Source organism: Synechococcus sp. BO 8801 (assembly GCF_002252675.1).
Classification (GTDB): domain Bacteria; phylum Cyanobacteriota; class Cyanobacteriia; order PCC-6307; family Cyanobiaceae; genus Cyanobium.
Window position 1 is genome coordinate 51,438 of the sequence record NZ_NQKY01000007.1, and the last position, 55,012, is coordinate 106,449.

Below are 55,012 nucleotides of genomic sequence, written 5' to 3' on the forward strand. Positions count from 1 at the left end.
CACCACGGCCGCGTCCTCCACCGGCCGCGGTGGTCCGTCGGGGTCGAGGCGGGCCAGGGCGGCCGCCAGGGGGGCGGCCCCCAGCTTGGCGGCACAGCCGCGGCAGGCCATGGCGGCTGCGGCCATCGGCTGGAGCGCGGCGAAGCGGGCCATGAAGGCCCGGTCGATGCGCTGCTTCCAGCGCCAGATCCACCCCGATGGCCCCAGGGCCACGGACCCGTAGAACGCCAGGGCCCGGGGGCCATCGGGGTGCCAGCCGCCGTCGCCCAGCAGCTGCAGGGCCCGCGCCTGGGGCCGCCAGGGCCGCAGCGGTTCGGGGGGCTCGGCCAGGCTGCGGCGCAGGTTCTCCGCCAGCACCGGCGCCGAGCGCACGGCCCACACCCCCGAGGGGGGCCGGGGATCGGCGGCGATCAGGCCGCAGTCGCCGCTGGCGAACAGCTCCGGATGGCCGATCACCGCCAGGGTGGGGTGGGTCAGCACCCGGCCGCTGCCGGGGTCCACCGGCAGGCCGGCGGCCGCCAGCCAGGCGGGGGCGCGGCTGCCGGTGCAGGCCAGATCGGCCGGGGCCTCTGCTGGCGCCCGGCGCCGGATCGGGATGGCGGCCTGGGCCAGCAGCCGTTCACCGGCCCGGTTCGCCGCGGCCGAGCCCAGATGCAAGCGCTCCCCCTGGAGCAGCAGCTGGCAGGCCATCCCCCGGGCCCGGAAGGCCAGGGCCAGCTCCACGGCGGCGGCCCCGCCCCCGCGGATCACCAGGGGCTCGCCGGCACTGCGCCGCTCCGCCCAGACCAGGAAAGGCTCCAGCGGCTTGACGGCCATCGCCTGCCCCGGGATAGCGGTCACAGCGCCCAGATCGAGGCTGAGCCGGTCGTAGCGCAGGGGCGGACGGCCCGCCAGCTGCAGCTCCCGGGCCGCCGGATCCAGCCCGGTGATCTCCGCCTGCACAAAGGTCACGCCCGCCAGGGTGCAGAGGCGGCGCAGGTCGACGGCGGCCGCCTCCGGGGGCTCCAGAGCCGCCACCACGGCGGGCAGCAGGCCCGAATAAAGGGCGGTGCCGTGGCGACTCACCAGGGTGATGCGGGTGCGCGGCGGCCGGGTGTGGGGGCGCATCAGCCAGCGCCGCAGCACCAGCACGTGGCTGTGGCCGCCCCCCGCCAGGACCAGCAGGTGGCGCTCGGGAGCGTCGTTCATGGGCCCGGCAGCGGCGCCCCGGTCGTCCGGGCCTGGAAGGCAGCGATCGCCGTGGGCAGGGTGGGGAAGAACAGGCGCGGCCCGATGCGCTCCACCAGGCCGGCCCGCTCCAGCTGGCCGTAGAGGTCCTGCTTGACCCGCGCCAGGCCGAAGGTGATGCCCCGGGCGGTCAGCTCCCGCTGCAGCTCCTCGAGCACGTCGGCCGCGGTGATGTCGATCTCCACGATCGCCTCGGCATTGAGCACGAACCAGGCCACCGGCTGGGACTCGGCGGCGATCGTCGCCAGCACCCGCTGGCGGAAGTGCTCGGCATTGGCGAAGCACAGCGGGGCATCGAAACGGAACAGCACCAGGCCAGGGATGGTGCGCGCCCCCTCCCAGTCGCGCACGTCGTGCAGGCCCGCCAGCCGGGGCACGATCCCCATCACGGCGTCGTGGGGACGCACCAGGCGGGCGAACAGATCGATCACCGACAGCCCCACCGCCAGGGCCACGCCGGTGAGCAGGTCGGTCAGCAGCACCCCCAGCAGCGTGATCAGGGCGAGGCGGAATTCACTGGGGCGAAAGCGCTGCAGCCGCAGGAACTCGGGGATGTCGATCAGGCGCAGGGCGGCATAGATGACGATCGCCCCCAGGGCCGCCGTGGGGAACAGGGCCAGCACCGGCCGCAGCCACAGCAGCACCGCCAGCACCATGGCCAGGGCCACCAGGGAGAACAGCTGGGAGCGGCTGCCGAGCGAATCGCCGATGGCGGTGCGGCTGCCGCTGCTGCTCACCGGAAAACCCTGCATCAGCCCGTTGCCCAGGTTGATGGTGCCCAGGGCCAGCAGTTCCTGGTTGGCGTCGATGCGGTAGCCGCCCCGGGCGGCGAAGGCCCGGGCCGTGAGCACGTTGTCGGAGTAGCCCACCAGGGCGATGCCCACCGCGGCGGTCAGCAGGGAGCGGAGCTGGTCGCCCGACACCGGTGGCGGCAGGGATGGGTGGGGCAGCCCGGCCGGGATGGCACCGATCACCGCCACCCCCTGCTGGTCCAGGTGGGCCCCCGCCACCACCGCCATCGCCAGCAGCACCGCCAGCAGGGGGCCCGGGGCCCGGGGGAAACGTCGCTGCACCAGCAACAGGAACACCAGCACCCCCAGGGCCAGCAGCAGGGTGGGCCGGTGGATCTCCCCCAGCCGGCCCAGCAGCTCCACCAGCTGGCCGGGGAGCGCATCGGCCTGCAGCTTCAGGCCGCTGACCCGCCCCAGCTGGCCGCCGATCATGATCAGGGCCACGCCCCCCAGGTAGCCCACCAGGATCGGCCGGGAGAGCAGATCGGCCAGAAAACCGAGCCGGGCCCAGGCGCCGGCGCAGCAGACGAGCCCCACCAGCAGGGCCAGCAGGCTGCAGAAGCCCGCGTAGGCCAGCGGATCCCCCGCCACCAGCGGCCCGACCGCCGCGGCCGTCATCACGGCGGTGGTGGATTCCGGCCCCACCGACAGCTGGGGGGACGAGCCCAGCAGGGCATAGAGAAAGAGGGGCGGCAGGATCGCCCACAGCCCCGCCACCGGGGCCAGACCGGCCACCTCGGCGTAGGCCATGCACTGGGGCACCAGGTACGCCGCCACGGTCACGCCCGCCAGCAGGTCAGGCCGCAGCCAGCTGCGCTGGTAGCCCAGCAGCCGCGCCAGGCCCGGCAGCACCACCGCCAGGCCCTGGCGCGGCTCCATCAGCGTCCCCCGTGGCGGCTCATTTCCGGCGGGGCGGCAGCACCTGGCTGGGGCACAGGGATTTGTCCTCCTCGACGCCCTTCATACCGGCGAGCACCCCCTCCAGATCGTCCTTGGTGGAGGGGTCGCCGCCGATCACGGCGAGCTGCTCGTTGGCCAGCTTGGCGCGGGTGGCGGTCGAGATGAACCCGTCCTTCTCCAGGTTGCAGAGGGCGCTCATGTAGCCGGAGCCCACCCCCACCATCACCATGAACTCCTCCCGCGGGCTGAGCTCCCCACCCTGGGGCTGGGCCTCGGCGAGCCGCGGCGTCGTATCGAGGAGCGCCAGGAGCATCAGGGCGAAAGAGGTGGGCATGCCGGAGCCGTGGCGTTGCCGTCAGGGTAGGGGGGTACCACGGTCCGCAACACCTCAACCGATCAGCCCCCGGCCACGCACGATCGCCAGGACATAAACGCCGTACAAGGTCAGCAGCAGCCAGCCGCGCCAGCGTTGCAGGACGTCAGAGCCTTTGGGGAGGATCAGCAGGAACAGCGCCGCGAGGCCGAAGCCAAGGACCAGCTGCACCTCCTGGAGCGGCACGGCAATCGGGCTGATGGTGGCGGCGACGCCCACCACCCAGAGCCCGTTGAAGATGTTGCTGCCGAGGATCGTGCCCAGGCCGACCTCAGCCTGACCCCGCCGGGTCGCGATCAGCGACGTGGCCAGCTCCGGCATCGAGGTGCCGATCGCCACAAGGGTGGCGCCAACCAGGAAGGCATCGATGCCGAAGGACTGGGCAAGACCCCGGGCCCCCAGCACCACCAGCCTCCCGGCCACCAGCAGAAGCCCCAGGCCGACGCCACAGAACAGGACGGCAGGCCAGCCGCGCCGCTCCCCCCGAAGCACCTCGGCGACGCTGCGTTGCCGACGCACCTCCTGCACCACGCCCGTTATCCAGAGGAGGAAGACAACCAGAAGCAGGACGCCATCCAGCCGCGAGAGGGTGCCGTCGAGAAGCAACAGCCCTGTCAGCAGCGGGCCCGCCAAGGCCACCGGCAGATCGCGACGGGCGCCCTCCGCAGGCATGCGCTGCCCTGAGATCGCCACCGTGAGGCCCAGGATCAGGGCCACATTGACAACGTTGCTTCCGAGGGCATCCCCCAGCGCGATCTGGGGCTTGCCTTCGAGCGCCGCCATGGTCGCCACCGACAATTCCGGGCTGGATGTGGCAAAGGCCGCCACCGTGGCCCCGACGATCCCGGGTGAGAGGCGTGCCCAGTGGGCCAGGCCCACGGCGCCACGCACGAAAAGCTCCCCGCCCACACCGGCAGCCAGGACGCCGGACCCAAGCAACACAAGGTCAGCGGTCGCCATGGGGACTCCGATGGCTGGACAGGGAGCGTATGGTGCCCGGTTCAGGCCTCCTGGTACACCGACACGTAGACGGTTCCCTGCTCCACCAGCGGCAGCAGCTTGTCGCGCAGATCCTCGTTGTGCAGCCGCACGCAGCCCAGGGTGGCGTGGAGGGGCTGGCGCGGCGCCCAGGCCCCGGGCCAGCCGCAGGCGCTGCCGCCGCCGTGCACCATGATCCCGGCCCGGCCGAAACGCCGCTCCTGCATCTCCAGATCCTCCAGATCGAAGCTGTACCAGCCATAGCTGCGGCGATCATCCGAGTAGGTGGGGCTGGGATCCTGCTCGTAGTCCCGGTAGACCTTCTTGGCGATGCGGTAGATCCCCGGCGGGGTGTCGGTGGAGGTGTCCCGGTACTGGTCCTCCCGGCCCTGGCCGCGCGCCAGCGCCGGGATCTCCCAGAGCAGCCGGCCCTCCACGTCGTAGGCCCGGGCCGTCTCGCTGGCGTCGTTGACCACCACGTGGCTGTCGGATCCGCTGAAGCCGAAGTCCCGGGGGGTCTTCTTCGGACCCACCAGCCCGGGGAGGTCGGCGGGACGATCAGGAGCGGGCGCGGGCGCGGCGGAGGCGGCGGGCGGGGCCGCGAGGGACTTGGCCGCCGATGCCGGGCCGGCAGCCTCCTGCTTCAGCCGCTGCTCCCAGGCTTCGCAGTCGGCCGGGGTGCGGATCTCCCGCTCCGCCTGGGCGCAGGCCACCGCGGGCTCCATGCCGCCCCACACCAGCCCCTCGGCCCGGCGGCGACGACCCAGCCCCACCTCCACCGTCTCGCCGGGATTGCGGTAGAGCATCAGGGCCGAGGGAACGGCCGACCAGCGGCGTTCCCGCAGGTGGCGATCCAGGGTGTCGTGGTACCCATCCCCGTGGAAATGGGCGCCGTTGTTGTAGGCGAAGCTGCAGAGGGCGGCCCGCTGGCGATCCCCCATCTCCGCCCAGAAGGGGATCGTGGCCGCGAGCACCTGCCAGAAGCGCTCGCGGCAGTTGTGCTCGTAGAGCGCGTCGGCCTGCTCCTGGGTGATCACATCCCCCAGCCGGATCGGGGAGCCGTCCTGGTAGAAGGTGCTGCCCCAGCCGATCGTGATCGGGGCGCCGCCGGTGCGGGGATCGGGGTAGGCCTGGAGCCGGCAGCCCTCGTAGTGGTGGTTGAGCTGGGCCACCTCCGGGGGCAGCGCCCCGCCACCGGACGCCGGCAGCCAGGCCTCATCGGGAATGATGAAACGGGCGGGATTGAGGTAGCGCTGCTCGCCGTCCGGCAGCGGCACGGCGCCGCCGGGGCAGGTGTAGGGCCCCGCCAGCCGCGCGATCGCCAGGTCCGTGCCGGGGGCGGGACGCACCCAGGCCACGGCGATGCGGGAGCCGGACGCCACGTAGGAGTCGGCATCGGCGGCGGCGGGGCTGGGGCTGAGCCCCGCATCCTGGCGGGCGGTGATGTAGGGCATCAGAGGCTTCCCCCCAGGCGGATCCGCTCGAGGGGCGTCAGGGCCGGCGCCGGCGGGGCGACGGGCGTGGCAGGGCTCACCTGGATGGGGGTGCGGCTGCGCTCGAGCTCGGCGCGCAGGCGGCCCAGCTCCTCCCGCAGCTGGCCCAGGCGCGGATCCTCCGCGGCAGCGGCAGAAGGGGTGCCCGCGGCGGCCGAGTCAGTGGCGGTGGCCGGGTCGGGCCGGACGACGCCGAGCACCAGCTCCCGCAGGCCGGTGGACCCCAGGGCCCCGAGACGCTGCTCGGCAAACTTCTGCACCACCTTGGGGGCGAAGGCGGCGAGCAGGAAGGCGAAGGTGACGATCATCCCGGTGTCGTCCCGGGGTGGATAGGTGAGGCTGTCCTGCCCGGCCGCGTCCCGGCTGACCATCGGGGCGCTGCGCAGCATCGTGATCGACCCGAAGGCGATCGACGCCAGCAGGGCCAGCAGACACATCAGCCGCATGGAGGATCGGTTGCCGGGGGATTCCTCCAGAAACCCGGTCGTCGGTCCGGCGGCGGCACGGGCGGGGGTCGTCATGGGGGCACCGGGGGACACGGGCTGATCTCATTGTGGCCCGATCTTCCGGGAGCCCCCGCCGCTGCGGACCCCACGGAATTCCATGCCTACATTCGGCACAAATGCTGCCGCCGCCGATGGACGGACTGTCCCCGCCGACCGGTGCCGACACCGGCGGGAAATGCCCCTTCCTGCACGGCACGCTCCGGGGGAGCACGGCCGGGGCCCGCTCCAACCGGGACTGGTGGCCGCGGCAGCTGAACCTGGCGGTGCTGCATCAGCACGCGCCCCAGGCCGATCCGATGGGCGGCGGCTTCGACTACGCCGCGGCGTTCCGCACCATCGACCTGGAGGCCCTGCGCCAGGACCTGGTCGCCCTGATGACCACCTCCCAGGACTGGTGGCCGGCCGACTACGGGCACTACGGGCCGTTCTTCGTGCGCATGGCCTGGCACAGCGCCGGCACCTACCGCATCCACGACGGCCGCGGCGGCGCCGGAGCCGGCACCCAGCGCTTCGCGCCCCTCAACAGCTGGCCCGACAACGGCAACCTGGACAAAGCCCGGCGGCTGCTGTGGCCCATCAAGCAGAAATACGGCAGCGCCCTCTCCTGGGCCGACCTGATCATCCTCGCGGGCAACTGCGCCATCGAATCGATGGGCCTGCCCACCCTGGGCTTCGCCGGGGGCCGCGAAGACGTCTGGGAGCCGGAGATCGACATCGACTGGGGCCCGGAGACCGAATGGCTGGGGGACAAGCGCTACAGCGGTGACCGCGAGCTGGAGGATCCGCTCGGTGCCGTGCAGATGGGGCTGATCTACGTGAACCCCGAGGGGCCCAACGGCGAACCCGATCCCCTAGCCGCCGCCCGGGACATCCGTGAGACCTTCGCCCGCATGGCGATGGACGACGAGGAGACCGTGGCCCTGATCGCCGGGGGCCACACCTTCGGCAAGTGCCACGGCGCCGGCGATCCGGACCTGGTGGGGCCGGAACCCGAGGCGGCCAGCCTGGAGGAGCAGGGGCTGGGCTGGCGCAACCGCTTCGGCAGCGGCAAGGGGGACGACACGATCACCAGCGGTCTGGAGGGCGCCTGGACCGCCAACCCCGTGCAGTGGGACGGCGGCTACTTCGACAACCTGTTCGGCTACGAGTGGGAACTTGAGAAGAGTCCGGCCGGGGCCTGGCAGTGGCGGCCCACCGATCCGGCGGCTGCCGGCACCGTGCCCGATGCCCACGACCCGTCGAAGCGCCACGCACCGATGATGGCCACCACCGACCTGTCCCTGCGGGTCGATCCGGCCTACCTGGAGATCTCCCGGCGGTTCCATGCCAACCCCGACCAGCTGGGGGAGGCCTTCCGCCGCGCCTGGTTCAAGCTCGTGCACCGGGACATGGGGCCCCGCTCCCGCTACCTGGGCAGCCTGGTGCCGGACGAGGTGATGCTCTGGCAGGACCCGATCCCCCCCGTCGACCATCCCCTGGTGGACGCTGACGACATCGCCGCCCTCAAGGGGCGGATCCTGGAGGCAGGCCTGCCCGTCTCCCAGCTGGTGGCCACCGCCTGGGCCGCGGCCGCCAGCTTCCGTGGCTCCGACAAGCGCGGCGGCGCCAACGGCGGCCGGCTGGCGCTGGCCCCCCAGAAGGACTGGGAGGTGAACCAGCCCGCCAAGCTGGCCCGGGCCCTGGAGGCCTTCGAGGCGATCCGCCAGGAGTTCAACGACTCCCGCCACGACGGCAAGCGGATCTCCCTGGCCGACCTGATCGTGCTGGGCGGCTGCGCCGCGGTGGAGGAGGCGGCCCGCCGGGGCGGCCACGCGGTGACGGTGCCCTTCACCCCCGGGCGCATGGATGCCTCCCAGGAGCAGACGGACGTGGCCTCCTTCGCCGTGCTCGAACCGAAGGCCGACGGCTTCCGCAACTACCTGCGGCCGGGCCTGCCGGCCTCCGCCGAGGAGCTGCTCATCGACAAGGCCCAGCTGCTCACCCTCACCGCCCCGGAGATGACGGCGCTGGTGGGCGGTCTGCGGGTGCTGGATGCCAACCACGGCAAGTCACGTCACGGGGTCTTCACCCATCGCCCCGAGACCCTCAGCAACGACTTCTTCGTGAACCTGCTCGACATGGGCACCACCTGGACGGCGACCACCGAGGCGGAGGACAGCTTCGAGGGCCGCGACCGCCACACCGGTGATCTGAAGTGGACCGCCACCCGCGTCGACCTGATCTTCGGCTCCAACGCCCAGCTGCGGGCGATCGCCGAGGTGTACGCCTCCGCCGACGCCGCTGAGCGCTTCGTGGCCGCTTTCGTGGCGGCCTGGGGCAAGGTCATGGACCTCGACCGCTTCGAGCTCGCCTGAACGCCATGAACCCCCTGCTCTCTGCGCAACCGCCCCCGGAACGCCGCGAGGCCATCGGCCGGGCCGGCCTGGGCAGCCTGCTGGCGATCGCTGCCGAGGGCGGGCCGCCCAGCCCCATGGCCCTGCGCACGATCACCGCCATCCGGGACCACCTGATCCACCTGCCCATTCCGCTCGAGGAGCTGGAGCCCCTGACGCCGGAGCAGCTGGCGGCGGCGGTGCCGGAGCCCGAGTGGCGCCAGCGGATCCTGCGCGGCATGACCGTGCTGGCCCTGCTCGAGGACTCCCCTGGCGAGGCCCGCCTGGCCCGGCTCGAGGCCACGGCCCGGGCACTGGCCATCGACGATGCCCCGGTGCAGGCCTTCCGCCACGTGCTCGAGCACCAGTTCAACCTGGTGCGCCTCGACATCCTGCGGCGAGGGTTCCAGCGGGGGGCCGCCTCGGCCTACGTGCGCGATGAGGGCCCCGCCGGAGCCCTGCAGATCGCCCGCTCGCTGCTGAAGCAGGAGGATCCCGCCCTCGCCCGCCGCTACCGGGCCCTGGCGGAACTGCCCCGCGGCAGCCTCGGCCGGGCCTACCTGGCCTTCATTGAGGCCAACGGCTTCAGCGTTCCCGGCGAGCTGGGCGGGCCGCCGCCGCCGGTGGTGCGCCACGACTGCTGCCACGTGCTCGGCGGCTACGGCACCAGCCCCAGCGAGGAATGCGGCGTGCTCGGCTTCCAGGCCGGCTTCGGCCGCAACGACCCCTTCTTCACGATCCTGTTCGGCCTGGCCCAGTTCCAGCTGGGCATCGGCTCCACTCCCGTCACGGCGGCCGAGACCGGCCAGGCCGATCCGGAGGTGATCTTCCGCGGCCTGGAGCACGGCCTCGGCGTCACCCGGGACCTGATCAGCGACTGGGATCCCTGGGACGACTTCCCCCGGCCCCTGGAGGAGGTGCGCCGTCAGTACGGCATCCGGCCGCGTCAGGCGGTGGGGGCTCCCCCGTCGTGATGGCGAAGGGCCGCTCCGGCAGGGCCCCCAGCAGGTCCTGCGGCTGCACCTGCTCGCCGAACAGGGCCAGGGCCCCGGGCCAGATGTAGGCGGTGTTGTAGGCGTTGGCCCCGTGCTTCACCCCGCCGAAGAACTCGAACAGGGCGTCGTCGTAGAAGCGGGTGCAGGTGACGGCCTGGTTGTGGAAGGCGCACAGCGGCGGGCTGGCGTGCGGATCGGAGCAGGAGAAGTAGATCGCCTTGGTCTGGCTGGCGATGGCGGAGAAGTTGGTGCCGCCGCCATCGATCGGGCCCACCCACTGGGCCGGCGGCACCAGGTCGTCGTCCGCGCCGTGCAGGATCGCCATCGGCTGGCAGAGCTGGGGGCCGGTCTGGCGGATCCGCAGGGGATCGGCGGTGAAGGGGGCCCCGAACAGCCTCAGCAGCGCGATGGCGAAGCGGGGAATGCCCATCTCCGACGCGGCGGCCGGATCGGCCACCACGATCACCCGCGGCCGGAAGCGGGCGGACGGATCGTGGCGCAGGGCCCAGGGCAGGCTCAGGCTCAGCAGCCCGCCCAGGGAGTGGCCGAAGCCGTAGACCATGGGTTGGGCCTGCCGCCAGTGGGCGTAGGCCGGCTGCCTGGCCAGATCGTCCCAGCCCGCCTCCACCAGGGCCAGGGCCTGGGCCAGCCAGTCCTTTGGCGACGAAGTCAGGCTCCTGGCCACGGTCCAGAGCAGGTGGCTCAGGTTCCTGGCGTAGGTGCGCCGGAACCAGCCGATCACCACCAGGATCAGCTCGATCAGGAGCAGCGACAGCACCACCCGGCGCAGGTCCCCCAGCGCCTCCGGACCGGCCGCGCCCTGGGGCCGGACGGCGACGCGCAAGGCCTTGCTCGTCCAGGGGCCCGCCTTGGGCACCTCCTGCCAGGTCGGCACGGGGTCCCCGGGGGCCGGGGAGGGGTAATCGCTGCACTGGAAATCCGGGAAGAACACGATGTATCCCTCAGCCGCCAGGGCCAGCAGGTGGCTCTCGTAGAACGAGGGCATGCACAGGGCGAAGCCGTGCAGGTAGAGCACCGCCCGCAGGGGCTGCTCCGCTCTTGCGGCGGCATCCGGCACATACACCCGCAGGTAGTTGCCCTGCTCGTGGCAGCCCCGTTGCCAGATGGTGCAGGCGTGCCCTTCCACGTGGACGCAGCGCCAGTCGGTCGTGGTGGGCTCGCTCATCGGATCAGGCGCAGCGGCGACGCACTGGCCGCGATCGGCCCGGGGGACCGGCGCGTCAGGGACGCCCAGCATGACGACCCTGGCCGGGATCGTCAGGGAACGGCGCCGGGAAGCCCGCCCTGGCCCGCTGGCCCAGGAACGCCCGCACCGCCGGATCGTCCGCCAGGGCGATGGCGCGCCGGTAGGCCAGCTGGGCCTGGCTGGCCTGGCCGGTGCACTGCAGCAGGTGGGCCCGCAGCGCCCACCAGGGCTGGTGCTCCTTCAGGGCCGGCTCGGCGGCCGCCAGAGCCTCCAGTTCGGCCAGGGCCATGGTGGGGCCCGCCAGCTCCGCCAGCACGGCGATCCGGCTCACCCGGGCCCCCGCACTCGGGGCCAGGGCCAGCAGGGCGTCGTAGAGCCCCAGCAGGGCCGGCCAGTCGACCCTGCCGCTGACGGCGCGGTGGGCATGGAGCGACTGGATCGCCGCCTCCAGCTGGAAGCGCCCGGGCCGGCCCGCCCGGGAGGCCTGGGTCAGGACCGCCTCGGCTTCGGCGATCAGGCCGGCGTCCCACAGGGCAGGCTCCTGCTCCAGCAGCGGCACGTAGCTGCCGTCGGCGGCCCGGCGGGCCCCGTGGCGCGCCTCGCCGTGCAGCAGCAGGGCCAGCAGGCCGCGGGCCTCCGGCTCCTCGGGCAGCAGGGCGGCGCACAGCCGCGCCAGCAGCAGCGCCTCCTGGGTCAGCCCCCGGTCGCGGCCGTCGTCGCCCTGACCATCCCAGCCGGTGGTGTAGGCCGCGTAGATCGCCTGCAGCACCGCCGCCGAGCGGACGGGCAGGGCCTCGGCACCCGGCAGCACGAACGGAATGCGGGCCTCACGGATCTTGGCCTTGGCCCGCACCAGCCGCTGGCCCATGGTGGCCGGCGCCACCAGGAAGGCTGCGGCGATCCGGGAGGCGTTGAGCCCCAGGACGGTCTGGAGCATCAGCGGCGCCTGGATCCCCGGATCGATCGCCGGGTGGGCGCAGAGGAACAGCAGCCGCAGCCGCTCGTCGGGGAACTCCATGGGCGGTTCAGGGGTGTCGGGATCCGTGGCGACGGCGTCCAGCTCCGGCAGCAGCATCTCCAGGGTCCGGTCGCGGCGGGCCCGGTCGATCAGACGCCGGCGGGCCACCACCAGCAGCCAGGCTTCGGGGGCCCGGGGCACACCCTCGACGGGCCAGCGCCGCAGGGCGGCGAGGAAGGCATCGCCGAGGGCATCCTCCGCCGCCGCCACATCGCCGCAGCGGGCGGTGAGCCAGGCCACCAGCTTGCCGAAGGACTGCCGTGCCGCCAGCTCCGCCGCCCGCCGCCCCTCCATCTCAGGAGGCGGCCATGGCGAGCACCGGCCGCACCTCCACGGCGCAGCGCTCCGCCGCCGGGCAGCGGGCGGCCCAGATGAGGGCGGCGTCGAGGTCGGGCACGTCGATCAGGAAGAAGCCGCCCAGCTGCTCCTTGCTGTCGGGGAAGGGCCCGTCCTGCACCTGCCGCTCGCCGTGGCGCAGGCGCACGGTGGTGGCGGTGTGGGGAGACTGCAGGGCCTCGCCGCCGGCCATGTGGCCGGCCTCGGCCAGGGCCTGGGAGTAGGCGGCGTAGGCCGGCATCAGGCCAGGACGGTCAGCGAAGTCCTGCTCGCTTTCGAAGATCAGAACGGCGTACTGCATGGGGGGCACTCGAAAGGTTGGTGGGGGACACACTCCCGAAGGGCGTGCGTCATCTCCATGACGGACGGCAGGCCGCCATTTCGACAGAATCAACCCGTTCCGCCCAACCCCGTGTGCCCTCCATGCCCAAGGTCGAGATCTACACCTGGCGCTTCTGCCCCTTCTGCATCCGGGCCAAGCAGCTGCTGGACCGCAAGGGTGTGGCCTACGAGGAATACGTGATCGACGGCGACGAGGACGCCCGCGACGCGATGGTGGCCCGGGGCAGCGACGGCCGGCGCTCGGTGCCCCAGGTCTTCATTGATGGGGCCCATGTGGGCGGCTGCGACGACCTCTACGCCCTCGAGCGCCAGGGCCGCCTGGATGCCCTGCTGGCCGTCGCCAGCTAGGGGGCGGCGCCGCCCTTCCATTCCGCCAGCTCCACGGTGATGCCCTCCGGCCCCCGGAGGAACACCAGCTTGCGGTGGTGGAACTCCATCACCGCGTTGCGGAGCTCCACACCCCCGGCCTGCAGCCGGGCCACGGTGGCCTCCAGGTCGTCGACGGCAAAGCAGATGTGGTTGAACCCCACCCGGGCCAGGTTGTCCATGGCCGGCTCGAGGAGGGGCTCCGGGTGGCGGTAGTGCAGCAACTGCACCTCCAGCCGCGGCGTGGCGCCGGCCAGCACGAGCGTCACGTGGTCGGCCTCGATGCCCTCCACCCCCATGTAGTCGGAAAACTGGGGCCCGCTGATCAGCACGGCCTTGTCCTCGACGAAGCCCAGCAGGCCGAAGAAGTGCCGGGCCGCCGCCAGGTCCCGAACGACGACGGTGACGTGGTCGAAATGCCGGATCATGGGCGCCGCCTCGCTCCAACCCTGGCCCGATTCTCGCCGGGCCCGGCGCCATCCGGAGGTAGCCCCAGGCCCCCCACCCGGGGCTCCCAGCGGCCAGAGTGAGGGGCAACTCCGGCCGGCCCGATGAGCGACAACGCCAGCCCCGCCGATGCCGCCACGCCCGGCCAGGGCGGCGGCTGGCCCCTGATCGACGGCTGGGCCAAGGCCACCCTCTCGCCGCGGGGGCCGAAGCTCTGGCAGACCCTCAACCACAAGAGCGCCTGCCTCTCCTGCGCCTGGGGCACCGGCGGCCAGCACGGCGGCTTCGTCGACGAGCTGGGGGAGCCGCTGCAGCGCTGCCTCAAGAGCGTCGAGGCGATCATGGCCGAGCTGCAGCCGGCGGTGAGCGAGGGGGTGTTCGGCACCCGCAGCCTGGCGGACCTCCAGCGGCTCTCCTCGATGGAGGCCGACCGCCTCGGCCGCCTCAGCCACCCCCTGCTGCTGCGCGAGGGCGGCAGCCACTACGAGCGCATCGGCTGGGACGACGTGTTCGCCATCGCCGAGGCCGCCTTCCGGCGCCCGCCGGAGCGGGTGGCCTCCTACAGCTCGGGGCGCTCCTCCAACGAGGCCGCCTACCTGCTGCAGCTGCTGCTGCGGGCCATGGGCTCCAACAACCTGGCCGACTGCTCCGACCTCTGCCACGCCCCCTCCACCGTGGGGCTCAATGCCGTCTTCGGCTCGGGCACCTCGATGGTGAGCCTGGAGAGCCTGCAGCAGGCGGATTGTGTGGTGCTGGTGGGCTCCAACGCCCCGGCCAACCACCCGCGGCTGATGAATGAGCTGATCAAGCTGCGCCAGCGGGGCGGCACGGTGATCGTCATCAACCCGGTGATCGAGGTGGGGCTGCTGAAGTTCGGCTCCCCCGCCTTCCCGATCCGCTCGATGCTGGCGGGCTCGGAGATCGCCTCCCTGTTCCTCCAGCCCGTGCCGGGCAGCGACACGGCCGTGTTCCTGGGGCTGCAGAAGGCCTTGCTGGAGGCCGGCGCCGTGAAGCGCGATTTCCTGGCCGCCCATGCCGAGGGCTGGGAGGCGCTGCTGGCGCAGCTGGAGAGCACCTCCTGGGAAGCGATCACCGCCAGCTGCGGTCTGAGCCGCCAGGAGCTGGAGCACGCCGCCGCCGTGATCGCCGCAGCCCGGGGCGTGGTGTTCGCCTGGGCGATGGGGATCACCCACCACGCCAACGGCATCGACAACGTGCAGGCGATCGCCAACACCGCCCTGCTCAGCGGCAACGTGGGCCGGCCCGGCGCCGGCACCATGCCGATCCGGGGCCACTCCAACGTGCAGGGCTTCGGCTCGATGGGGGTCACCGTCAAGCTGCGGGCGGAGATGCAGCAGGCCCTCGAGCAGCTGCTGGGCCGGCCCCTGAGCCGGGTGCCCGGCTACGACACCCGCGCCCTGATCGAGGCCGCCGATGCCGGCCGGGTCGACAGCCTGCTGTGCCTGGGGGGCAACCTCTGGGGCGCCAACCCCGACAGCGGCGAGGCGAAGCGGGCCCTGGGCCGCATCGACACGATCCTGTATCTGGCCACCAAGCCCAACCAGGGCCATTTCCACGGCCTGGCCGCCCGCCAGACCCTGGTGCTGCCGGTGTTCAACCGCTTCGAGACGCCGCACCGCACCACCACCGAATCGGGCAACAACTACGTGCGCCTCAACGAGCCGGGCACCACCCACCTGCGCGGCGCCGACCTGATCAGCGAGGTGGCGTTCCTGGCCGAACTGGCCCGGCGCCGCATGGGCAGCGATCCGATCGACTGGGGGCGGCTGCAGGATCCGTCCTACGTGCGGGAACTGATCGGCCGCACCGTGCCCGGCTACGGCCCGATCGCCCGCATCGATGCCACCCGGCAGGAGTTCAGCGTCGAGGGGCGCCTGTTCGACTCCCCCCACTTCCCCACCCCCAGCGGCCGGGCCCGGGTGGCGCCCACCCCCCTGCCCGAACTCACGCTGCCTGGGGCGGAGCACTTCGGCGGCCTCGGGCCCGGGGAAACCGGCCTGGTGCTGGCCCTGATCACGGCCCGCAGCTACGGCCAGCACAACACCGTCGTCTACAAGGCCGGCGACAGCTACCGGGGCATGCCCCATCGCCACACGATCCTGATGAACCGGGCCGACCTGCACCGCTGCGGCCTGGCGGCCCACCAGCGGGTAACGGTGCAGGGCGAGGCGGGCGCCCTGGAGGGGGTGGAGATCATCCCCGGCGAGATCCGGGAGGGCGCCGCGCTGATGTTCTATCCAGAAGTGAACGTGATCATGAAGGCCGTCATCGACCCCCGCTGCGGCACCCCGGCCTTCAAGCGGGTGCCGGTGCTGGTGCGGGGGGCGGTGGCTGCAGCGTCCGGAGCCGCTCAGCCCCCCAGGTAGGCCATCTCCGCCGGCGCCGGCCGTCGATCGGCCGCCTCCTGCCGCTCCTCGCTCCAACGATCGCGGCGGGCGCGCCAAAGCCCCTCCAGCGCCTGCCGCAGCCGGCCCGGCTCTGGCTGGGGCCGCAGCCAGGGCTTGAGGTCGGTGCCGTCGGCGGCGAACAGGCAGCTGTAGGCCACCCCGTCGGCGGTGATCCGCAGCCGGTTGCAGTCGCCGCAGAAGGGCGCCGTGATCGAGGCCACCACCGCCAGGTGGGCGCCGCCATCGGCTCCGGCAGCGTCAGCGGCGCGGTCGCGGTAGCGCCAGCGGCCTGCTGTGCCGTGGGGCGCCCGACCCACCGGCTCCAGCGGCCAGGCCGCCCCGATGCGGGCCACCATCTCGGCCGCCGGCAGCACCTGCTCCGGCTCCCAGCCGTTGCGGTTGCCCACATCCATGAACTCGATCAGGCGCAGCTCCAGCCCCTGCTCCCGGGCCAGGGCCGCCAGGGGCAGCAGCTGGTCGGCGTTGCCGGAGCGGGTGATCACCGCATTCAGCTTCAAGGCGCCGCGGGCCGGATCGAAGCCGGCCTCCCGCGCGTGCCGGATCGCCGCGAGCACCCTCTGGAGCACGGCGTCGCCGGCGGCCGGGCTCCCCAGGCCGGCCATGCGCGCCACGCTGGCCCCGTCGGTGCCATCGAGGCTGAGGGTGATCCGGTCGAGCCCCGCCGCCTTCAGCTGCCGGGCCCGCTCGGCGCCCAGCAGCACCCCGTTGCTGGTGAGGGCGATCTCCCGCAGGGCGCCGCGGGGATCGCCGGGGTCCCGCCGCCGCAGCGGCTGCAGGGCGGCGATCAGCTCCTCCAGGCGCCGGTGCAGCAGGGGCTCGCCGCCGGTGAGGCGCAGGGTGTGCACCCCCAGGCCCACGGTCGCCTCCACCAGGGCCACCCGTTCCGCCAGGGTCAGCAGGTCGGGCGGATCCTCGAGATCCGGGCAGCAGTAGGGACAGGCCAGGTTGCAGCGGGCCGTCAGCGACAGCCGCAGCACCCCCAGGGGCCGGCCATGCAGATCCAGGGGACGCTCCGCCATGGCAGGAAAGCTAGGGCCACAGGCCGGTGGCGTCGTCGGGGGTGTTGGCATTGCGCAGGCCCGCGGCCGGCAGGGCCACCGGCACCACCACCTCCCCCGCCAGCCAGTCCTGCAGCCGCCGGCCCCCCGCCGCCGTGAAGGCACCCAGCCGCTCCCGCCGCCCGGGATGGGCCGGATAGACCCCCAGCAGCGGCTGCAGCCGCCGGCCGTCGTGGGCCAGGTGGATGGCGGCGGCACCGGGGGCGGCCTGGACGGCGGCGGCCGCCAGCAGGGCCTCGAGGGTGGCGGCCTCCAGCCAAGGCATGTCCACCGGGCAGAGCAGCAGGCCCTGGCCGGGGTGGCGCGCCATCAGCCGCTCCAGGGCCAGCAGCGGCCCCTCCCGGGGTGGCGGCTCCTCCAGGACCGTGATCGGCTGGCCTTGCCCGTCCCGCAGGGGCAGCGCCAGATCATGGTGGGCCCGGTGGTGGCTGAGCAGGGTGATCGGCAGCGGCAGCGCCGCCAGCCGAGCCAGGCTGAACTCCAGCCAGGTGCCCCCGGCGGGGTGGGGCAGCAGGGCCTTGTCCGTGCCCATGCGGCGGCTGGCGCCGCCGCTGAGCAGGCAGGCCCGCAGGCCGCTCATGCCAGCAGGGCGAATTCCGCCAGGGCCAGCGGCAGGTTGCGGTGCTCATGGCCCGGATGGCTGAGCTTCACCAGGGCGAAGCGCTGCAGCTCATCGAGCTGCCCCCAGGCGTGGGGGGGCAGGGTCAGGCCCAGCTGGCGACAGGAGGCAAGCAACACCTCCGGGGGCTCGTCGCCCTGCTGCCACGGGGCGCCGCAAGCAGGCTCCAGCCGCCCGGCGGCGCCGGCGGCCATGGTGGCCGTGCGCTGGACGAGCCAGAGATCCAGCGCCGCCAAGGCCTCGGGATCGTCGGGCCAGTCCAGCAGCCGCTGCCGTTCCCCCTCGTCGAGGTCACTCCAGTGCACCAGCTTCAACTTGACGCCCACCAGGTCGAGCTTGCGCCGCACCGCCATGGGGATGCAGCGCAGGTCGTCGACGAAGTCGGCCTCGAAGCCGAAACAGTGGTCGTGGCGGCCCATGGGTCCGGGGCGCAGGAGGCCCACCCTAGGCAGCACCACCACCGGAACTGGCCCAGGCCCCACGGCCTTTCGTAGCCGATCTCACCGTGGGACCCCACCAGGATTAGGTTCACTGAAGAGACCGCAGAGGCTTCTCACGGAGTCGCTCCCATGACCGCCACCGTCCCGTCGAGAGACGAGCTGCAGGATCACCGACCCTCCGGGGCCAGCCAGGGTCCCCGGCCCGCTCCGATGTTCGAGCTGATCCCCTACGAGAAGTTCCGCGACACGCCGTCGGTGCGGTTCTTCGACATCACCGTGCCCACCTCGAACAAGCGGGATCTGGTGGTCCATTCGGGTCCGGCGGTGAGCCCGCCCGACTGCCCGGAGACCGGCAGCTGGCAGTTCTATCTGCACCCCCACCAGGAGGACAACCTGCTCGCCATGCATGGCGGCCGCACCTTCTTCCTGGTCAATCTCGGCTGGAACTACCCGTATCACATCGTTCGCCTCGACTGCGGCGGCGACATCCTGCGCATTCCCCCCGGCACGTTCCACCGCTCCGTCTCCGATCCCGATGGCTCCCTGGTGCTCAACCAGGCCGTGCGCGAGGAGGGCGCCAGCGTGGTGCGCGAGTTCCGGGTGTACAACAGCCACCGCATCCCCCGGTTGTTCGCCGTGACCTCCAAGACCGCCCCCCTGCCCAAGCTGCACGGGGTGAGCTGGTAGGCCGGGTCCTCAGGCCACCGCCGCCGCGCCGGCCAGCAGGCTTTCAAAGGCCTCGGCGGGCATCGGCCTTCCCAGCAGGAACCCCTGAAACTGATCGCAGCCGAGGTTCTGCAGCATCCGCAGCTGTTCGGCGGTTTCCACCCCTTCGGCCAGGGTCATCAGCCCCAGTTCCTTGGCCATCACGATCGTGGCCTTGACGATGGCCAGGTCGGCATCGTCGTTGCCGAGCCGTTCCACGAAGAACCGGTCGATCTTGAGTTTGTCGAGGGGCAGGGAGTGGAGCATGGCCAACGAGGAGTAGCCCGTGCCGAAGTCGTCGATGGCCAGGCTGAAGCCGCTCTCGGCGAGCTGCCGCAGCTGCTCGCCGGCCCGGTCGGGATCGTTCAGCAGGGCTGTTTCCGTGATCTCCAGCTCGAGGTTCTCCGGCACCAGGTCGTAGGTGTTCAGCGCCCCGGCCAGCAGCTCGGAGAGGGAGGGATGGTCGGCCCCCAGCTGCAGGGCCGAGATGTTGATCGCCAGCTTTCCCGGCCGCAGCCCCTGGCGATGCCAGGCGTGCAGCTGCCGGCAGGCCTCCTCGATCACCCAGAGGCCGATGGTGTGGATCTGGCCGGTCTTTTCCGCCAGCGGGATGAAGACGTTGGGGGACACCATCCGACCGTTCTGATCACGCCAGCGCAGCAGGGCCTCGGCCCCGGCGATCCGGCTGCCACCCCGATCGATCTGGGGCTGGTAGAAGAGGCGCAGCTGTTCCCGATCGATCGCCCGGCCCAGGCTCAGCTCCAGCTCGAGGCGCTCCCGCAGCTGCAGGCTGATCTCCGGGGTGTAGAAGCGCAGCTGGTTCTTGCCGTGCTGCTTGGCCTCCATCAGGGCCGTGTTGGCGCAGCGCAGCAGGGTGTCCGGGTCGGTGCCGTGGTCGGGGGCCAGGGCCACCCCGAGGGAGGCGCTGGGCTGGACCGCCAGACCGGTGCCCATCCCGGGGGTGTTGCCGAGGCTGCGGCGGATCTCCTCCGCCCACTGCAGGGCCTCAAGCCGGTCGGCCATGGCCACGGGCCGCAGCAGGATGAACTCGTCACTGCCCACCCGGGCCAGCCAGTCGTCGGGGCGCATCAGGTGCCGCAGGCAGCTGCCGCTGGCCTGGAGCACCTGGTTGCCGATCTCATGGCCGAGGCTGTTGTTGATCGACTGGAAGTTGTCGAGGTCGAGGTTGATCAGGACGATGCCGTGCTCCCTGCCGGCCGTGCGCAGCAGGCGGGCCAGCTGCCGGACGGTGGCGGCCTTGTTGGGAAGCCGGGTGAGGGGATCGACGAAGGCGATGCGCTCCAGCCGCTGCTGGATCTCGTGCTGTTCGCTGATGTCCTGGACCGTGCCCAGCGTGGTGAGCGGCGCACCGTCGTCGCCGAGGACGGTGCGCCCCCGCTCCAGCACCACCTTGAGGCGGCCATCGTCGAGCAGCAGCCGGTACTCGATCCTGTAGGGCCGGCCGGAGCGGGTCGCGTCCTGGAAGGTGGCATCCACCAGGGCGCGATCGTCCGGATGCACCTTGCCGAGAAACAGCGCATAGGTCAGGGCCCCCACGTCCGGGGGGATGCCCAGGATGCTGTAGGTCTCCCTCGACAGGAGCAGCTCGCCCGTGAGGTGGTTCAGCTCCCAGCTGCCCACATGGGTGAGCCGTTCGGCCTCCTGCAGCAGCGAGCCCAGCCGGGTGCTTTCCCGCAGGGCCGTGTCCAGTTCGGTGCGGTCACGGTGGCTCACCAGGGCCACGAGCCGGCCGCAGAGATTGAGCACCTGGTAGCTCACGGACACATCCCGGCAGGCGCCGGAGCGGGCCCGGTGGCGCGTGGCGAAGCTGCCCCTGGGCTGCTGTCGCATCGCCCGCAGCTGGTCGCGCATCAGGTCGTCGGCCAGCTCCCCATCCGCCTGAATCGCCGCCGGATTCAGGGTGAGGAAGTGCTCGCGGGCGTAGCCGAGCCGCTCATGGGCGGAACGGTTGCAGTCGATGAAATGACCACTGGCCAGATCAAGCACGACAAGATCATCACTGCCCAGGTCGGCAGCAAAACGCAGTGCATCGCCGACGCTGTCGACGCAAGGAATCAGCCCCTGTTCCGCCGGGGTGCTGAACCAGAAGGATTGCACTGACGGTTCCATTCACGGCAGATCTTAGGCAGCGTTTTCATTGCTGACCAGACTGGGGAAGAAAAGCCCCTGCCAGGCTGAAGGACGGCGGGATGACGGCCTTGCTCCTGAAGATTTCACTGGAGGCCTGGGAAGCCCAGGGCCTCAAAAGTGAGGAAAAGAGAAGAATTCAACGCCCCTGATCGCCCGTCCGCACTTGGTTTTCGTCAATCCGCAGATCGATGGTGAGATCCGTCGGGCGCTGGCGTCCCTGCCAGGGGGGAGCCTCGGGCACCGGCTCGGCCACAGGTGACGGAGCGGCATCAAAGCGGTGGCCGTCCGGGTGCAGCTGGAAGGCCCGATCGCCGCCGGGGGTGCGCACGATCAGCTCCAGGGGCATGTGGGGCTCGATCGCCGGATGCAGGCACGGGTAGAGACGCTGGAAGCGGAAGCGGACCGCCAAGGGCCGGTCGGCTCCGTCGGCCGCGGGCTCCAGCGGCAGGGACCGGCCGTTGATGAACAGCCCGCAGTCGCGGCGGAACGCCCCATTGGCCACCACCTCGAAGCGGCGCAGGGAGCCGTCGATGAACCGGCTGGTGAACCCACCCTGCACCGGGGTGTCGCAGATCAGGGGCCAGGGCTCGGGGGCCGGCCGCAGCTCCAGGGCGGGTGCCGCGCCGGTGGCGCCGGCCTCCCCCTGCCAGCGCAGCAGGGGCGGGAAGCGCCACTCCCAGATGGCCCGGAACGGCGCCGGATCGAGGGCCAGGCCGTCGGCCGCCAGGTCGGCCAGGATGGCCTCCAGATCGGCCCACAGCTGGCTGGGCAGCAGCTGGCGGTCGTGGAGGGCCGATCCCCAGTCGTACAGCCGGTCGGGCCGGTGGCCGGGCTCAAGCAGGTGAGCCGCCAGGGCGCTCCACAGCAGGGCGATGGTGCTGCTCCACTCCATGCGGGGCAGGCTCTCCAGGGCCCGGAACTCCACCAGGCCCAGGCAGCCGGCCGGGGCTCCGGGGTTCCAGAACTTGTCGAAGCTGATCTCGCTGCGGTGGTTGTTGCCGCTGCGGTCGGCGTGGAGGTGGCGCAGCGTCTCGCCGATCAGACCCCGGACATCGCCGAAGGGTTCGTCCGATGGCTGGCCCTCCGACTGCTCGATGGCCCGGTAGGCCAGCTCCAGGTCGAAGCATTCGCCGATCGCCTCGTCCGGCCTGGGCGACTGGGAGGCCGGCCCCACCCCCGGACCGCAGAACAGATACGCCAAAGACGGATGCCGTTGCCAGTAGCGCAGGATCCCCGTCAGCCAGGCCGGCCGGGAGAAGAAGGGATGGTGGGCCAGGTCGGGGCCGCCCCAGAGCAGGTGGTTGCCGCCGCCGGTGCCCTCCTGGCGGCCATCGCCCAGGTCCTTCCAGCTGCGCAGTCCGACGCGCGCGCCGACCTCCTCCAGCCGCTGCAGCCACTGGTGGTACTCCAGCCAGCTGTGGCAGACGGGCAGGTTGATCTCCAGCACGCCGGGGTCGGCCGTCAGGCCCAGCACCTGCCAGCGCTCGCCGGCATCGAGGGGCAGTACCCCGCTCAGCCGGGGCGCCGCCAGCGGGCCGAGGCTGTCGGCCACCGCCTGCAGAAGCAGGCGCAGGGGTTCCCGCTCCAGGGGGGGAAGGAACAGCTCCCAGCCCTCGGGGTCCACCTCCAGGGTGAGCACCTGGCGGGGCACGTCCTCGGGCAGATGCTCCAGGGGCAGGCGCAGGCCGGCGGGACCGGGGGCACCGGTGAGTTCCCGCAGGGCCTCCTCCAGCGGCCAGGGCGCCACCGCCCAGGCCACCGCCGCCGCCGGGTCGTCCGCCTCGGGCGGCGCCACGCTCAGGGGGGCGGCCCAGGCCCGGCGCTCGGGATCGAAGGGGTCCCGCAGCAGCACGGGCTGCAGGCGGATGCCCAGCCGGGCGCCCAGCTGCTCCAGCCAGGCCGGGCCGGCCTCGGCCGTCAGCGGTGCCCCCTCCAGGCCGGGCTGGCAGAGGCCGGGCCAGCGCACCGGCGCCGTGCCGTCGTCCCCCAGGAACAGCCGCAGGGCCCAGCGGGGATTGACTTCGCCGTCGTAACGCTTGCCGGGGCAGTACAGGAGGGTGCTGCCGGGCCAGACCTGCTGCTGCAGATCCCGTGCCATGGCCCGGGCGATCGGGAGCTTGGTGGGTCCATCGGCGGTGACGCTCCACTCCGGCCCCTCCGGCTCGAGGGGCACCAGGGTGGGCTCACCGCCGAGGGTGAGCTGGATGCCGGCGGCCCTCAGGCGGGACTCGGCCGCCTCGGCCACCCTCTCCATCCAGCTCATGCGGGCCAGCTCATGCGGGTTGCGGGAGGCTCATGGGGACGGGCTTGGAATCACGCTGCAGGAATTGACAGGAACCGGAGCCACCTTCCAGATGCGCTCGGCGTACTCCTGGATGGACCGGTCGCTGCTGAAGAAGCCACAGCGGGCCGTGTTGAGCACGGACATCATGCTCCACCGTCCGGCATCGCACCAGGCGCTGTCGACCTCGTTCTGGGCGCGGCGGTAGTCGCCCAGGTCGGCCATCACCCGGAAGGGGTCGCTGCTGCAGAGATTGGCCAGCAGCGGATGGAACAGGTCGCGGTCGCCCTCGCTGAAGTGGCCCGAACCGATCAGGTCGATGGCCTCCTTGGCCAGGGCGTCGTTCTCCAGCCAGGGCATCGGGTGGTAGCCGTTGCGGTTGATGGCGGCCAGCTGCTCGGCGGTGTGGCCGAACAGGAAGAAGTTGTCGTCACCGACCCGCTCCCGGATCTCGATGTTGGCCCCATCGAGGGTGCCGATGGTGAGGGCGCCGTTCAGCGACATCTTCATGTTGCCCGTGCCGGAGGCCTCCATGCCGGCGGTGGAGATCTGTTCGGACAGGTCGACGGCCGGGTAGATCTTCTGGCCCAGCTTGACGCTGAAGTTGGGCAGGAAGATCACCCGCAGGCGGCCGTCCATCGCCGGGTCGATGTTGATGATCTCCGCCATGCCCACGATCAGGCGGATGATCAGCTTGGCCATGGCGTAGCCGGGGGCCGCCTTGCCGCCGAAGATCACCGTGCGCGGCGGCAGGTCCTCCCCTGCCCGCAGGCGCAGGTAGCGCTCCACCACCTGCAGGGCGGCCATGTGCTGGCGCTTGTACTCGTGGATCCGCTTCACCTGCACGTCGAACAGGGAGGAGGGGTCCACCAGCACGCCGGTGTCCTGGCGGATCGTCGCCGCCAGGCGCTCCTTGGCCTGCTCCCGCACCCCCTGCCAGCGCTCCAGGAAGGCCGCATCGGTGGCCAGGGGTTCGAGCTGACGGAGCTGGTCGAGGTGCCGGCACCAGTCGGTGCCGATGGCGTCGTTGAGCAGGGCGGCCAGGGGCGGGTTGGCGACCGCCAGCCAGCGCCGCGGCGTGACGCCGTTGGTGATGTTGGTGAAGCGATCCGGCCAGACCCGGGCGAAATCGGCGAACAGGTTCTCCTTCAGCAGGCGGCTGTGCAGTTCCGCCACGCCGTTGACCGTGTGGCTGCCCACCACCGCCAGGTGGGCCATGCGCACCTTGCGGTGGGGGCCCTCCTCGATCAGTGACAGCCGCTCCAGCAGCTCCGGCTGGCCGGGGAAGCGGATGCGCAGGGTGCGCAGGAAGCGGGCATTGATCTCGTAGATGATCTGCAGCTGGCGCGGCAGCAGCTGCTGGAACAGCTCCAGCCCCCAGGCCTCCAGGGCCTCGGGCAGCAGGGTGTGGTTCGTGTAGCTGATCGTGGCGGTGGTGATGCTCCAGGCGGTGTCCCAGTCGACGCCGTGGACGTCGATCAGCAGCCGCATCAGCTCCGCCACGGCGATCGCCGGGTGGGTGTCGTTGAGCTGCACCGCGAACTTGCGGTGGAACTCGGTGACCGGGATCCCCTGGCTGCCGAGGATGCGGAACATGTCCTGCAGGGAGCAGGAGACGAAGAAGATCTGCTGGCTGAGTCGCAGGCGCTTGCCCTGCTCCAGCTCGTCATTCGGGTAGAGCACCTTGGAGAGGGTCTCCGACTGCACCTTGTGCAGCACGGCCCGGGTGTAGTCGCCGGCATTGAAGGAGGCGAAATCGAAGGCGTCGGGCGCCTGGGCCGACCACAGCCGCAGGGTGTTGGCGGTGTGGACGCCATAGCCCAGGATCGGGGTGTCGTAGGCCACGCCGATCACCGTCTGGCCGCCGATCAGCACCGGGTAGCTCCATTCCGGGCGGATCACCTCCCAGGGGTTGCCGCGGGCCAGCCAGGGATCGGTGCTCTCCATCTGGCCGTTGGGGCCGATCTGCTGGCGGAAGATGCCGAACTCGTAGCGGATGCCGTAGCCGATGGCCGGCAGCTCGAGGGTGGCCATCGACTCCTGGAAACAGGCCGCCAGCCGGCCCAGGCCGCCATTGCCCAGGCCCGGTTCCGGCTCCTCCGCCAGCATCTCGTCAAGGGTGAGGCCGAGGGCCTCGCAGGCGGCCGCGGCCTCCTCCCGCAGCCCGAGGCTGACCAGGTTGTTCTCCAGGTGGGGCCCCAGCAGGAATTCCGCCGACATGTAGGTGGCGGTGCGGACGTGCTGGCTGGTGTAGGTGTCGGCGGTGTCGACCCAGCTGGTCAGCAGGATGTCCCGGACCGCCAGCGACAGGCAGACGTAGTGGTCGTGGGTGGTGGCGAGGGAGGCGGACTTGGCCTGGCTGGAGAACAGATGGCGCCGCATCGCCTCCAGGAGGGCCTGGCCCTTGGGCGGGCACGCGGCGGGTGTGGGGCTGGCCATGGGGATGGGCGGCGAGCGACGAAGTGGCACCAGTCCTGGCCTGGGGAGTGCCGCCGCCGCTGATGCATCGGCTACCAGCGGGCGCACCTTAAGAGTGGCTTCGCTTCAGCCGTGCAGCACCTCGTGCCAGGCGGAGCCCATCGGCGTGGGCTCCAGCAGCTCCGCCTCGATGGCCCATTCCAGCTCGCTGTCCACCCCCGTGGGGCCCGAGAAGCTGCCATTCACCGCCGCGGTGAGGGTGGGCTTGGAGGAGGTGGCCAGGGTGATGTAGCGGTCGTCGACGCTGCCCATGCCGCTGGGGTCGAACCCTCGCCAGCCCGCCCCGGGCAGGTAGACCTCCGCCCAGGCGTGCAGGTCGTACTGCTTCGGCTGCGGTTCCACCAGGTGGTAGCCGCTCACGAACCGGGACGGCAGACCGACGCAGCGGCAGGTCTCGACCATCAGCATCGCCAGGTCGCGGCAGGAACCCACCCGCTCCTTGAGGGTGCGCCCCGCCGGCCAGGCCGGCCCCACGTGCCGCTGGGTGTACTTGACCCGGTCCTTGATGATCTCCACCAGCTGCTCGAGGAACATCAGCCCCCGCTGGTCACTGCCCATCAGGGCCTCCTGGGCCAGGTCCACGGCGGCGGGGTCGTGCTGGCCGTTGGGCAGCCAGCCCTCCAGGGAGCCCAGCAGATCGCCGTTGAGGTGGCCCACCGGATAGGGCAGCAGCGGCTCCTGGTCCTCCAGGCAGGTCGCCAGGGACGGGGGCTGCTGGGTCTCCACATCGCTGATCGCCTGCACCCGGAAGTGCTCGGTGCTGCCCGTGAAGCGGGCCCGCAGGATCTCATCGCCGCTGGCGGCCAGCAATGGGTAGAAGCAGGACGGCTCCGGCGTGACCGCCAGGTGGAAGTGCAGCAGGCGCTGGAAGCCGTGGCCCCGGGGCTTGAGGCAGAACCGGTGGGGACCCAGGAAGACCGGAGCGCTGTAGCGGTAGTCGAAGGTGTGGGTTATGCGGGCTCGCATGCCGCCTCCTGACTGGCGGTGGTGCCGGCGGGGGCGATGAAGTAGCGCGCTTCGATCAGCTCATGCAGGCGATTGAGATCGGACTGGAAGTTGTCGATGGCTTCATGGAGCCCGGTGGCCACCAGTTCGTCGATCCTGGTGAAGCTCCAGTGGGCCAGGGTGAGCCCGATCAGGCACTCCAGATCGTCGGCGGGGCGGGGAACGGAGCTGCCGCGGATGATCCGCAGCGTGTCGCTGATCCGCTCCAGGCAGTAGCGCACCGAGCGGGGAAAGATCGGATCCAGCAACAGGAAGGCGGCCACGGCCTTGGGTTCGATGGCCTGCTGGCTGGACTGGCGGAACATCTGGTAGGCGCCGGCCGAGCGCAGCAGGGAGATCCACTGCAGCTCGTCGAGCACCCCACCCACCTCCTCGGGGGACGGCAGCAGCAGGAAGTATTTGACGTCCAGGATCCGGGTGGTCTTGTCGGCCCGCTCCAGCAGCCGCCCCAGCCGGCTGAACTGCCAGGAGAGGTCGCGGCTGAGGGTGGCGTCGGTGATGCCGTAGAAGAGCTGGCAGGCGCGGCGGATCTCCCGCAGCTGCTCCTGGGGCGGCTGCCGCCAGAAGGCCTCCTCCTGCAACGTCCAGTAGATGTCGTTGATCTGCTCCCACATCTCCGTGGTCATCACCTCCCGGATCTGACGGGCGTTCTCACGGGCATTGGCAATGCAGTTGAGAACGCTGCTGGGGTTCTTCGCCTCCCGCACCAGGAAATGGATCACCGCGTCAGGCGTGACCACCGGATAGAGCTCATCGAAGAGCTTGCGGTCACCGCTGGCCTCGATCAGGGGCAGCCAGGGCTCGGCGCTGCCGGGGGGACAGTCGAGGGCCATGGCTTCACTCACCTCCACGAACCGGGAGATGTTCTCGGCCCGCTCGACGTTGCGGTTGATCCAGTAGAGGGAGTCGGCGACGCGGCTCAGCATGGGGCTTCATCCACGATCCAGGTGTCCTTGCAGCCGCCGCCCTGGGAGGAGTTGACCACCAGGGAGCCGCGACGCAGCGCCACGCGGGTGAGGCCGCCGGGGCTCACCCAGGCCTCCTTGCCGCGCAGCACGTAGGGCCGCAGATCCACGTGGCAGGGATAGAGCTCCCCTTCGCTCAGGGAGGGCACGGTGGAGAGCTCCAGGGTCGGCTGGGCAATGTAGTTGCGGGGGTTGGCCTGGATCTTGACGGCGAATTCGTCGATGTCCACCTGGCTCGCATGGGGGCCGATCAGCATCCCGTAGCCGCCGGCCTCCGCCACGGCCTTCACCACCAGCTCCCCGAGGTGCGCCAGCACGTAGGCCTGGTCGTCGGGGCGGGAGCAGATGTAGGTGGGGACGTTCTCGATGATCGGCTCCTCGCCCAGGTAGTAACGGATCATCTCGCCCACGTAGGCGTAAATCAGCTTGTCATCGGCCACGCCGGTGCCGGGGGCATTGGCGATCGCCACCCGACCGGCGGCATAGGCCCCCATCAGCCCCCGGACACCCAGCAGCGAATCGCTGCGGAACACGGCCGGGTCGAGGAAGTCGTCATCGATGCGGCGGTAGATCACGTCGACCGTCTCCAGGCCGGCGGTGCTGCGCATCCAGACCCGATCCCCCTCGCAGACCAGGTCGCGTCCCTCCACCAGCTGGATGCCCATCTGCTGGGCGAGGTAGCTGTGCTCGAAGTAGGCGCTGTTGAACACTCCCGGAGTGAGCAGCACCACCTTGGGGGTGTCGGTCCAGGGGGCCAGCTCCCGCAGGGTCTGCAGGAGGTGGGAGGGGTAGTCGTCGATGGGCTGCACCGTGCGGCCGGCGAACAGGCTCGGGAACATGCGCTTCATGACGCGCCGGTTCTCGAGGAAGTAGGCCACCCCGGAAGGGCAGCGCAGGTTGTCCTCCAGCACCCGCCAGGTGCCGTCGCCGTCGCGCACCAGATCGAGGCCGGAGATGTGGCACCAGCGGCCGAGGGGCGGCTTGAACCCCTGCATCTGGGGCCGCCAGCCCTGGGAGCTTTCGACGTCGGCCCTGGGCACCACCCCGTCGGCAAGGATCTTCTGGTCGCCGTAGACGTCGGCCAGGAAGCGGTCGATCGCCTCCAGGCGCTGGAACAGGCCCCGCTCCAGCCGCTCCCAGTCCCGGGCTCCGATCAGGCGGGGGAGGGGATCAAAGGGGAGGATCCGCTCGACGCCTTTGCTATCGGAATCGTTGAGCCGGAAGGTGGCGCCGAGCCGCTTGAGCAGCATGCCGGCGGCCGCGTGGTTGCGGTTCAGCTGGTCGAGCCCCATCTGGCCCAGGGAGGACAGCAGGGGGGTCAGGGTCGCCCGCGGCTGGTCGGTGGCGGTGAAGTACTCGTCGTACCCCTGGTTCGGCTTGTATTGACTGAACATTCCACACCCGTCCGCGCGCCTGGATCCTGCAGTGCCGCCGGGGTGGCCACCCGTTGCCGTTGCTACGAAACCCGGGGTGACCTGGGCCTCTGCGGGGCTAGCGCTTCATACGAATAGCGTTTTTATAAGCAAGGGCCGCTGTGGGATACGCAGGGTTCAGGATGGACACACCAGCAGGGACGAGGGCCATGCTGACCAGTCAGAGCGGATCCCAGGCCCCCATGGCCCCCCGCGCTACGGGCGCCCTGCTGCACGAGCGGGAAAGAACCGCCACCCGTCGCGAGAAGCGCGCCTTCGCCCGGCACTCGATCGAGAGTTGCCGCACCATCGCCGTCCGGCGTCTCGACGCCGATGGCCAGCCCTTCGGCCGCTGGTTCATCGCCGACATCGCCGACGTGGCCGAGGGCGGGATGTGCCTGATCGCCAACGAGGACCAGGCGCTGGAGGCGGGGCAGTGGCTGCTGCTGGATGTGCGCTCCCATCCCGGCTTCGGCCAGCTGCGCCTGCGGGCCCAGTTGCGCTGGTTCACCCGGGCCCACTTCGCCCTCAGCTTCGGTGTGGCCTTCGCCACCCCCCTCAAGGAGGTGCCGGTCCTTTCGGTGGAGCGGCGCGGCACACGCCGGGACCCCAACCAGGAGGAATGGGCCCTAGAGGAGGCGCGGATGGGTGGCGCAGCGGCGCAAACTCCGTAGATTGCGCTTCAGATTCGTGCACCGAGCAGCGCCGCCATGTCCGCCCTGCCGTTTGCTCGCCCGCTTCTGGGAACCCTCCTCGGCGCAGGGATTGTCCTGAGTGGTTCGCCGGGGCAGGCCCTCGGCACCACCTTCACCTTCGACCTCGGCAGCGGCACCGCCACCCCCGCCGATCCCCAGGCCTCCTCCACCAAGACCTTCAGCGCCCAGGCCGACGGCCGCATGCTCCGGCTGGTGTTCCAGAACGCCCTGCTCCCTGATGACACCGCCAAACCCGTCAGTGCCACCGATGAAGGGCTCTGCCTCTACAAGGCCGGCGGGCCCGGCCTGAACGACATCGGCCTGACCAACTGCGGACGGGACACCCCCGGCAACGGCACCGGGACGGCCAATCAGAGCGCCATCGAGCTGGTCTTCGATCAGGCGGTGGAGCTGGTCAGCTACCGCTACGGCAGCCTGCGGGTCGGCCTGGGCAACCCCCTGCTCACCTGGGGTGAGCCCACCAGTCCGGTGGTCTCCACCGAAACCCTGTTCGACAAACAGGTGGGCACCAGCTACGCCTTCGCCAACCCCTTCGTCGTCGGGGCCAACCAGGTCATCGCCATCACCGGCGTCGGCGGAGACCGTGACTCGAGCAGCACGGAGGTGCTGCTCAGCCAGCTCGTGGTGCGGGCCATCCCCTCCGAGCCCGCCACAGACGTTCCCGGCCCGCTGCCCCTGGCCGGAGCCCTGGCCGCCTTCGGCTGGAGCCGGCGGCTGCGGGACCGCCTGAACCGCCGCGGTGCGCCCTACAGCAGGAAGTAGCGCTGCGCCATCGGCAGCACCTCCGCCGGTTCGCAGGTGAGCAGTTCGCCGTCGGCGAAGACCTCGTAGGTCTGGGGGTCCACCTCCACCTTGGGCAGGGCCGTGTTGTTGCGCATCTGGGCCTTGCCGATGCCCCGGGTCTGCACCACCGGCACGCAGGGCCGCTTCAGCCCAAGACGGCTGGGCAGGTCGTCTTCGAGGCAGGCCTGGCTGACGAAGTTGAGGCAGCTGGCCGCCACCGATGCGCCGTAGGCGGCGAACATCGGCCGGCCGTGGACGGGCCCCGGGGTGGGGATCGAGGCGTTGGCATCGCCCATCTGGGCCCAGACGATCGAGCCGCCCTTGATCACCAGCTCCGGCTTGACGCCGAAGAAGCCCGGCTTCCACAGCACCAGATCGGCCAGCTTGCCCACCTCCACCGAGCCGATCTGGCTGTCGAGGCCATGGGCGATGGCGGGATTGATGGTGAGCTTGGCGATGTAGCGCTTGAGGCGGGTGTTGTCGTTGCGGCCACCGCGGGGACCGGCGGCATCTTCGGGGAGGAAACCGCGCTGCACCTTCATCTTGTGGGCCGTCTGGAAGGTGCGGGTGATCACCTCACCGACGCGGCCCATGGCCTGGGAATCACTGGCGATGATGCTGAAGGCGCCCAGGTCGTGGAGGATGTCTTCGGCGGCGATCGTCTCGCGGCGGATGCGCGATTCGGCGAAGGCCACGTCCTCCGGGATGCGGGGATCGAGGTGGTGGCACACCATCAGCATGTCGAGGTGCTCCTCGAGGGTGTTGACGGTGTAGGGCTTGGTGGGGTTGGTGGAGCTGGGCAGCACGTTGGGCTCGCCGCAGATCCGGATGATGTCGGGGGCGTGGCCGCCGCCGGCCCCCTCGGTGTGGAAGGTGTGGATGGTGCGGCCGCCGATGGCCCGGATCGTGTCCTCCACGAACCCGGCTTCGTTGAGGGTGTCGGAGTGGATGCAGACCTGCACGTCGTACTTGTCGGCCACCGTCAGGCAGCAGTCGATCGCCGCCGGGGTGGTGCCCCAGTCCTCGTGCAGCTTCAGGCCGCAGGCCCCGGCGCGGATCTGCTCCTCGATCGCCGCCGGGGTGCTGGCGTTGCCCTTGCCGTAGAAGCCGATGTTGATCGGCAGCCCCTCGGCGGCCTGCAGCATGCGGGCCAGGTGGAAGGCGCCGGGGGTGCAGGTGGTGGCGTTGGTGCCGGTGGCCGGGCCGGTGCCGCCGCCTAGCAGGGTGGTGACGCCGGAGGCGAGGGCGGTTTCGATCTGCTGGGGGCAGATGAAGTGGATGTGGGTGTCGATCGCGCCGGCGGTGAGGATGTGCCCCTCACCGGCGATGGCCTCGGTGCCGGGCCCGACCACGATCGTCACCCCATCGGTGATGTCGGGGTTGCCCGCCTTGCCGATGGCGCAGATGCGGCCGTCCTTCAGGCCGATGTCGGCCTTGACGATGCCCCACCAGTCGAGGATCAGGGCATTGGTGATGACCGTGTCGACGGCGCCCTCGGAGCGGGGGGTCTGGGCCTGGCCCATGCCGTCGCGGATCACCTTGCCGCCGCCGAACTTCACCTCATCGCCATAGGTGGTGCAGTCGCTCTCCACCTCCAGGATCAGTTCGGTGTCGGCCAGCCGCAGCCGGTCGCCGGTGGTGGGGCCGTAGGTCTCGGCGTAGGCACGGCGGTCAATTCGGTAAGCCATGGGGGTTCAGTCGAGGGGGCCGTTCACCAGACCGTTGAAGCCGAAGACGCGGCGGTCGCCGACGTAGGGCACCAGATGCACGTCCCGCTGGTCGCCGGGCTCGAAGCGGATGGCGGTGCCGGCGGGGATGTCGAGCCGCAGGCCGCGGGCCGCCTCGCGGTCGAATTCGAGGGCGCCGTTGGCTTCATAGAAGTGGAAGTGGGAACCCACCTGCACGGGCCTATCACCCCGGTTCGCCACCGACAGGGTGGTGACGGGACGGCCGACGTTGAGATCGATCGTGCCGGGCTCGGGGATCAGTTCGCCGGGGATCAGGGGGGGCATGGCGGGGTGGGGGTCAGCGGATCGGTTCGTGGAGGGTGACGAGCTTGGTGCCGTCGGGGAACATCGCCTCGATCTGCACCTCGGGAATCAGCTCGGGCACCCCCTCCATCACCTGATCCCGGCTCAGCCAGGTGGTGCCCTCCCGCATCAGCTCCGCCACGCTGCGGCCGTCGCGGGCCCCTTCGATCACCTGGAAGCTGAGCCAGGCCACCGCCTCGGGATGGTTGAGCTTCAGGCCCCGGCCGAGTCGCCGCTCCGCCAGCAGGGCGGCGGTGACGATCAACAGCTTGTCTTTCTCCTGGGGGGTGAGGTTCATGCAGGCTGCGCTGGCCGGCCCCACTCTCGCAGCGCTCCGGCACCGGGTCAGGTTCAGAAGGAACGTTCGGTGCCCCGATCAGCGCCGCTGGAGCACCCCCTGGCCGTTGAGGTTGAGGTTGTCGATCCGCACCGCCGTGGCCCGGCCGTCGGCACCCACCGTGAAGCTGACGGCGCTGGGGCCGTAGGCGTTCTCGCCAGCGGGCTGATAGCGGAAGGTGTCGCCGCTCACCGGGGTGAGGGGGAAGGGGGTGAGGCGGGGTCCCAGCTGCAGCTCAAGGCCATCGCCGCGGCGCACCACGGCGATCGCGCCCACGTAGGCATTGGCGTAGCTGCCGGTGTAGGCGTCGGCGGGACGGGCCGGCAGGGGCCGGGCCGGGGTGACCACCGTGGGGTAGTCCTGCTGCTCCATGCCCCGGAACAGGGGGCGCAGGGCGGCGAGGTAGTCGCGTTTCACCGCTCCGGTGGTGGCCAGGTCGAGGAAGCTGAGGCTGAGGGCCTCCGGCACCCCCAGCGGCTGGCTGTTGGAGAGCACGACGATGCCGAGGGATTCCGCCGGCAGCAGGTAGACGGCCGTGGCGGCGCCGAGGTCGAAGGCGCCCGAATGGCCCAGCTGCACCGTGCCCCTGTCGGTGTAGCTCACGTTCCAGCCCAGGCCATAGAAGCCGGCCCGATCCGTGGCCGGATCGCGGGGCGGCTGGCTGACGATCTGGGGCCTGTGGGTCTCGGCCAGGGCAGCGGCGTCCACCACCGCACGGCCATCGAGGCGGCCGCCGGCCAGCTGCAACCGCAGCCACTGGCCCAGGTCCCGCACGCTGGAGCTCACGCCGCCGGCGGGGGCCTGGGCATCGGCATCCCGCTGGTAGCGGGCCACCCAGCGGCCCCCCTCCGGCACGTGCAGGGAGGCGCGGTTGGCGGCGCCCGCGAAGTCGGCGTGGCGGGAGCTGGTGCGGGCCATGCCCAGGGGCCCGTAGAGCCGTTCGCTGGAGAGCTGCTCCCAGGGCCGGCCGACGGCGTTGGCGGCGGCCACGGCACCGGCGGTGAAGCCGAAGTTGGTGTAGGCGTAGTCGGCGCGGAAGCGGTTGCCGGTGGGCAGCAGCCGCAGCCGCTCCAGGATCGTGGCCCGATCGAAGCCCAGGTCCTCGAGGTGATCACCGGCGTGGTCCGGCAGGCCGCTGCGGTGGGACAGCAGGTCGCGGATGGTCACCAAGGGGGCGATGGCCGGCGGACCGATCCGGGCCACCGGCAGGGTGCGCAGCACCGGGTCGTCCCAGCCCACGCGCCCGTCGCCCACCAGGCCGGCCACCACCGTGGCGGCGATCGGCTTCGAGAGCGACGCCAGCTGGAAGACGGTGTCGGCATCCACCGCACCGGGCTCGCCCACCCGCCGCACTCCGTAGCCCTTGAGGAACACCACCCGGTCGGCGTGCACCACCACGATCGCCAGGCCCGGGACACCGGTGCTGCGCTGCATCTCCGTGGCCAGGGCATCGAGCCGGGGCAGGGCGGCCGCCAGGCTTGCCGCCGTCACCTGGCGAGGCGGCGGCGGCGGGCCCGACGGCGCCTCGGCGCTGCGGGCGGCCCCCGGGAGCTGGAGCGCCAGACCCAGAACCAGGGCGGCCGCCCCTGGGCGGCGCAGGACGCTTGGGGCCACGGCAGCGCCGGCAACTCGGGGAAAACTAGGCCTTGCCGTGGCGCCTGCCCCGGTGCTCAGAAGCCGCCGCCGCCGCCGCCACCATCCCCGCCGCCGGAGCTGCCGCTGGAGCTGCTGGAGCTGCTCGGTGACGACTGCATGGCGCCGCTGGTGGTGCTGAAGCAGTCCTCGAGGCTGCTGCCGAAATCCGTCAGATCGAAGTCACCGGTGCTGACGTACCAGCTTGGGGCCACTTCGAGGATCCCCTGGAAGGCTGCCGTCCACTGCCGGGTCAGACCCGCCACCATCGCGTAGGGCAGGAAGCGCTCGAACAGCTCCGGCGTCAGCACCACCCGCTCCAGCCGCGGCGCCTCCACCCGGCGCAGGAACTCCTGGAAGCCGAGGGTCTGGCGCAGCACCGCCGTGCCGCGGGTGGTGCGGCTGGGCATGATCCAGGCGAACACGCCCACCAGCACCACCGTCAGCCCCAGGGAGCCGAAGGTCAGCCACGGGTGCGCCTCCCCCTGCAGCCGCACGATGTCGTGGGGCAGCAGCGCCGAGGCGAGCACGAACAGACCCGCCGCCAGTCCCAGCCCGCCGAAGAAGGTGAGGGCCCGCACGGTGCCGGGCCAGCGCCGGAAGAACCGCTCCGCCAGCACCGCCTGCTTCACCAGGCGCTCGAAACCGGGCACATGCACGTAGTAATGGTCGCGGAGCTGGTCGGTGCTGACCGTGTCCCCCGCCATGCCAAAGGGGAAGAGCGTCTCGATCAGGTAGGCCTCATGGGGCAGCAGCGCCGACCGCTGGTCCGGCTCGCCCAGCAGGGTGAACACGTAGCGCTTGCCCAGATTCAGGAACAGCAGCTTCCGCTGGTCCTGTTCGATGCGCAGCTGGCCCTTCACCGCCAGCGCCACCAGGGTGGCCGAAAGGGCGGTTCCGCTCACCTGCTCCGCCACCAGGCTGCCCAGCACCGCCGGCGGCAGCCCCTCAGGGGGTTCGTAGGCCACCGGCACCGCGCCGACGGCCGGATCCCGTCCGATGCGCCACCAGAGCGGGCCCAGCACGCCGGCGCACAGCAGGGGCAGCAGCAGGGCCAGCCGCCCCTGCCACCAGCCGATCAGCTGGGCCAGGGCCGAGGGCGGTGGCACCAGCCCCTTGGCGAAGCCCACCGCCAGGGTGAAGCCCTCGCCGGGCTCCAGCCGCCGGGTCGTGGTGCTGGCGACCGTGTCGGTGCCGATCGTCAGGCTGGCGTTGCGCTCCTTGGCACCACGGGGCCCGGTGTACACCGCGGCATGCAGCCCGGACACCCCCGACGGCAGCCGCACCAGGGCCGAGGCCCGCTCGATCGGCACCTCCCAGGCGTTGCCGGTGACGTTCCAGTTGAACTCGTCGTGGTCCGGATAGAAGCGCAGGCCCCGCTTCAGCCGGTAGCTGATCACGGCCGTGCGGCTGGCGTTCTCGGCGCCCGGGATCCAGATCTTCAGTTTCAGGTCGGAGCCTGGGTGGCTGCTCTCGTAGCGGTAGGGCCGGCCCTCGGGGTCGGTGACCGCGAGCAGCCGCAGCCCGAGGGGTTCCAGCCCGCCGGGCCGCCTGGCCAGCAGGGGGATCTGGCGCACCAGGCCGTTCCAGGAGCCGTCGAAGCGGGCGGTGATGGTTTCGCTCACCTGCACGGCGCCGGTGGGCTCCACCACCGCCTGCATCTGGAAATCGGTGAGCGTCAGCTGGCGCTCGGCGGCGCTGAGCGCAGCGCCGGCCCCCCAGGGGGCCAGGAGCAGCAGCGTCAGGGCCAGGCTGAGCAGCCCCCCCAGCCCCCAGCGCCAGCGGCGCCGCAACCGCCGGGCGACCGGAGGGCCCTCAGCCATCGAAGCGGACGGCGGGAACCGCCGCTTCGGCCGGGTTCTCCAGCTCGAAATAGGTGCGCGGGCGGATCGCGAAGCCACCGGCCACCAGGTTGGAGGGGAACTGCACGATCGCCGTGTTCAGGTCCCGCACCACGGCGTTGTAGTAGCGACGGGCGCTCTGGAGGGTTTCTTCGATCTGGCTGAGGTTGGTCTGCAGGGTCTGGAAGCTCTCCACCGCCCGCAGGGCCGGGTAGGCCTCCGCCAGGGCGAACAGCTGGCCGAGCGACACCCCGAGGGCCTGCTCCGCCTGCTGCTGCTCCCGGGGCCCCCGGGCCGCCACGGCAGCGTTACGGGCTTCGATCACGGTCCGGAAGCTTTCCTTTTCGTGGCTGGCGTAACCCCGCACCGTCTCCACCAGGTTGGGGATCAGGTCGTGGCGCCGCTTGAGCTGCACGTCGATGTCGGCCCAGGCGTTGTCGGCCAGCACCTGCAGCTGGGCCAGGCGGTTGTACATCAGGATCAACCCGACGGCGGCGACCGCCACCAGGATCAGCAGCAGCAGCATCGGCCCAGGGGTCGGATGGGTTTCAAGCCTAGGGGCGGTGTCCGGCTGGGCCATCCGCGGGCCTGCGCTCAGGGCTTTCGGCAGCTCATGTCCTGAGGAAAGCTCATGTCCTGAGGACATAGATCAGCGCCACCACAACGCCCACCACCACCACAACGGTGCGCAGCGTGGCGGGCTGGATCCGGGACGCCAGCCGCCCCCCCAGCGCCCCGCCGAGGATGGCCCCGATGGCCATCACCGCCGCAAGAGCCCAGGCCACCTGGCCGGAGAACAGGAAGAAGGCGGCGGCGGTGAGGTTGGTGGCGAAGGCCACCGCCTGCTTCAGCCCGTTGAGGCGGGTGAGGCTGTCCTCGAGCGTGAGGGCCAGCACCGCCAGCACGATCACGCTCAGCCCGCCGCCGAAGAAGCCCCCGTAGATGGCCGCCAGGAACACCGGCGGCACGGCCCAGAGTTCCGAGGGGGGGCGGCCGCGGCGCTCGGAGCGGCGCTGCACCCAGCGGCGCACGGGCTCCTGCACCGCCAGCAGCCCGGAGGCGAACAGGATCAGGAACGGCACCAGCTGGGTGAACAGCCGCTCGCCGGTCTGCAGCAGCAGCAGGCCGCCAAGAAGGCCGCCGGCGGCGCCGGCCGGCAGCAGCAGCCACAGGCGTCGCCGCTGGCCCTCCAGGTCCTGGCGCTGGGCCACGGTGGCACCCAGGTAGCCGGGCGCCAGGGCCACGGTGTTGGTGATGTTGGCCATCACCGCCGGCAGGCCGATGGCCGTGAGGGCAGGAAAGCTGATCAGCGACCCCCCGCCGGCCAGGGCGTTGATCAGGCCGGCGGCGATGGCCGCCAGGCCCGCCACGGTCGCCTGGATCACGAAGGGCAGGGGGTCCGTCATCGCGGCTGGGAGGGTGGACGGCCCCGCGGCCGCTCAGGGCTGGTCGATCCCATAGGGCTCCCCATCCGCCGGCAGGGTCACCCCCAGCCGCTGCCGCCACTCCGCCACCGGCAGCTCCCAGCCCTCCTCCCAGCGGACCGTGGCGAAGGGACGGGCGGTGAAGCCGATCGTGGTGCCGTGGCTGATCGACCGGCTCAGGGTCTGGTAGCCGTCGAGCTTGAAGCGGAAGCCGGCGATCTGGGCCGCGTGCGTGAGGCTCACGTAGGCGGGGAAGCCGATCTGGGTGGCGGTGATGGCCAGCACGCCGTTCTCCCCCACCGGCGTCGTGCCGAAACCACTGACCACATGGTGGATGTCATGGGTGGTGGCGATCCGCTGGGTGAGCCAGCGGCCCTCCGTGTCGACGGGGCGGGGGCGGAAGAACTCGGGGTCGTAGTTGAAGCGGCGGATCAGGGCGGCGTAGGTGCGGCCCAGGCTCCCCTCCGGCAGCGTCTCGAGCCGCTCCAGATCCGGTTGCAGGGGCGGATAGCGCTCGTCCATCATCTCTGCCCCGCCCGGCAGGGCCCGGAAACGGGCGATGCAGGCCTCCATCTGGGGCGTGTCCAGGAAGCTGTCCACCAGATCGGCGATCCGGGCCAGGTCCCCCTGGCTACGGCCCACGGCGATCAGCTGGCGCGCCTGGCCCAGGGCCTGCAAGGAGAGCTGGAAGCGATGCATCGGTGGGCTGCGCCTGGGCCGAACCTAGGCCCGCTGTTGCGCCTGGCCGGGGGTCACCAGCTGCGGGCCGGGAACGGCAGCGGCGGTTCCAGATCGAGCGGCTGCTCCTGGAACGGCCAGACCCGGGGCAGCACCGGAGCCGCCAGGCCCCGCTCCGCCCGGATCCGGGCCCAGATGCGCGTGAACCAGAAGCGGGCCGCCTGGGTGGAGCGGCCCCGGTAGCGGGCCACCAGGCCCCGTTCCAGCCGGCCGCAGGCCATCGCCCCCTCCAGACCATGCCGCTCGGCGCGGCAGGCCTCCAGCAGGGACTCGCCCACCGGCGCCGGGGCGGCCCACACCAGGCTGGCGAACACCGGCTGGCCCCCCAGGCCGTGGGGGCTCTCCAGGCTGGCGCCGCCCAGCTCCAGCCGGTCCACCAGCTCCCACTGGCCCTGCCGCCGGATCTCCAGCAGCGAGCGCCAGCGGCCGGATCCGAGCGTCTCGCCATCGGCGCTGCGCCCCAGCCGCACCACCTCCGCCCCCAGCCAGCTGGCCCCGTCGGCCAGCTCCACCCGGCAGGTCTGCTGGAACAGGCCATCCCGGAAGACCACCAGCTCCTGGGGCAGCCACTCCAGGTCGGCCCCCGCGGCAAGGCGGAAGTCGAGGGTCTGAAAGGTCCAACTGCCGGCGGGGACCCGCCGGGAGCGGCCCACGGTTCCGTAGACCTTCTGGGCCGCCACGCTGGTGATCAGGGCCCGGCTGCCGGCGCCGAGGTCGGCCTCGATGGCCAGCTCATCCCCCCCCACCAGGCCGCCGCCGGTGTGCAGCAGGGGCAGTTGACAGCGGCCATCGGCGGCGGCGAAGGCCCGCTGGATCTTCAGCGGCGCCGTCGCTCCGCCTTGGTGCCGGGTGGCACCGTCCGCGCCGCCGGTGGTCTCGAAGCGAAGCCGGGCCTGGGCTCTCCAGGGGGCGGGAGCGGTGAGCTGCATGGCGGTGATCGTGGGACCCCGGGGGCCTGGATTTGGTAGCGCCCGACACAGGGCCGCCGGCCAACGGCTGGCCAGGCTGCCCGAACCACCCTCCCCCGCTGGCCCGCTCGATGCCCGGCCCCACGGTTCCCCACACCACGACTCCAGACGCCACGGCTTCCCTGGTGCTGGTGCGGCACCTGCGTCATGGGGAGGTCCCGGGCCCGGAGCCAGGGCCGGATCCGCCGCTGCGGTTGCCGCTCCGGGCCGACGAGCGCACGAGCCTGCGGGGCCATCGCCGCAGCGCCTGTGGGCGGGACCTCCTGCTGCAGCTGCCCCGGGGCGCGGCCCTGGAGCCGGGCGACCGGCTGGCACCGGAGAGCGGTGGGCCCCTGGTGGTGGTGGAGGCCGCCGATGAACCGCTGATGGTGGTGCGGGCCGCCGACCCCCTGGCCCTGCTGCAGGCGGCCTATCACCTGGGCAACCGCCACGTGGCGATGGAGCTGCACCGGGACGAGCTGCGCCTGGGGGTCGACAGCGTGCTCGAGGATCTGCTGCGGCATCGGGGGCTGACCGTGGAGCGGATCACCGGGCCGTTTCTGCCCGAAGCCGGGGCCTACGAAGGGTCCGGTCACGCCCACCAGCACGATCATGGCCATCACGGCCATTCCCACCCATGAGCATCGCCCGGCTGCGACTGTTTCAGCTCGTCAGTCCCGCCTTGCCGGTGGGGGCGTTCAGCTATTCCGAAGGCCTGGAGGTGCTCGTCCAGGCCGGTGAGCTGGGCGATGCCGAGGACGTGGCCCACTGGCTGGAGGCGGAGCTGGCCCGGGGGGCGCTGGCGATCGAGGCCGCCAGCCTGAACCGGCTGATGCAGGCGCTCACCCGATGGCGTGAGTTCCCGGAGGGACCGGCCCGCCAGGAGGTGCTGGAGCTGGACGGCTGGCTGCTGGCCCAGCGGGAGGCGGCCGAGGTGCGGGCCCAGCAGCGCCAGATGGGCCGTTCCCTGCTGCAGCTGCTGGCCGACCTGGCCCTGCCCCTGCCTGGGGACCCATCCCAGCGCCTGGCCTGGCCAGCCGCCTGGGCCTGGGCCGGGGTGGCCCTGGCCATCGCGCCCGAGGAGGTGGTCGAGGCCTACCTCTACGGCTGGATCGCCACCCAGCTCAGCGCCGCCGTGCGCCTCGTTCCCCTGGGCCCCACCGAAGCCCAGCGGCTGCAGCTGGCCCTGGCGCCCGCCATCGCCGCCCGGGCGGCGGAGCTGGTGGCGGCCGATCCCGAGGCCCTCTGGAACGGGGGTGTGGGGGCGGGACTGGCCCAGCTGGGTCATGGTGAGCTGTATTCCCGGTTGTTCCGCAGCTGATGGCCACCACCGCAGGGGCCAGCCGGCGGCGGGCGCTGCGCCTGCTGGGCGGTGCCGCCGCCGCCGGTGCCCTGCTGGCCGCCGGATGCCAGGCCCGCCGCCGGCCCCCGGGCCCGCCGCGGGTGGGCCTGATCCAGTACGTGCGGGGGGCCGCCCCCGATGCCGCCCGCCGTGGATTCGTGCAGGCCCTGGCCAGGGCCGGCTTCCGGGCGCCGGCCGGCGTGATCCTGCTGGAACGCTTCAGCGAGGGCAGCATGGCCACCTGCCGCGCCCAGGTGAAGGACCTGCTGGAGGCCGGGGTCGACATGCTGGTGGCCATCGGCACCCCGCCCCTGACGGCGATCCTCGCCATCGCGCCGGCGCGGGTGCCGGTGGTGTTCACCTACTGCTCCAACCCCTGGGGGGCCGGGGCCGGCACCAGCTACACCCGCCACCGGCCCAACGTGGTGGGCACGGTGAGCACCAGCCCCCTCGCCGAGCAGCTCGACCTCGCCCGCCGGATCAGCCCCGGCCTGTCGAGCGTGGGGCTCGTCTTCCATCCCTCCGAAGCCAACGCCAGCTTCGAAGCGGAGCTGCTGCGCCGGGAGGCGAGCCAACGCTCGATCGCCGTCGTGATCGAGCCGGTGGCGGGGCCGGCGGAGGTGGCCCGTGCCGCCGACGCCCTGGCCGCCCAGCGGGTGGGAGCTCTGGTGCGGGTGGGTGACTACGCCACCAGCGTGGGCTTCCCCGCCCTGGCGGCGGCCGGCCTGCGCCATCGCCTGCCGGTCTATTCCGTCGATCCCGCCGACATCGCCACGCCGGGGTGCCTGGCGGTGGTGGGCTGGGATCCAGAGGTCGATGGGGCCCAGGCCGGAGCTCTGGCGGTGCAGGTGCTGCGCGGCCGTTCCCCCGCCACGATGGCCTTCGAGCCGGTGACCCGGAAGCTGCTGCTGCTGAATCGCCGCACGGCCGGGGCCATCGGGGTGACGTTCCCACCGGAGCTGCTGCGTCAGGCCGACAGGGTCGAGGGGTGACGCCGCCGGCGGCCATCCCGGCGATCAGCGGCCGCGCTCACCGCGGGGCTCCCCGGTCCGCTCGATCAGTTCGATCACCCAGCTCTCGTTGAGCGTCTTCACCAGGCGGTTGGTGGCGCTGGCCATGGTGGAAAGCTCGCGCAGGGTCTGGAGCAGCAGCGGCCGCGTCTGGGTTTCGGTGCTCTCCAGGCGCCGGATCAGGGCGGACAGGTCGGCGGCGGTGCCGTCGGCGCGGTCCTCCAGCCGCTCGGCCAGGGCGCGGGTGGCCCCCAGGGTGCGGTTGAGCTCGCTGCTGCTGCGACGGGTGTCGGCCTCCAGGCGCGTCGCCAGGCGGCGGCTGGCTATCAGGGTGCGATCGAGCTCGTCGAGGCTGCGGGGCAGGCGGGTCTCCGCCAGGCTCAGCCCGCTGCTGACGGCCCGCTGCAGGGGGATGCGGCTGCTGGCCACCTCGGTGAGCAGGTCATCGATGTCGGGGCGGCTGGTGAACACGAGCGTCTCACCATCACCGATCGGGGGCTGGCCGATCGCCGCCGGGTCGGGGGTGATGGCGATGTAGCTGTCGCCCAGGAGCCCCAGCTGGGCCAGTTCCGCCCGGCTGCGGCGGCCCACCATGGAGCGGTAGGGGTCCCGCAGCTCCAGTTCCACCAGCACCTGGGCGTCGGGCTGCAGAACGATCCGGCGCACCTGGCCGACGGCGAATCCCGAGATCTTCACCGCCATGCCCGTCTGCAGGCCAGCGGCATCGAGGGTGCGGAACTGCAGGCGGACGCTGGGAGCGAGCCAGTTGCCGGCGCGGGCGATCCCCAGCACGAACACCCCCAGCAGGGCCACCGCTCCCGCCAGGAAGACCAGGCTCTGGGCGCCGGGGCGCCGCGGCTGGGCGGTGCTGGACACGGTCAGTTTCCTCCCATGCGCAGGGGATCGACAGCGATCGTCCAGAGCAGATCAAGGCAGACCATCACCCCGATGCCGAGCCGCAGCGACCGGGCCATGCGGGACGCCATGCCCACGGCGCCGGAGGAGCCGCGACGGGCCTGGTGCAGGCAGATGGCGGCGCAGATCCCGCCATAGGCGCCCGCCCTGACCAGGGCGGCCGCGAAGCGGGCCGGCTCCAGCTGGCCGATCAGGAAGCCCACCTCCCCCGCCACATCCCCCTGGTTGAGCGTGAGGCTGGCGGTGATGATCACCGCCGCCATGAAGTAGAGCAGCAGCACGACGCTCAGCAGCCCGCTGGCCAGGAGGTCGGGCCCCCAGGAGCCGGGGGGGCGCCGGTCGCCGAGCAGCAGCGGACCATCCCGGAGCAGCAGCAGCAGGCTGACCAGCAGCGGGGCCAGGAACAGCAGGGCCCGCACCGCCAGCAGTTCGATCGTGAGCCTGGAGAGCTGCTGCAGGGGGCTGCGCAGCAGCTCGATGAAGCCGAGGCAGACCACCACCCCCGTGCCCAACACGGTGGCGACCAGGCGCCCATCCAGCCGCTCGAAGCGACGGCTCAGCGTCGGGATCGGTCCGTCACTCACCGCAGCCCTCGGCGCTGGCGTCAGGATGGCACCCATCCTGGATCGGGGCGATGGGCAGCAAACTGAGGGTCGGTGTGGCCGGGCCGGTGGGATCGGGCAAGACGGCCCTGGTCGACGCCCTCTGCCGCCGGCTGCGGGAGCGTCTGCAGCTGGCTGTGGTCACCAACGACATCTACACCCAGGAGGACGCCCAGTTCCTCACCCGCGCCGGCTCCCTGGCCCCCGAACGGATCCGGGGCGTGGAGACCGGCGGCTGCCCCCACACCGCCATCCGGGAGGACTGCTCGATCAACCGGGCGGCGGTGCAGGAGCTGGAGGAGGCCTTCCCGGACCTGGACCTGGTGCTGGTGGAGAGCGGCGGCGACAACCTGGCGGCCAGCTTCAGCCCGGAGCTGGTGGATCTGTGCATCTATGTGATCGACGTGGCCGCCGGCGACAAGATCCCCCGCAAGGGGGGCCCCGGCATCACCCGCTCCGACCTGCTGGTGATCAACAAGATCGACCTGGCCCCCATGGTCGGGGCCAGCCTGGCGGTGATGGAGGCCGACACCGAGCGGATGCGCGGCGGCCGGCCCTGGTGTTTCACGAATCTGCGCAGCGGTGAAGGCCTCGATCGGGTCGAGAGCTTCCTGCTGCGGCAACTGCCCGAACCGCTGGCCGTCTGAGACGCCTGAGCGATCAAGGATTCTGGTATTCGCCTTTCAGGCCTTGATCAGCAAAACCGTAGGTAATGCAACATATCGACAGACCTGCGACGTGCAAATCCTCACTCCGGCAGGCCTTCGGCGGCTTTCTGTCTCATTGGATACCGGGTGCAACCACGTCCTTCCTTACCTTTCCCTTTGCCGTCGGTTACGGCGACTACAATTCATCTTGAACAGGCTTCAATGTCTCTGCATCTTTCAAGGCGACTGGCAGCTGCAATTGCCGCAACTGCTGTGAGCGTAACCCTCGTCTCCTGCGGGGGCGAGTCCGGTTCCGGCGGCAATTTCGACGGTGAAGTGAAGGTTGGCATCCTTCACTCGCTCAGTGGCACCATGGCCATCTCCGAAACGACTTTGAAAGAAGTCGAGGAGATGGCGATCAAGGAAATCAATGATGCCGGCGGCGTCAAAGTCGGCGGTAAGTCCTACAAGATCGTCGCTGTCTCTGAGGATGGCGCCTCTGACTGGCCCACCTTCGCCGAGAAGGCCCAGAAACTGATCGACTCCGACAAGGTCGCCGTCGTGTTCGGTGGCTGGACCTCCGCCAGCCGCAAGGCGATGCTGCCGGTCTTCGAGTCGAAGAACCACATGCTCTTCTACCCGATTCAGTACGAGGGTCAGGAGTGCTCCAGAAACATCTTCTACACCGGCGCCGTTCCGAACCAGCAGGCTGAGCCCGCGGTTCAGTGGCTGATGGACAAGTTCTCCGACAAGCTCGGCAAGAAGGTCTACCTGGTCGGCTCCGACTACGTGTATCCGCGTACGGCCAACACGATCATCAAGGAGCAGATGAAGGCCCTTGGCGGTGAGACCGTCGGCGAGGACTACATCCCCCTCGGCAACACCGAGGTGGCTCCGATCATCGCCAAGATCAAGAAAGCCTTCCCCGATGGCGGGATCATCATCAACACCCTGAACGGCGACTCCAACGTCGCCCTGTTCAAGCAGTTCAAGGCCTCGGGCATCGATCCGGCCAAGTACCCGATCATGTCCTTCTCCATCGCCGAGGAGGAGATCCGCCAGATCGGTCCCGAGTACACCACCGGCACCTATGCCGCGTGGAACTTCTTCATGAGCCTGGACACCCCGGCCTCCAAGAAGTTCACCGCCGACTTCCAGGCGATGTATGGCGCCGACCGCGTCACGGGTGACCCGGCGGAATCCGCCTACAACATGGTCTACCTCTGGAAGAACGCCGTTGAGAAGGCGGGCACCTTCGAAGACCTCGACAAGGTCCGCAAGGACATGATCGGGATCACCTTCGCCGCTCCCCAGGGCGAAATCAAGATGTTCCCCAACCACCACACCTCCGAGCGGGTGCTCATCGGCGAGGCGGAGCCCACCGGCCAGTTCAAGATCCTCTACGACAGCGTCAAGGCCATCCCGCCGCTGCCCTGGAACCAGTTCGTTCCTGAGACCAAGGGCTTCACCTGCGACTGGACCCAGGATCGTCCTGACGCCGGCAAGTTCAAGATGTGATCACGGCCCGGTCCGTGATTCCATGAAAGACAGGTGGCTCCTTCGGGAGCCACCCCTTTCCGGCTCAGCACACCACCACGTTCGACCCGATCCAGCGTCGCCCAGGCAACGCTGGATCTAACGTTCAACCTTCATTCCGTTGGAACTTTTCTTTTCTCAGATCCTCGATGGTCTCAGCATCGGATCTGTGCTGTTGCTCGCAGCCACAGGTCTGGCCATCGTGTTCGGATTGATGGGTGTCATCAACCTCGCCCACGGCGAATTCATGATGCTAGGGGCCTATGTCACCTATGTGGTGCAATCGGCCTTCAAGCCCATGGGTGGTGTGATCTTCGAACTGTATTTCCCGGTCTCGCTGGTGCTCGCGTTCATCGTGACGGGGCTCATCGGGGTGCTGCTGGAGAGAACGTTGATCCGGCAGCTCTATGGCCGGCCCCTTGAAACGCTGCTGGCGACCTGGGGAGTCAGCCTGATTCTGATCCAGCTGATTCGAAGCGTTTCGACGGCCATGATGCTGGGCATCATCGTGGGTGTCGTTGTCGGTTTCATTATCTCGAAATTACTGGCAGCGAAGTTCTCCGAAAAACCATTCTTCACCTATCTCAACGGACTCGGCTGGGCCATCGCCATCGGCATCGGCCTGATCGCCGTCAACCTGTTCGACCAGGTCCGGCCCCTCGCCAAGCCCTGGTTCGGCCCGCGCAACATCGATGTCACCGCCCCCAAATGGCTCCAGGGAAGCTGGGGGATGATCGGCGGCATCGAACTGCCCGGCCTCCGCATCTTCATCATTCTTCTGTCGGCCCTGCTCCTGCTCGCCACCTACTGGTTCCTCAACAAGAGCGTCTGGGGCCTGCGCATCCGTGCGGTCACCCAGAACCGTCAGATGAGCAACTGCCTCGGCATTCCCACCGACCGTGTCGACAGCATCACCTTCGGCATCGGCTCCGGACTGGCGGGGGTCGCCGGCTGTGCCATCACCCTGCTGGGTTCGGTGGGTCCGAACCTCGGGGCGGCCTACATCGTCTCCTGCTTCATGGTGATCGTTCTCGGTGGTGTGGGGAACCTGCTCGGCACCGTGCTGGCCTCGCTGCTCTTGGGCATCATCCAGTCGGTGATCGGCTCGGGCACCCTGCTGACGATCTTCCCTGACATGCCGTTGGCGGCCAAGGGGGTGATCGAGTTCTTTGCCACCACAAGCATGTCGCTGGTGCTGGTGTTCATCTTCATCATTGTCTTCCTCCAGTTCCGCCCCAACGGCATGTTCCCCCAGAAGGGTCGCTCGGTCGATGCCTGACCCGATCAGTTCCACCCACTGCAGATTCCCGTTCCATCTCCCCACCAGGAGGCCCTACCTGTGAAAATCTTCCAACGACTCGTCCCCTGGATTCTCCTGGCGATCGCCCTGTTCATCCTGCCGGCAGCACTGGATGATTTCCGCCTCAACCTGTTCGGCCGCTATTTCTCGCTGGCGATCACGGCACTGGCGATCGACCTGATCTGGGGATACACCGGTCTGTTGAGCCTGGGCCAGGGCATCTTCTTTGCCCTCGGCGGCTACGCCGTGGCCATGTACCTGATGCTCAACACCAAGAGCCTCGCCGGTGGCAACGGGATTCCCAAGTTCTTCGAGAACTACGGCGTCGACCAGCTGCCCTTCTTCTGGCAACCCTTCTGGTCACCGGTGTTCACCCTGATCGCCCTGTGGGTGATTCCGGCCGTGGTGGCGGGCCTGGTGGGCTGGCTGATCTTCCGAAACCGCATCAAGGGGGTGTACTTCTCGATCATCACCCAGGCGGCTCTGATGGTCTTCTTCCACTTCTTCAACGGCCAGCAGAAACTCTTCGACGGCACCAACGGCCTCAAGACCAGCACCAGCGAACTGTTCGGCCAGCTGGTGGGCTCGCCCGACATGCAGGTGTGGTTCTACCGCCTCACGGTGGTGCTGCTGCCCCTGGCGTTTCTGGTCTGCCGTTACTTCACCAGCGGTCGCTTCGGTGATGCCCTGATCGCCATCCGCGACGACGAGAGCCGCCTGCGCTTCGCCGGTTTCAACCCCGTCCCCTTCAAGACCATCGTCTTCCTGGTGGCGGGCGCCCTGTGCGGCATTTCCGGAGCCCTCTACACCGTCCAGTCCGGCATCGTCTCGCCCCAGTACATGTCGATCTCCTTCTCGATCGAGATGGTGATCTGGGTCGCCGTGGGCGGACGGGGCACCCTGGTGGGGCCGATCATCGGCGCCACCGTGGTCAACTACCTGCGCAGCCTGGTGAGCGAGGCCCTGCCCGAAGCCTGGCTGTTCGTCCAGGGGGCCCTGTTCATCTTCGTGGTGGTTCTGATGCCCGATGGCATCTACGGCTGGATCACCAAAGGAGGCTTCCGCACCTTCCTGGCCGCCTTCGGCATCGCCAAACCTGCCAAGACCTACCCCAAGCTCGACAAGGAGGCCGTTCCTGTGGATTAGCCCTCCAGGAAGTTGCTTCCTGGCTCATCTGCTGTGACCGCTCTTTTGATTCCGCACCCTTCCGAAGTCCATGTCAGAACCTCTACTCGAGCTCAATGACGTCAGCGTGAGCTTCGATGGCTTCTATGCCCTCACCGACCTCAGCCTGAAGCTCTACAAGGGAGAGCTGAAGTCCATCATCGGCCCCAACGGTGCCGGCAAAACCACCTTCCTCGATGTCATCACCGGCAAGGTGCGGCCCACGAAAGGATCGGTGAGCTTCAAAGGCAAGTCCCTGCTTGGCGTCTCCGAGCAGCAGATCTCGCGCAACGGCATTGGCCGCAAGTTCCAGACCCCGCGGGTGTTCGAGAATCTCACCGTGCTGCGGAACCTGGAGCTCTCCGCCTCACCGGTCAAGAACGCCTTCAGCCTGCTGGGTTCCGGCCTGCCCCAGTCCTCCAAGGACGAGGTGCATCGGATCATGAACTACGTGGGTCTGGCGCCGTTCGCCACCGTCAAGGCCGGCTCCCTCTCCCACGGCCAGAAGCAATGGCTGGCCATTGCCTCCCTGGTGGCCCAAGCCCCCGAGGTGCTGCTGCTGGACGAACCCGTGGCCGGCCTCACCGATGAGGAAACCCTGCGCACGGCCGAACTGATCAAGTCCCTCGCCGGTGACCACACCGTGGTGGTGATCGAGCACGACATGGAGTTCATCCGCGACCTGGGCTTCGATGTCACCGTGCTGCACCAGGGACAGGTGCTGACCGAGGGTCCGCTGGAGAAGGTCAAAGCCGACCCGCGCGTGATCGAGGTCTACCTGGGGCCGCCCGAACACTGATCGTTTCCCGACCTTCACCCACCGCGAGCCCATGTCCACCACCAGCGCCCAGCCCCTGCTTCAGGTCTCCGACCTCAATGTGTATTACGGGGAGAGCCACATTCTCCGCAACGTGGATCTGACGATCCACGAAGGCAAGATGGTCTGCCTGATCGGCCGCAACGGCGTCGGCAAGACCACCTTCCTCAAGACCGTGATCGGCCTGCTGCAGCAGCGATCCGGGACGATCGCCTACCAGGACGGCCAGCTCACCAACCAGCCCCCCTACAAACGGGCCCGGGCCGGCATCGGGTACGTGTCCCAGGGCCGGGACATCATTCCCCAGGTGTCGGTCAAGGAGAATCTGCTGCTGGGCATGGAGGCCCTTCCCGGTGGCCTGGAAAAGAACCGCCACATCGACCCACTGATCTTCGATCTCTTCCCGATCCTGGAGAAGTTTCTCAAGCGCAAAGGCGGCGACCTCAGTGGTGGCCAGCAGCAGCAGCTCGCCATTGCCCGCGCCCTGCTGGGCAAGCCCAAGCTGCTGCTCCTCGATGAACCCACCGAAGGCATCCAGCCCTCGATCATCCTCGACATCGAACACGCGGTGCAGCGGATCATGAAGGAGACCGGCATCAGTGTGCTGCTGGTGGAGCAGCACCTGCACTTCGTGCGCCAGTCCGACTTCTACTACGCCATGCAACGCGGCGGCATCGTCTCCAGCGGCCAGACCGACCAGCTCTCCGATGACGTGATCAAGGAATTCCTCACCGTCTGAGGAGTCCGGCCAACAGCCAGTCCCGGGTCGATGCCACCAGCGGTGGCGCGGCCCGGGACTTTTGCTTGGGAGGACTTTGGCTTCGCCTGGCGCTCAGCAGCCGCGATTGAGCATCCAGGGGCGGGTGCCGCTCTCCTTGAGCCGTGGCTTGCCGGTGGCTTCCTTGGTTTCCTTGCGGACCAGGCGGGGTTCGGACTGCTCCTGCTTCAGGCGAAACGAACCGCTGAGTGACATCACCGGCGTGAACACACGGACGCCTTCGGCGGTGCAGGTGGGGCAGTTGGTTTCCTTTTGGCGCTCATCGATGCTGCGCCAGACCTCATAGTTTTCGCAGCCGTTGCTGCAGCTGTATTCGTAGACAGGCATCGCAGGACGAGGGGAACGACAGGGGGAAGGGAGATGGCAGCCAGGAACAGTGGCAGGCCAGAGCAGTGGCGGACAAGAACCGTGGCGGACAAGAAAAAGGGGCCTGGTGTCCAGGCCCCTCCCTCCAGCCGGCCGATCAGCAGGGAAGAATGTCCTTGTCGAAGATCGAGGTGGGGATGGCGAGGGTGCAGCAGGCGTTCGGGATGTCGACGATGCCGCTGATCCTGCCCTCCACCGGCGCACAGCTCAGCAGCAGGTAGGCCTGCTCGCCGGTGTAGCCGAACTTCTTGAGGTACTCGATGGCGTTGAGGCAGGCACGCCGGTAGGCGATGTGGACGTCCATGTAGTACTGCTTGCCGTCGAATTCATCCACGGAGATGCCTTCGAACACCAGGTAGTCGGTGTAGTGGGGTTCCACCGGGCTGGTCTTGAACATGGGGTTGACCATCCCATACTTCGCCATGCCGCCCTTGATGATCTCGACGTGGAGGTCGAGATAGCCGGACATCTCAATAGCGCCACAGAAGGAGATCTCACCATCCCCCTGGGAGAAGTGGATGTCGCCCATCGAGAGCTTGGCCCCTTCGACATAGACCGGGAAGTAGATCCGGGTGCCCTTGGTGAGGTTCTTGATGTCGCAGTTGCCGCCGTGCTCCCGGGGGGGCACCGTGCGGGCCGCTTCGTTGGCCACCCGCTCGAACTCGCTGCCGGGCAGGGTGCCGAGGATGGCGCTGTTGGGATTGGGCAGGGCCGCCAGCACCGGCTCGCTGCCGGAGAGGCCGGCGCCGTAGGTGCGGCGGTCGGGGGCGGTCTTCACCAGCTCCGTCTCACGACGGTTCCACTCGTTGAGCAGCTCGTGGGAGGGGGCGCAGCCGATCAGGCCCGGGTGGGTGATGCCGGCGAAACGAACGCCGGGAATGTGGCGGGAGGAGGTGTAGATGCCTTCCAGATCCCAGATGGCCTTGGCAGCCTTGGGGTAGTGATCGGTGAGGAAACCACCACCGTTCTCCTTGGCGAAGATGCCCGTGAAGCCCCACTCATCCCCCTGCAGGGCACCGACATCAAGGATGTCCACCACCAGGATGTCGCCGGGCTGGGCGCCGTTGACCCAGATCGGGCCGCTGAGAACGTGAACGACCTCGAGATTCACATCCTCGATGTCCTTGGGGTCGTCGTTGTTCTTGATCTGGCCGTCGGTCCAGTCCTTGCATTCGATCCGGAACACGTCACCAGGATTCACGGAGGCCACGGCAGGGATTTCCGGATGCCAGCGGTTGTGCCCGGGCATGTCCTGCTGATCCATCGGCTTGGTGAGATCGACGGAGAAGAGTGTTTTGGGCATCGAGAAACCGAGGCGCAATTTCCCATCCATCCAAAAGGATGGCCTGCGGCCCGAAAGTGTCGATTGCTACAAGAAATTGGGGCCCAGGACTCGCCCCCAATGAATGAAATCAAGAATCATTATCAAGCCTGGCGCGGCGGTTGGCCGTCCCGATGCCGTCGGAGGGTCAGGTGTCGTCGAAATCCCCTTTCCGGCAGAGATTGTCCTTCAACCGCGAGACCCAGACACTGGGATCCAGCTTGCCGATCTGCTCCGTACGGCCATCAAAATGGAACAGGAACTGCCAGCGATTCTTGACCGGGAATGTTCTCTTGGCGTTGAGATCGCTGATCGGATCTCCGAAGATATTGTCATAGGTTTGCCAGCCTGGCTCTCCTTTGACGCTGCAGATCGCCGTGACTTCGTACATCTGACCCTTGCCATCGTCGCCCCCTGAGGTGACCTTCACGACACCCTTGTGCAGCCCATTGGCAATGCCCGGCTTGAACGCCCGCAACAGCTCCACCCGGTTCCCATCCACCTCCACGAGAAGGTCGCCCGGTTTGGCGTCCTGAACGGCCACCTCCTTGGGGGTGGCGGTGCAACCGGCCAGGGCGAGCCCCGTACCAGCGAGCAAGCCGGCCAGGAGTCCTGCCAGGTGCTTCCGGGACCCCAGGCCCCCCACAGCGTCGGACAACGTGATCGATCGATTCTGGGGCCAACCTATGACGACACCAGCAGCCGCTTCCAGAGGTCCAGGGCCCCGGCGGGCGCGGGCAGGTCGGTGTCGCCGCAGCGCCGGATCGGGCGGCAGCCGAGGCTGTTGATCAGCAGGGCCGCCTCGCTCTCCAGCAGGTCCGCCACGGACAACCGCTCCTCCCGCACCAGTCCCAGGGCCAGGCCGCGGCCCCGCATCACCCCCGGCAGGCAGCCGCTCTCCACGGGCGGCGTGATCCAGTCGCCCCTCCGGCGCAGCAGCAGGTTGGCGCTGGTGCCGCAGCAGAGGTCGCCGCCGCTGCCGAGCAGCAGGGCGTCCTCAGCCCCGGCGGCCCGGGCCTCCCGCAGGGCCTGGATGGCGCCGGCGTAGGCGAAGGTCTTGCAGCGGCTGACCAGGCTGGCTGCGTTGCGTCGCTCCAGCGCGCTGACGATCACCGTCACCGGGGTGGAGTTCGGGGTCCAGGGGCTCAGCTGCAGCCAGAAGCGGGGGCGGCCCTGGGGTTCGTCCGGCGCCGGCAGCGCCAGGCCCCGGCCGGCGCCGCTGCCCCGGCTCCAGTTGAGCCGCAGGGCCCCGCTGCCGGAGAGGCCACTGCGGGCCACGGCCTCGGCCAGCAGCGGCCGCACCCGATCGGCGCCGGGGGGTGGCGCCATTCCCAGGCTGGCGGCCGAGACGCGCCAGCGCTCCAGGTGCTCCGCCAGCAGCCGGGGCTCCCCTCCCTCGACCAGCACCGTTTCGAACAGGCCGTCGGCCAGCAGCAGGCCCCGGTCACTCAGGGGCAGGCAAAGCCGATCGGGATCGCCCCAGGTTCCCTCCGGGGACGGCCCGTCGATCCAGGCGATGGCCGTGCCGGCCGGATGGCTGCCGCCCTCGCCGCTCATGCCAGGGCCTCCAGCAGCGGTTCGATCTTCCAGCCCATCTCCCGGGCCTCCCCGGCCGGGTCGGAATCAGCCACGATGCCACCGCCGGCATGGAGGCGCAGGCGCCGGCCCTTCTGCAGCAGGGTGCGGATGAGGATGCTGCTGTCGAAGCTGCCGTCGGCGCCCAGGTGGAAGAGGGAGCCGCAGTAGGGCCCCCTCGGCACCGGCTCCAGCTGGTTGAGGCGCTGGCAGGCCCGCACCTTGGGGGCGCCGGTGATGGAGCCCCCCGGCCAGCAGGCCCGCAGCAGGTCGACCAGGCCGCGGCCGTCGGCGAGCCGCCCCATCACCACCGAAGTGAGGTGGTGCACATGGGCGTAGCTCTCCAGCCCCAGCAGCTGGGGCACATGCACCGACCCCGGCACGCAGACCCGGCCCAGGTCGTTGCGCAGCAGGTCGACGATCATCACGTTCTCGGCCCGGTCCTTGGGGTCGCAGATCAGCTCGGCGGCGCTGGCGGCATCGGCGTCGGGGTCGGCCCGGCGGGGCCGGGTGCCCTTGATCGGCCGCGTCTCCACCTGGCCGTTGGGGTGCAGGCGCAGGAAGCGCTCCGGCGAGGCCGAGATCACCGCCTCGCCGCCGGCGACCGCCAGGCCGGCGAAGGGGGCCGGACCGTGGCTCACCAGGCGGCCGTACAGCGCCAGCGGGTCGGGCGGCTCGGGCCGCAGGCTCTCGCAGCAGGCGGTGAGGTTGGCCTGGAACAGATCACCGGCGGCGATCCACTCCCGCAGGATCCCCACCTGGGCGGCATAGGTGTCCGGGGGAGTGTGCCAGTGCCACGCGTCCCGGGCGATGCCGGGCCCATCGGCCGGGCGCTCCCCGGCCCCGGCCACCGCCGCCCCGGTGGCGGGATCCTGCAGCAGCCGCACCATGGCCGCGAACCGGTCCGGGTCCTGGCCCTCCAGCCACAGCCGCCCCTCCCCCCGGTCGAAATGGATCAGGGGGTCGTGGCGGGCCGCCCACAGGGTGGCCATGTCGGAGGCCTGCCAGTGCTCGGCCGGCTCCACCCAGGCCCCAGCCTCGTAGCCGAGCCAGCCCAGCCACGGTCCCCCCTGGCGCTCCAGGTCCGCCAGGACGTCGAAAGGGTCGGCCGCCCCCGGGTCGCCCGGCAGCCCCCGGCAGGACACGGTGGCCACCGGATCCACCCCGAGCACGCCGCGGCAGCCGAGGGGGCTGCCGTCGCCGTCGAGCAGCACCAGCCCGTCCCGGCCGAAGCGCTCCGCCAGGACCACCGCCAGGGCCCGGGGCTCCAGCCAGGGGAGCGGGTCGCTCCTCAACGGCTCGCTCCGGCACGCACGGCGGAGCTGGTCAGGTCGGGCCGGCCCGCGGCCACCAGGGCGGCATCGCGGATACGGCAGCTGTCGCAGCGGCCGCAGGGGAGATCCTCGCCGCTGTAACAGCTCCAGGTGGCCGCGATCGGGACCCCGAGCCGCAGGGCCTCGCGCACGATGGTGGCCTTGTCCCAGGCCACCAGGGGGGCCCAGAGGCGGGCGCCACGGCCCTCGCGCCCTGCCTTGGTGGCCAGGTCGGCCAGGCTCTGGAAGGCGGCCAGGTAGTCCGGGCGGCAGTCGGGATAGCCGGAGTAATCCACCGCATTGACCCCGAGCACGAGGCTGGTGGCGCCCCGGGCTTCGGCCAGGCTCAGCCCCAGGGCGATGAACACCGTGTTGCGGCCGGGGACGTAGGTGGTGGGGATCACCCCCTCGACCACGCCGCCGTCGGGGACGGGGATGGCCGGATCGGTGAGGGCCGAGCCGCCCCAGGCCGCCAGGTTCACGGCGATCACGTGATGCTCCTCCAGCGCCAGGGCGCCGGCCACCGCGGCGGCGGCGTCCAGCTCGCGCCGGTGGCGCTGGCCATAGTCGAAGGAGAGGCCGATCACCCGGTGGCCCGCCTCGATCGCCAGGGCCGCGGCGGTGGCCGAATCCAGGCCGCCGGAGAGCAGGGCGATGGCCAGCGGCCTGGCTGGAGGGGTGCTGGCTGGAGGGGGCGTGGCAGGGGTGCTCGTGATGGGGCGGGCGGAGGCGACAGCCCCCCCATTGTGGAAGCGGCCCGGAGGGGACGGAGCGATCGGAGGGTGCCATGGTGGTGGCTCCGGATTCCGGTCCCTACCGAGGTTCCCCATGGCCCATGCCCTGCGCCGTGCCACGGCGGCCGCGGCCACCGCCAGCGTCATCGTCAGCCTGCCGTCCCTGCTGGCGCTCGCGGCGGCGCCGGCCCGGGCCATCCCCCGGCTGGACCTGACGCCTTACCCCAAGCCCACCGCCGCCCAGACCCGC

53 protein-coding genes (2 of these 53 only partly in view) are annotated in these 55,012 nt (G+C 70.5%); 17 read left to right on the forward strand and 36 right to left on the reverse strand.

The window, feature by feature from the left end; genetic code table 11:
• The 6 genes in view from selD to CJZ86_RS17100 are tightly spaced (at most 54 nt apart) and all read right to left on the reverse strand, a layout consistent with a single transcriptional unit that may run on beyond the window.
• On the reverse strand, nucleotides 1-1,188 hold the 5' portion of the coding sequence (gene selD / locus CJZ86_RS07200; RefSeq protein ID WP_094585271.1) for a selenide, water dikinase SelD. The gene continues 927 nt to the left of window position 1, outside the view; only the first 1,188 of its 2,115 coding nucleotides appear in the window; the start codon lies at nucleotides 1,186-1,188; the stop codon falls past the left edge of the window.
• The gene (gene sulP / locus CJZ86_RS07205; RefSeq protein ID WP_094585272.1) at nucleotides 1,185-2,897 is read right to left on the reverse strand and encodes a sulfate permease; all 1,713 of its coding nucleotides are present in this window, start codon (nucleotides 2,895-2,897) and stop codon (nucleotides 1,185-1,187) included. Before sulP ends, selD begins: the two co-directional genes overlap by 4 nt.
• Before the next feature lie 19 nt (nucleotides 2,898-2,916).
• Nucleotides 2,917-3,252 carry a hypothetical protein gene (locus tag CJZ86_RS07210; RefSeq protein ID WP_094585273.1) on the reverse strand — a complete coding sequence of 112 codons (336 nt, stop codon included), beginning with the start codon at nucleotides 3,250-3,252 and terminating at the stop codon, nucleotides 2,917-2,919.
• 54 nt (nucleotides 3,253-3,306) lie between these two features.
• On the reverse strand, nucleotides 3,307-4,251 hold the full coding sequence (locus CJZ86_RS07215; protein WP_094585274.1) for a calcium/sodium antiporter: 945 nt from the start codon (nucleotides 4,249-4,251) through the stop codon (nucleotides 3,307-3,309).
• Nucleotides 4,252-4,292: 41 nt separating this feature from the next.
• On the reverse strand, nucleotides 4,293-5,723 hold the full coding sequence (locus CJZ86_RS07220) for a glycoside hydrolase family protein (RefSeq protein ID WP_094585275.1): 1,431 nt from the start codon (nucleotides 5,721-5,723) through the stop codon (nucleotides 4,293-4,295).
• Nucleotides 5,723-6,283 carry a hypothetical protein gene (locus CJZ86_RS17100; RefSeq protein ID WP_094585276.1) on the reverse strand — a complete coding sequence of 187 codons (561 nt, stop codon included), beginning with the start codon at nucleotides 6,281-6,283 and terminating at the stop codon, nucleotides 5,723-5,725. Before CJZ86_RS17100 ends, CJZ86_RS07220 begins: the two co-directional genes overlap by 1 nt.
• A gap of 116 nt (nucleotides 6,284-6,399) precedes the next feature.
• Between CJZ86_RS17100 and katG the strand changes: the two genes are divergently transcribed.
• Nucleotides 6,400-8,622 carry a catalase/peroxidase HPI gene (katG, locus tag CJZ86_RS07230; protein WP_094585378.1) on the forward strand — a complete coding sequence of 741 codons (2,223 nt, stop codon included), beginning with the start codon at nucleotides 6,400-6,402 and terminating at the stop codon, nucleotides 8,620-8,622.
• Nucleotides 8,623-8,627: 5 nt separating this feature from the next.
• The gene (locus CJZ86_RS07235) at nucleotides 8,628-9,614 is read left to right on the forward strand and encodes a hypothetical protein (RefSeq protein WP_094585277.1); all 987 of its coding nucleotides are present in this window, start codon (nucleotides 8,628-8,630) and stop codon (nucleotides 9,612-9,614) included.
• Here CJZ86_RS07235 and CJZ86_RS07240 read toward each other — a convergent pair.
• From CJZ86_RS07240 to CJZ86_RS07250, 3 genes are read right to left on the reverse strand one after another with little or no spacing between them, the layout of a single operon-like run.
• On the reverse strand, nucleotides 9,511-10,821 hold the full coding sequence (locus CJZ86_RS07240; protein ID WP_094585278.1) for an alpha/beta hydrolase family protein: 1,311 nt from the start codon (nucleotides 10,819-10,821) through the stop codon (nucleotides 9,511-9,513). The genes CJZ86_RS07235 and CJZ86_RS07240 overlap by 104 nt on opposite strands.
• A gap of 55 nt (nucleotides 10,822-10,876) precedes the next feature.
• The gene (locus CJZ86_RS07245) at nucleotides 10,877-12,154 is read right to left on the reverse strand and encodes an RNA polymerase sigma factor (RefSeq protein ID WP_094585279.1); all 1,278 of its coding nucleotides are present in this window, start codon (nucleotides 12,152-12,154) and stop codon (nucleotides 10,877-10,879) included.
• 1 nt (nucleotide 12,155) lies between these two features.
• On the reverse strand, nucleotides 12,156-12,497 hold the full coding sequence (locus tag CJZ86_RS07250; protein ID WP_094585280.1) for a YciI family protein: 342 nt from the start codon (nucleotides 12,495-12,497) through the stop codon (nucleotides 12,156-12,158).
• 122 nt (nucleotides 12,498-12,619) lie between these two features.
• Here CJZ86_RS07250 and grxC point away from each other — a divergent pair, with 122 nt between their 5' ends.
• Nucleotides 12,620-12,886 (forward strand): glutaredoxin 3, encoded by a 267-nt coding sequence (grxC, locus tag CJZ86_RS07255; RefSeq protein ID WP_094585281.1) that lies wholly within the window; start codon nucleotides 12,620-12,622, stop codon nucleotides 12,884-12,886.
• Here the strand turns inward: grxC and CJZ86_RS07260 are convergent.
• The gene (locus CJZ86_RS07260) at nucleotides 12,883-13,332 is read right to left on the reverse strand and encodes a VOC family protein (RefSeq protein WP_094585282.1); all 450 of its coding nucleotides are present in this window, start codon (nucleotides 13,330-13,332) and stop codon (nucleotides 12,883-12,885) included. The genes grxC and CJZ86_RS07260 overlap by 4 nt on opposite strands.
• A gap of 123 nt (nucleotides 13,333-13,455) precedes the next feature.
• On the opposite strand from CJZ86_RS07260, the gene CJZ86_RS07265 reads away from it, so the two are divergent.
• The gene (locus tag CJZ86_RS07265; protein WP_094585283.1) at nucleotides 13,456-15,738 is read left to right on the forward strand and encodes an FdhF/YdeP family oxidoreductase; all 2,283 of its coding nucleotides are present in this window, start codon (nucleotides 13,456-13,458) and stop codon (nucleotides 15,736-15,738) included.
• On the opposite strand, the gene CJZ86_RS07270 is transcribed toward CJZ86_RS07265, so the two are convergent.
• From CJZ86_RS07270 to CJZ86_RS07280, 3 genes are read right to left on the reverse strand one after another with little or no spacing between them, the layout of a single operon-like run.
• Nucleotides 15,723-16,799, reverse strand: a complete 1,077-nt coding sequence (locus CJZ86_RS07270) for a GTP 3',8-cyclase MoaA (RefSeq protein ID WP_094585284.1) — start codon at nucleotides 16,797-16,799, stop codon at nucleotides 15,723-15,725. The genes CJZ86_RS07265 and CJZ86_RS07270 overlap by 16 nt on opposite strands.
• Before the next feature lie 10 nt (nucleotides 16,800-16,809).
• Nucleotides 16,810-17,418 carry a molybdenum cofactor guanylyltransferase gene (locus CJZ86_RS07275; protein WP_094585285.1) on the reverse strand — a complete coding sequence of 203 codons (609 nt, stop codon included), beginning with the start codon at nucleotides 17,416-17,418 and terminating at the stop codon, nucleotides 16,810-16,812.
• Nucleotides 17,415-17,876, reverse strand: a complete 462-nt coding sequence (locus CJZ86_RS07280) for a nitrate reductase associated protein (protein ID WP_094585286.1) — start codon at nucleotides 17,874-17,876, stop codon at nucleotides 17,415-17,417. The genes CJZ86_RS07275 and CJZ86_RS07280 overlap by 4 nt, the downstream gene beginning before the upstream one ends.
• A gap of 231 nt (nucleotides 17,877-18,107) precedes the next feature.
• Between CJZ86_RS07280 and CJZ86_RS07285 the strand changes: the two genes are divergently transcribed.
• Nucleotides 18,108-18,584 (forward strand): redox protein, encoded by a 477-nt coding sequence (locus tag CJZ86_RS07285; protein ID WP_094585287.1) that lies wholly within the window; start codon nucleotides 18,108-18,110, stop codon nucleotides 18,582-18,584.
• A gap of 9 nt (nucleotides 18,585-18,593) precedes the next feature.
• Here the strand turns inward: CJZ86_RS07285 and CJZ86_RS07290 are convergent, their stop codons facing one another.
• From CJZ86_RS07290 to CJZ86_RS07315, 6 genes are all read right to left on the reverse strand, one after another.
• Nucleotides 18,594-20,720, reverse strand: a complete 2,127-nt coding sequence (locus CJZ86_RS07290; RefSeq protein ID WP_158219528.1) for a putative bifunctional diguanylate cyclase/phosphodiesterase — start codon at nucleotides 20,718-20,720, stop codon at nucleotides 18,594-18,596.
• A 169-nt stretch (nucleotides 20,721-20,889) separates the two neighbouring features.
• A complete protein-coding gene (locus CJZ86_RS07295) occupies nucleotides 20,890-23,016 on the reverse strand; it encodes a transglutaminase family protein (RefSeq protein WP_094585289.1) in 2,127 nt (708 codons plus the stop codon).
• 30 nt (nucleotides 23,017-23,046) lie between these two features.
• Nucleotides 23,047-25,473, reverse strand: coding sequence for a glycogen/starch/alpha-glucan phosphorylase (locus CJZ86_RS07300; protein WP_094585290.1), 2,427 nt, complete (start codon nucleotides 25,471-25,473; stop codon nucleotides 23,047-23,049).
• 105 nt (nucleotides 25,474-25,578) lie between these two features.
• Entirely contained in the window at nucleotides 25,579-26,478 is a 900-nt protein-coding gene (locus CJZ86_RS07305; protein WP_094585291.1) for a transglutaminase family protein, read from the reverse strand.
• Complete coding sequence (locus tag CJZ86_RS07310) at nucleotides 26,463-27,443, reverse strand: alpha-E domain-containing protein (protein ID WP_094585292.1); 981 nt, start codon at nucleotides 27,441-27,443, stop codon at nucleotides 26,463-26,465. The genes CJZ86_RS07305 and CJZ86_RS07310 overlap by 16 nt, the downstream gene beginning before the upstream one ends.
• A complete protein-coding gene (locus CJZ86_RS07315; RefSeq protein WP_094585293.1) occupies nucleotides 27,437-28,876 on the reverse strand; it encodes a circularly permuted type 2 ATP-grasp protein in 1,440 nt (479 codons plus the stop codon). Before CJZ86_RS07315 ends, CJZ86_RS07310 begins: the two co-directional genes overlap by 7 nt.
• A 221-nt stretch (nucleotides 28,877-29,097) precedes the next feature.
• Between CJZ86_RS07315 and CJZ86_RS07320 the strand changes: the two genes are divergently transcribed.
• Nucleotides 29,098-29,568 (forward strand): PilZ domain-containing protein, encoded by a 471-nt coding sequence (locus tag CJZ86_RS07320; RefSeq protein ID WP_158219529.1) that lies wholly within the window; start codon nucleotides 29,098-29,100, stop codon nucleotides 29,566-29,568.
• A gap of 36 nt (nucleotides 29,569-29,604) precedes the next feature.
• Nucleotides 29,605-30,372: a hypothetical protein gene (locus tag CJZ86_RS07325; protein ID WP_094585295.1), complete on the forward strand. Its 768-nt coding sequence runs from the start codon at nucleotides 29,605-29,607 to the stop codon at nucleotides 30,370-30,372.
• On the opposite strand, the gene ureC is transcribed toward CJZ86_RS07325, so the two are convergent.
• From ureC to CJZ86_RS07370, 9 genes are all read right to left on the reverse strand, one after another.
• Complete coding sequence (gene ureC / locus CJZ86_RS07330) at nucleotides 30,357-32,081, reverse strand: urease subunit alpha (protein WP_094585296.1); 1,725 nt, start codon at nucleotides 32,079-32,081, stop codon at nucleotides 30,357-30,359. The genes CJZ86_RS07325 and ureC overlap by 16 nt on opposite strands.
• Before the next feature lie 6 nt (nucleotides 32,082-32,087).
• Nucleotides 32,088-32,405, reverse strand: a complete 318-nt coding sequence (locus tag CJZ86_RS07335; RefSeq protein WP_094585297.1) for an urease subunit beta — start codon at nucleotides 32,403-32,405, stop codon at nucleotides 32,088-32,090.
• A gap of 13 nt (nucleotides 32,406-32,418) precedes the next feature.
• On the reverse strand, nucleotides 32,419-32,721 hold the full coding sequence (locus CJZ86_RS07340) for an urease subunit gamma (RefSeq protein ID WP_015110097.1): 303 nt from the start codon (nucleotides 32,719-32,721) through the stop codon (nucleotides 32,419-32,421).
• A gap of 78 nt (nucleotides 32,722-32,799) precedes the next feature.
• Nucleotides 32,800-34,374, reverse strand: coding sequence for a serine hydrolase (locus CJZ86_RS07345; RefSeq protein ID WP_094585298.1), 1,575 nt, complete (start codon nucleotides 34,372-34,374; stop codon nucleotides 32,800-32,802).
• Between the two features lie 56 nt (nucleotides 34,375-34,430).
• Entirely contained in the window at nucleotides 34,431-36,215 is a 1,785-nt protein-coding gene (locus CJZ86_RS07350; RefSeq protein ID WP_094585299.1) for a DUF2207 domain-containing protein, read from the reverse strand.
• Nucleotides 36,208-36,759, reverse strand: coding sequence for a LemA family protein (locus tag CJZ86_RS07355; RefSeq protein ID WP_094585300.1), 552 nt, complete (start codon nucleotides 36,757-36,759; stop codon nucleotides 36,208-36,210). The genes CJZ86_RS07350 and CJZ86_RS07355 overlap by 8 nt, the downstream gene beginning before the upstream one ends.
• Nucleotides 36,760-36,862: 103 nt before the next feature.
• Nucleotides 36,863-37,639, reverse strand: coding sequence for a sulfite exporter TauE/SafE family protein (locus CJZ86_RS07360; protein ID WP_094585301.1), 777 nt, complete (start codon nucleotides 37,637-37,639; stop codon nucleotides 36,863-36,865).
• A 33-nt stretch (nucleotides 37,640-37,672) separates the two neighbouring features.
• Nucleotides 37,673-38,356 carry a Coq4 family protein gene (locus CJZ86_RS07365; RefSeq protein ID WP_094585302.1) on the reverse strand — a complete coding sequence of 228 codons (684 nt, stop codon included), beginning with the start codon at nucleotides 38,354-38,356 and terminating at the stop codon, nucleotides 37,673-37,675.
• 53 nt (nucleotides 38,357-38,409) lie between these two features.
• On the reverse strand, nucleotides 38,410-39,324 hold the full coding sequence (locus CJZ86_RS07370) for an urease accessory protein UreD (protein ID WP_094585303.1): 915 nt from the start codon (nucleotides 39,322-39,324) through the stop codon (nucleotides 38,410-38,412).
• Between the two features lie 110 nt (nucleotides 39,325-39,434).
• Between CJZ86_RS07370 and ureE the strand changes: the two genes are divergently transcribed.
• Genes ureE through CJZ86_RS07385 form a run of 3 tightly spaced genes read left to right on the forward strand, consistent with a single transcriptional unit; the run spans nucleotide 39,435 to nucleotide 41,676 of the window.
• On the forward strand, nucleotides 39,435-39,983 hold the full coding sequence (gene ureE / locus CJZ86_RS07375) for an urease accessory protein UreE (RefSeq protein ID WP_094585304.1): 549 nt from the start codon (nucleotides 39,435-39,437) through the stop codon (nucleotides 39,981-39,983).
• The gene (locus CJZ86_RS07380) at nucleotides 39,980-40,663 is read left to right on the forward strand and encodes an urease accessory protein UreF (protein WP_198960100.1); all 684 of its coding nucleotides are present in this window, start codon (nucleotides 39,980-39,982) and stop codon (nucleotides 40,661-40,663) included. Before ureE ends, CJZ86_RS07380 begins: the two co-directional genes overlap by 4 nt.
• Nucleotides 40,663-41,676 carry an ABC transporter substrate-binding protein gene (locus tag CJZ86_RS07385; RefSeq protein ID WP_094585305.1) on the forward strand — a complete coding sequence of 338 codons (1,014 nt, stop codon included), beginning with the start codon at nucleotides 40,663-40,665 and terminating at the stop codon, nucleotides 41,674-41,676. Before CJZ86_RS07380 ends, CJZ86_RS07385 begins: the two co-directional genes overlap by 1 nt.
• Nucleotides 41,677-41,700: 24 nt before the next feature.
• Here the strand turns inward: CJZ86_RS07385 and CJZ86_RS07390 are convergent, their stop codons facing one another.
• Both CJZ86_RS07390 and CJZ86_RS07395 read right to left on the reverse strand, forming a co-directional pair.
• Nucleotides 41,701-42,570 (reverse strand): MlaD family protein, encoded by an 870-nt coding sequence (locus tag CJZ86_RS07390; protein ID WP_094585306.1) that lies wholly within the window; start codon nucleotides 42,568-42,570, stop codon nucleotides 41,701-41,703.
• 2 nt (nucleotides 42,571-42,572) lie between these two features.
• Nucleotides 42,573-43,193: a hypothetical protein gene (locus CJZ86_RS07395; protein WP_094585307.1), complete on the reverse strand. Its 621-nt coding sequence runs from the start codon at nucleotides 43,191-43,193 to the stop codon at nucleotides 42,573-42,575.
• 50 nt (nucleotides 43,194-43,243) lie between these two features.
• On the opposite strand from CJZ86_RS07395, the gene ureG reads away from it, so the two are divergent.
• The 6 genes from ureG (at nucleotide 43,244) to urtE (ending at nucleotide 49,414) form a co-directional block, all read left to right on the forward strand.
• The gene (ureG, locus tag CJZ86_RS07400) at nucleotides 43,244-43,858 is read left to right on the forward strand and encodes an urease accessory protein UreG (RefSeq protein WP_094585308.1); all 615 of its coding nucleotides are present in this window, start codon (nucleotides 43,244-43,246) and stop codon (nucleotides 43,856-43,858) included.
• 222 nt (nucleotides 43,859-44,080) lie between these two features.
• Complete coding sequence (urtA, locus tag CJZ86_RS07405) at nucleotides 44,081-45,376, forward strand: urea ABC transporter substrate-binding protein (protein ID WP_094585309.1); 1,296 nt, start codon at nucleotides 44,081-44,083, stop codon at nucleotides 45,374-45,376.
• A gap of 139 nt (nucleotides 45,377-45,515) precedes the next feature.
• The gene (locus CJZ86_RS07410; protein WP_094585310.1) at nucleotides 45,516-46,673 is read left to right on the forward strand and encodes an ABC transporter permease; all 1,158 of its coding nucleotides are present in this window, start codon (nucleotides 45,516-45,518) and stop codon (nucleotides 46,671-46,673) included.
• A 60-nt stretch (nucleotides 46,674-46,733) separates the two neighbouring features.
• The gene (gene urtC / locus CJZ86_RS07415; protein WP_094585311.1) at nucleotides 46,734-47,840 is read left to right on the forward strand and encodes an urea ABC transporter permease subunit UrtC; all 1,107 of its coding nucleotides are present in this window, start codon (nucleotides 46,734-46,736) and stop codon (nucleotides 47,838-47,840) included.
• Between the two features lie 70 nt (nucleotides 47,841-47,910).
• Nucleotides 47,911-48,657 (forward strand): urea ABC transporter ATP-binding protein UrtD, encoded by a 747-nt coding sequence (gene urtD / locus CJZ86_RS07420; RefSeq protein WP_094585312.1) that lies wholly within the window; start codon nucleotides 47,911-47,913, stop codon nucleotides 48,655-48,657.
• 31 nt (nucleotides 48,658-48,688) lie between these two features.
• The gene (urtE, locus tag CJZ86_RS07425) at nucleotides 48,689-49,414 is read left to right on the forward strand and encodes an urea ABC transporter ATP-binding subunit UrtE (RefSeq protein WP_094585313.1); all 726 of its coding nucleotides are present in this window, start codon (nucleotides 48,689-48,691) and stop codon (nucleotides 49,412-49,414) included.
• A gap of 93 nt (nucleotides 49,415-49,507) precedes the next feature.
• On the opposite strand, the gene CJZ86_RS07430 is transcribed toward urtE, so the two are convergent.
• The 6 genes from CJZ86_RS07430 to queC all read right to left on the reverse strand — a co-directional run bounded on the left by CJZ86_RS07430 (nucleotide 49,508) and on the right by queC (nucleotide 54,858).
• Nucleotides 49,508-49,780: an FmdB family zinc ribbon protein gene (locus CJZ86_RS07430; protein ID WP_094585314.1), complete on the reverse strand. Its 273-nt coding sequence runs from the start codon at nucleotides 49,778-49,780 to the stop codon at nucleotides 49,508-49,510.
• Between the two features lie 136 nt (nucleotides 49,781-49,916).
• Complete coding sequence (gene fmdA / locus CJZ86_RS07435) at nucleotides 49,917-51,122, reverse strand: formamidase (protein WP_094585380.1); 1,206 nt, start codon at nucleotides 51,120-51,122, stop codon at nucleotides 49,917-49,919.
• 166 nt (nucleotides 51,123-51,288) lie between these two features.
• On the reverse strand, nucleotides 51,289-51,738 hold the full coding sequence (locus tag CJZ86_RS07440; RefSeq protein WP_233133899.1) for a hypothetical protein: 450 nt from the start codon (nucleotides 51,736-51,738) through the stop codon (nucleotides 51,289-51,291).
• A gap of 86 nt (nucleotides 51,739-51,824) precedes the next feature.
• Entirely contained in the window at nucleotides 51,825-52,697 is an 873-nt protein-coding gene (locus CJZ86_RS07445) for an aminotransferase class IV (RefSeq protein ID WP_094585316.1), read from the reverse strand.
• Nucleotides 52,694-54,010 (reverse strand): anthranilate synthase component I family protein, encoded by a 1,317-nt coding sequence (locus CJZ86_RS07450; RefSeq protein WP_094585317.1) that lies wholly within the window; start codon nucleotides 54,008-54,010, stop codon nucleotides 52,694-52,696. Before CJZ86_RS07450 ends, CJZ86_RS07445 begins: the two co-directional genes overlap by 4 nt.
• The gene (gene queC, locus CJZ86_RS07455; protein WP_233133900.1) at nucleotides 54,007-54,858 is read right to left on the reverse strand and encodes a 7-cyano-7-deazaguanine synthase QueC; all 852 of its coding nucleotides are present in this window, start codon (nucleotides 54,856-54,858) and stop codon (nucleotides 54,007-54,009) included. Before queC ends, CJZ86_RS07450 begins: the two co-directional genes overlap by 4 nt.
• Between queC and CJZ86_RS07460 the strand changes: the two genes are divergently transcribed.
• Nucleotides 54,857-55,012, forward strand: partial view of an ecotin family protein gene (locus CJZ86_RS07460; RefSeq protein WP_094585318.1) — the 5' end (the start) only. Its footprint extends 393 nt past the window's final position; the window shows 156 of its 549 coding nt (coding positions 1-156); it begins with the start codon at nucleotides 54,857-54,859; its stop codon lies off the right edge, out of view. The two genes, queC and CJZ86_RS07460, sit on opposite strands and share 2 nt — an antisense overlap.

Coding starts and splice junctions, on each gene's coding strand:
- sulP (WP_094585272.1), bottom strand. CDS start 2,897: ATGGAGCCGCGCCAGGGCCTGGCGGTGGTGCTGCCGGGCCTGGCGCGG.
- CJZ86_RS07210 (WP_094585273.1), bottom strand. CDS start 3,252: ATGCCCACCTCTTTCGCCCTGATGCTCCTGGCGCTCCTCGATACGACG.
- CJZ86_RS07215 (WP_094585274.1), bottom strand. CDS start 4,251: ATGGCGACCGCTGACCTTGTGTTGCTTGGGTCCGGCGTCCTGGCTGCC.
- CJZ86_RS07220 (WP_094585275.1), bottom strand. CDS start 5,723: ATGCCCTACATCACCGCCCGCCAGGATGCGGGGCTCAGCCCCAGCCCC.
- CJZ86_RS17100 (WP_094585276.1), bottom strand. CDS start 6,283: ATGACGACCCCCGCCCGTGCCGCCGCCGGACCGACGACCGGGTTTCTG.
- katG (WP_094585378.1), top strand. CDS start 6,400: ATGGACGGACTGTCCCCGCCGACCGGTGCCGACACCGGCGGGAAATGC.
- CJZ86_RS07235 (WP_094585277.1), top strand. CDS start 8,628: ATGAACCCCCTGCTCTCTGCGCAACCGCCCCCGGAACGCCGCGAGGCC.
- CJZ86_RS07240 (WP_094585278.1), bottom strand. CDS start 10,821: ATGAGCGAGCCCACCACGACCGACTGGCGCTGCGTCCACGTGGAAGGG.
- CJZ86_RS07245 (WP_094585279.1), bottom strand. CDS start 12,154: ATGGAGGGGCGGCGGGCGGCGGAGCTGGCGGCACGGCAGTCCTTCGGC.
- CJZ86_RS07250 (WP_094585280.1), bottom strand. CDS start 12,497: ATGCAGTACGCCGTTCTGATCTTCGAAAGCGAGCAGGACTTCGCTGAC.
- grxC (WP_094585281.1), top strand. CDS start 12,620: ATGCCCAAGGTCGAGATCTACACCTGGCGCTTCTGCCCCTTCTGCATC.
- CJZ86_RS07260 (WP_094585282.1), bottom strand. CDS start 13,332: ATGATCCGGCATTTCGACCACGTCACCGTCGTCGTTCGGGACCTGGCG.
- CJZ86_RS07265 (WP_094585283.1), top strand. CDS start 13,456: ATGAGCGACAACGCCAGCCCCGCCGATGCCGCCACGCCCGGCCAGGGC.
- CJZ86_RS07270 (WP_094585284.1), bottom strand. CDS start 16,799: ATGGCGGAGCGTCCCCTGGATCTGCATGGCCGGCCCCTGGGGGTGCTG.
- CJZ86_RS07275 (WP_094585285.1), bottom strand. CDS start 17,418: ATGAGCGGCCTGCGGGCCTGCCTGCTCAGCGGCGGCGCCAGCCGCCGC.
- CJZ86_RS07280 (WP_094585286.1), bottom strand. CDS start 17,876: ATGGGCCGCCACGACCACTGTTTCGGCTTCGAGGCCGACTTCGTCGAC.
- CJZ86_RS07285 (WP_094585287.1), top strand. CDS start 18,108: ATGTTCGAGCTGATCCCCTACGAGAAGTTCCGCGACACGCCGTCGGTG.
- CJZ86_RS07295 (WP_094585289.1), bottom strand. CDS start 23,016: ATGAGCTGGATGGAGAGGGTGGCCGAGGCGGCCGAGTCCCGCCTGAGG.
- CJZ86_RS07300 (WP_094585290.1), bottom strand. CDS start 25,473: ATGGCCAGCCCCACACCCGCCGCGTGCCCGCCCAAGGGCCAGGCCCTC.
- CJZ86_RS07305 (WP_094585291.1), bottom strand. CDS start 26,478: ATGCGAGCCCGCATAACCCACACCTTCGACTACCGCTACAGCGCTCCG.
- CJZ86_RS07310 (WP_094585292.1), bottom strand. CDS start 27,443: ATGCTGAGCCGCGTCGCCGACTCCCTCTACTGGATCAACCGCAACGTC.
- CJZ86_RS07315 (WP_094585293.1), bottom strand. CDS start 28,876: ATGTTCAGTCAATACAAGCCGAACCAGGGGTACGACGAGTACTTCACC.
- CJZ86_RS07320 (WP_158219529.1), top strand. CDS start 29,098: ATGGCCCCCCGCGCTACGGGCGCCCTGCTGCACGAGCGGGAAAGAACC.
- CJZ86_RS07325 (WP_094585295.1), top strand. CDS start 29,605: ATGTCCGCCCTGCCGTTTGCTCGCCCGCTTCTGGGAACCCTCCTCGGC.
- ureC (WP_094585296.1), bottom strand. CDS start 32,081: ATGGCTTACCGAATTGACCGCCGTGCCTACGCCGAGACCTACGGCCCC.
- CJZ86_RS07335 (WP_094585297.1), bottom strand. CDS start 32,405: ATGCCCCCCCTGATCCCCGGCGAACTGATCCCCGAGCCCGGCACGATC.
- CJZ86_RS07340 (WP_015110097.1), bottom strand. CDS start 32,721: ATGAACCTCACCCCCCAGGAGAAAGACAAGCTGTTGATCGTCACCGCC.
- CJZ86_RS07350 (WP_094585299.1), bottom strand. CDS start 36,215: ATGGCTGAGGGCCCTCCGGTCGCCCGGCGGTTGCGGCGCCGCTGGCGC.
- CJZ86_RS07355 (WP_094585300.1), bottom strand. CDS start 36,759: ATGCTGCTGCTGCTGATCCTGGTGGCGGTCGCCGCCGTCGGGTTGATC.
- CJZ86_RS07360 (WP_094585301.1), bottom strand. CDS start 37,639: ATGACGGACCCCCTGCCCTTCGTGATCCAGGCGACCGTGGCGGGCCTG.
- CJZ86_RS07365 (WP_094585302.1), bottom strand. CDS start 38,356: ATGCATCGCTTCCAGCTCTCCTTGCAGGCCCTGGGCCAGGCGCGCCAG.
- CJZ86_RS07370 (WP_094585303.1), bottom strand. CDS start 39,324: ATGCAGCTCACCGCTCCCGCCCCCTGGAGAGCCCAGGCCCGGCTTCGC.
- ureE (WP_094585304.1), top strand. CDS start 39,435: ATGCCCGGCCCCACGGTTCCCCACACCACGACTCCAGACGCCACGGCT.
- CJZ86_RS07380 (WP_198960100.1), top strand. CDS start 39,980: ATGAGCATCGCCCGGCTGCGACTGTTTCAGCTCGTCAGTCCCGCCTTG.
- CJZ86_RS07385 (WP_094585305.1), top strand. CDS start 40,663: ATGGCCACCACCGCAGGGGCCAGCCGGCGGCGGGCGCTGCGCCTGCTG.
- ureG (WP_094585308.1), top strand. CDS start 43,244: ATGGGCAGCAAACTGAGGGTCGGTGTGGCCGGGCCGGTGGGATCGGGC.
- urtA (WP_094585309.1), top strand. CDS start 44,081: ATGTCTCTGCATCTTTCAAGGCGACTGGCAGCTGCAATTGCCGCAACT.
- urtD (WP_094585312.1), top strand. CDS start 47,911: ATGTCAGAACCTCTACTCGAGCTCAATGACGTCAGCGTGAGCTTCGAT.
- urtE (WP_094585313.1), top strand. CDS start 48,689: ATGTCCACCACCAGCGCCCAGCCCCTGCTTCAGGTCTCCGACCTCAAT.
- CJZ86_RS07430 (WP_094585314.1), bottom strand. CDS start 49,780: ATGCCTGTCTACGAATACAGCTGCAGCAACGGCTGCGAAAACTATGAG.
- fmdA (WP_094585380.1), bottom strand. CDS start 51,122: ATGCCCAAAACACTCTTCTCCGTCGATCTCACCAAGCCGATGGATCAG.
- CJZ86_RS07445 (WP_094585316.1), bottom strand. CDS start 52,697: ATGAGCGGCGAGGGCGGCAGCCATCCGGCCGGCACGGCCATCGCCTGG.
- queC (WP_233133900.1), bottom strand. CDS start 54,858: ATGGGGAACCTCGGTAGGGACCGGAATCCGGAGCCACCACCATGGCAC.